General features: G+C 58.8%; 42 protein-coding genes, 1 tRNA gene and 2 pseudogenes (1 of these 45 running past the window's edge). 27 read left to right on the plus strand and 18 right to left on the minus strand.

The window, feature by feature from the left end; genetic code table 11:
* A protein-coding gene (locus E3W21_RS06815; RefSeq protein ID WP_134418871.1) for a sensor histidine kinase crosses the window boundary here: on the plus strand, nucleotides 1-1,286 show its 3' portion. The gene continues 100 nt to the left of window position 1, outside the view; the window shows 1,286 of its 1,386 coding nt (coding positions 101-1,386); the start codon falls outside the window, past its left edge; it ends in the stop codon at nucleotides 1,284-1,286.
* 126 nt (nucleotides 1,287-1,412) lie between these two features.
* Here E3W21_RS06815 and E3W21_RS06820 read toward each other — a convergent pair whose 3' ends face one another.
* Entirely contained in the window at nucleotides 1,413-2,234 is an 822-nt protein-coding gene (locus tag E3W21_RS06820) for an HDOD domain-containing protein (RefSeq protein WP_129441932.1), read from the minus strand.
* 34 nt (nucleotides 2,235-2,268) lie between these two features.
* Nucleotides 2,269-3,210, minus strand: a complete 942-nt coding sequence (locus tag E3W21_RS06825) for a folate-binding protein YgfZ (RefSeq protein ID WP_134418872.1) — start codon at nucleotides 3,208-3,210, stop codon at nucleotides 2,269-2,271.
* A gap of 149 nt (nucleotides 3,211-3,359) precedes the next feature.
* On the opposite strand from E3W21_RS06825, the gene E3W21_RS06830 reads away from it, so the two are divergent.
* On the plus strand, nucleotides 3,360-3,614 hold the full coding sequence (locus tag E3W21_RS06830; RefSeq protein WP_033054070.1) for a succinate dehydrogenase assembly factor 2: 255 nt from the start codon (nucleotides 3,360-3,362) through the stop codon (nucleotides 3,612-3,614).
* Entirely contained in the window at nucleotides 3,598-4,050 is a 453-nt protein-coding gene (locus E3W21_RS06835) for a protein YgfX (protein WP_129441936.1), read from the plus strand. The genes E3W21_RS06830 and E3W21_RS06835 overlap by 17 nt, the downstream gene beginning before the upstream one ends.
* Here E3W21_RS06835 and nadB read toward each other — a convergent pair.
* Complete coding sequence (nadB, locus tag E3W21_RS06840; RefSeq protein ID WP_033054068.1) at nucleotides 4,019-5,635, minus strand: L-aspartate oxidase; 1,617 nt, start codon at nucleotides 5,633-5,635, stop codon at nucleotides 4,019-4,021. The two genes, E3W21_RS06835 and nadB, sit on opposite strands and share 32 nt — an antisense overlap.
* Before the next feature lie 558 nt (nucleotides 5,636-6,193).
* Between nadB and rpoE the strand changes: the two genes are divergently transcribed.
* From rpoE to E3W21_RS06865, 4 genes are all read left to right on the plus strand, one after another.
* On the plus strand, nucleotides 6,194-6,775 hold the full coding sequence (gene rpoE, locus E3W21_RS06845) for an RNA polymerase sigma factor RpoE (RefSeq protein ID WP_007944079.1): 582 nt from the start codon (nucleotides 6,194-6,196) through the stop codon (nucleotides 6,773-6,775).
* A gap of 30 nt (nucleotides 6,776-6,805) precedes the next feature.
* Nucleotides 6,806-7,393, plus strand: coding sequence for a sigma-E factor negative regulatory protein (locus E3W21_RS06850; RefSeq protein ID WP_033054066.1), 588 nt, complete (start codon nucleotides 6,806-6,808; stop codon nucleotides 7,391-7,393).
* 8 nt (nucleotides 7,394-7,401) lie between these two features.
* Complete coding sequence (locus E3W21_RS06855; RefSeq protein WP_134418873.1) at nucleotides 7,402-8,358, plus strand: MucB/RseB C-terminal domain-containing protein; 957 nt, start codon at nucleotides 7,402-7,404, stop codon at nucleotides 8,356-8,358.
* 181 nt (nucleotides 8,359-8,539) lie between these two features.
* Nucleotides 8,540-9,967, plus strand: coding sequence for a DegQ family serine endoprotease (locus E3W21_RS06865; RefSeq protein WP_134418874.1), 1,428 nt, complete (start codon nucleotides 8,540-8,542; stop codon nucleotides 9,965-9,967).
* A gap of 77 nt (nucleotides 9,968-10,044) precedes the next feature.
* Here E3W21_RS06865 and E3W21_RS06870 read toward each other — a convergent pair whose 3' ends face one another.
* Nucleotides 10,045-11,478 (minus strand): M48 family metalloprotease, encoded by a 1,434-nt coding sequence (locus tag E3W21_RS06870; RefSeq protein WP_046055716.1) that lies wholly within the window; start codon nucleotides 11,476-11,478, stop codon nucleotides 10,045-10,047.
* A 97-nt stretch (nucleotides 11,479-11,575) separates the two neighbouring features.
* Between E3W21_RS06870 and E3W21_RS06875 the strand changes: the two genes are divergently transcribed.
* Together E3W21_RS06875 and E3W21_RS06880 are read left to right on the plus strand one after the other, a co-directional pair.
* A complete protein-coding gene (locus E3W21_RS06875; RefSeq protein ID WP_020300476.1) occupies nucleotides 11,576-11,815 on the plus strand; it encodes a sulfurtransferase TusA family protein in 240 nt (79 codons plus the stop codon).
* A gap of 31 nt (nucleotides 11,816-11,846) precedes the next feature.
* The gene (locus E3W21_RS06880; protein WP_134418875.1) at nucleotides 11,847-12,917 is read left to right on the plus strand and encodes an AI-2E family transporter; all 1,071 of its coding nucleotides are present in this window, start codon (nucleotides 11,847-11,849) and stop codon (nucleotides 12,915-12,917) included.
* A 79-nt stretch (nucleotides 12,918-12,996) separates the two neighbouring features.
* Here E3W21_RS06880 and E3W21_RS06885 read toward each other — a convergent pair whose 3' ends face one another.
* Nucleotides 12,997-13,470, minus strand: a complete 474-nt coding sequence (locus E3W21_RS06885; protein ID WP_008153083.1) for a peroxiredoxin — start codon at nucleotides 13,468-13,470, stop codon at nucleotides 12,997-12,999.
* 10 nt (nucleotides 13,471-13,480) lie between these two features.
* Nucleotides 13,481-14,041 (minus strand): glycine cleavage system protein R, encoded by a 561-nt coding sequence (locus tag E3W21_RS06890; RefSeq protein ID WP_008034925.1) that lies wholly within the window; start codon nucleotides 14,039-14,041, stop codon nucleotides 13,481-13,483.
* A gap of 329 nt (nucleotides 14,042-14,370) precedes the next feature.
* Between E3W21_RS06890 and dapA the strand changes: the two genes are divergently transcribed.
* From dapA to E3W21_RS06920, 5 genes are all read left to right on the plus strand, one after another.
* On the plus strand, nucleotides 14,371-15,249 hold the full coding sequence (gene dapA, locus E3W21_RS06900) for a 4-hydroxy-tetrahydrodipicolinate synthase (RefSeq protein ID WP_129441946.1): 879 nt from the start codon (nucleotides 14,371-14,373) through the stop codon (nucleotides 15,247-15,249).
* Nucleotides 15,250-15,266: 17 nt separating this feature from the next.
* On the plus strand, nucleotides 15,267-16,382 hold the full coding sequence (gene bamC, locus E3W21_RS06905; RefSeq protein WP_134418876.1) for an outer membrane protein assembly factor BamC: 1,116 nt from the start codon (nucleotides 15,267-15,269) through the stop codon (nucleotides 16,380-16,382).
* Nucleotides 16,383-16,386: 4 nt separating this feature from the next.
* Nucleotides 16,387-17,145: an MBL fold metallo-hydrolase gene (locus E3W21_RS06910; RefSeq protein WP_008153089.1), complete on the plus strand. Its 759-nt coding sequence runs from the start codon at nucleotides 16,387-16,389 to the stop codon at nucleotides 17,143-17,145.
* Nucleotides 17,146-17,173: 28 nt separating this feature from the next.
* A complete protein-coding gene (gene purC / locus E3W21_RS06915; protein ID WP_008034929.1) occupies nucleotides 17,174-17,887 on the plus strand; it encodes a phosphoribosylaminoimidazolesuccinocarboxamide synthase in 714 nt (237 codons plus the stop codon).
* 83 nt (nucleotides 17,888-17,970) lie between these two features.
* Nucleotides 17,971-18,060: transfer RNA gene (locus tag E3W21_RS06920), tRNA-Ser, on the plus strand.
* A 146-nt stretch (nucleotides 18,061-18,206) separates the two neighbouring features.
* On the opposite strand, the gene E3W21_RS06925 is transcribed toward E3W21_RS06920, so the two are convergent.
* On the minus strand, nucleotides 18,207-19,373 hold the full coding sequence (locus E3W21_RS06925; RefSeq protein WP_218570153.1) for an MFS transporter: 1,167 nt from the start codon (nucleotides 19,371-19,373) through the stop codon (nucleotides 18,207-18,209).
* A 330-nt stretch (nucleotides 19,374-19,703) separates the two neighbouring features.
* Here E3W21_RS06925 and E3W21_RS06935 point away from each other — a divergent pair, with 330 nt between their 5' ends.
* Together E3W21_RS06935 and E3W21_RS06940 are read left to right on the plus strand one after the other, a co-directional pair.
* Nucleotides 19,704-20,048 carry a hypothetical protein gene (locus tag E3W21_RS06935; RefSeq protein ID WP_166793812.1) on the plus strand — a complete coding sequence of 115 codons (345 nt, stop codon included), beginning with the start codon at nucleotides 19,704-19,706 and terminating at the stop codon, nucleotides 20,046-20,048.
* Between the two features lie 288 nt (nucleotides 20,049-20,336).
* Nucleotides 20,337-20,528: a DUF1508 domain-containing protein gene (locus E3W21_RS06940; RefSeq protein ID WP_129441952.1), complete on the plus strand. Its 192-nt coding sequence runs from the start codon at nucleotides 20,337-20,339 to the stop codon at nucleotides 20,526-20,528.
* Between the two features lie 53 nt (nucleotides 20,529-20,581).
* Here the strand turns inward: E3W21_RS06940 and E3W21_RS06945 are convergent, their stop codons facing one another.
* Complete coding sequence (locus tag E3W21_RS06945; protein WP_129441954.1) at nucleotides 20,582-20,788, minus strand: hypothetical protein; 207 nt, start codon at nucleotides 20,786-20,788, stop codon at nucleotides 20,582-20,584.
* Between the two features lie 231 nt (nucleotides 20,789-21,019).
* Here E3W21_RS06945 and E3W21_RS06950 point away from each other — a divergent pair.
* Both E3W21_RS06950 and E3W21_RS06955 read left to right on the plus strand, forming a co-directional pair.
* Nucleotides 21,020-21,942 (plus strand): annotated as a pseudogene (locus E3W21_RS06950) (LysR substrate-binding domain-containing protein).
* A 57-nt stretch (nucleotides 21,943-21,999) separates the two neighbouring features.
* The gene (locus tag E3W21_RS06955) at nucleotides 22,000-22,365 is read left to right on the plus strand and encodes a 5-carboxymethyl-2-hydroxymuconate Delta-isomerase (RefSeq protein WP_129441958.1); all 366 of its coding nucleotides are present in this window, start codon (nucleotides 22,000-22,002) and stop codon (nucleotides 22,363-22,365) included.
* A 3-nt stretch (nucleotides 22,366-22,368) separates the two neighbouring features.
* On the opposite strand, the gene E3W21_RS06960 is transcribed toward E3W21_RS06955, so the two are convergent.
* The 3 genes and pseudogenes from E3W21_RS06960 to E3W21_RS06970 form a co-directional block, all read right to left on the minus strand.
* Nucleotides 22,369-23,304, minus strand: coding sequence for a LysR family transcriptional regulator (locus E3W21_RS06960; RefSeq protein ID WP_134418878.1), 936 nt, complete (start codon nucleotides 23,302-23,304; stop codon nucleotides 22,369-22,371).
* 132 nt (nucleotides 23,305-23,436) lie between these two features.
* Entirely contained in the window at nucleotides 23,437-24,354 is a 918-nt protein-coding gene (locus tag E3W21_RS06965; RefSeq protein WP_134418879.1) for a DMT family transporter, read from the minus strand.
* 16 nt (nucleotides 24,355-24,370) lie between these two features.
* A pseudogene (locus tag E3W21_RS06970) lies at nucleotides 24,371-25,554 on the minus strand (cyanate transporter).
* Between the two features lie 543 nt (nucleotides 25,555-26,097).
* Between E3W21_RS06970 and E3W21_RS06975 the strand changes: the two are divergent.
* From E3W21_RS06975 to E3W21_RS07000, 6 genes are all read left to right on the plus strand, one after another.
* Nucleotides 26,098-27,480, plus strand: a complete 1,383-nt coding sequence (locus tag E3W21_RS06975; RefSeq protein ID WP_134418880.1) for a glutamine synthetase family protein — start codon at nucleotides 26,098-26,100, stop codon at nucleotides 27,478-27,480.
* 179 nt (nucleotides 27,481-27,659) lie between these two features.
* Nucleotides 27,660-29,309, plus strand: a complete 1,650-nt coding sequence (locus E3W21_RS06980) for a phosphoethanolamine transferase (protein ID WP_134418881.1) — start codon at nucleotides 27,660-27,662, stop codon at nucleotides 29,307-29,309.
* 73 nt (nucleotides 29,310-29,382) lie between these two features.
* The gene (locus tag E3W21_RS06985) at nucleotides 29,383-30,045 is read left to right on the plus strand and encodes a class I SAM-dependent methyltransferase (RefSeq protein ID WP_134418882.1); all 663 of its coding nucleotides are present in this window, start codon (nucleotides 29,383-29,385) and stop codon (nucleotides 30,043-30,045) included.
* Nucleotides 30,046-30,168: 123 nt separating this feature from the next.
* The gene (gene rnd, locus E3W21_RS06990; protein ID WP_129441972.1) at nucleotides 30,169-31,302 is read left to right on the plus strand and encodes a ribonuclease D; all 1,134 of its coding nucleotides are present in this window, start codon (nucleotides 30,169-30,171) and stop codon (nucleotides 31,300-31,302) included.
* Nucleotides 31,299-31,592: a YcgL domain-containing protein gene (locus E3W21_RS06995; RefSeq protein ID WP_007898694.1), complete on the plus strand. Its 294-nt coding sequence runs from the start codon at nucleotides 31,299-31,301 to the stop codon at nucleotides 31,590-31,592. The genes rnd and E3W21_RS06995 overlap by 4 nt, the downstream gene beginning before the upstream one ends.
* A gap of 120 nt (nucleotides 31,593-31,712) precedes the next feature.
* The gene (locus E3W21_RS07000; RefSeq protein ID WP_123366771.1) at nucleotides 31,713-32,645 is read left to right on the plus strand and encodes a D-2-hydroxyacid dehydrogenase; all 933 of its coding nucleotides are present in this window, start codon (nucleotides 31,713-31,715) and stop codon (nucleotides 32,643-32,645) included.
* A gap of 125 nt (nucleotides 32,646-32,770) precedes the next feature.
* Here the strand turns inward: E3W21_RS07000 and E3W21_RS07005 are convergent, their stop codons facing one another.
* The gene (locus E3W21_RS07005) at nucleotides 32,771-33,364 is read right to left on the minus strand and encodes a nitroreductase family protein (RefSeq protein WP_033054040.1); all 594 of its coding nucleotides are present in this window, start codon (nucleotides 33,362-33,364) and stop codon (nucleotides 32,771-32,773) included.
* A 166-nt stretch (nucleotides 33,365-33,530) separates the two neighbouring features.
* Here E3W21_RS07005 and E3W21_RS07010 point away from each other — a divergent pair, with 166 nt between their 5' ends.
* Together E3W21_RS07010 and E3W21_RS07015 are read left to right on the plus strand one after the other, a co-directional pair.
* Complete coding sequence (locus tag E3W21_RS07010) at nucleotides 33,531-33,980, plus strand: YcgN family cysteine cluster protein (RefSeq protein WP_129441978.1); 450 nt, start codon at nucleotides 33,531-33,533, stop codon at nucleotides 33,978-33,980.
* Between the two features lie 36 nt (nucleotides 33,981-34,016).
* On the plus strand, nucleotides 34,017-35,246 hold the full coding sequence (locus tag E3W21_RS07015) for a hypothetical protein (protein WP_134418883.1): 1,230 nt from the start codon (nucleotides 34,017-34,019) through the stop codon (nucleotides 35,244-35,246).
* A gap of 101 nt (nucleotides 35,247-35,347) precedes the next feature.
* Here the strand turns inward: E3W21_RS07015 and E3W21_RS07020 are convergent, their stop codons facing one another.
* The 4 genes from E3W21_RS07020 to E3W21_RS07035 form a co-directional block, all read right to left on the minus strand.
* Entirely contained in the window at nucleotides 35,348-35,725 is a 378-nt protein-coding gene (locus tag E3W21_RS07020; protein WP_134418884.1) for a DUF2892 domain-containing protein, read from the minus strand.
* 90 nt (nucleotides 35,726-35,815) lie between these two features.
* Nucleotides 35,816-36,286 (minus strand): RNA methyltransferase, encoded by a 471-nt coding sequence (locus E3W21_RS07025; protein WP_129441984.1) that lies wholly within the window; start codon nucleotides 36,284-36,286, stop codon nucleotides 35,816-35,818.
* Nucleotides 36,287-36,494: 208 nt separating this feature from the next.
* A complete protein-coding gene (locus E3W21_RS07030; protein WP_056742523.1) occupies nucleotides 36,495-36,869 on the minus strand; it encodes a YajD family HNH nuclease in 375 nt (124 codons plus the stop codon).
* 49 nt (nucleotides 36,870-36,918) lie between these two features.
* Nucleotides 36,919-37,605, minus strand: a complete 687-nt coding sequence (locus tag E3W21_RS07035) for a spermidine synthase (RefSeq protein WP_134418885.1) — start codon at nucleotides 37,603-37,605, stop codon at nucleotides 36,919-36,921.
* 98 nt (nucleotides 37,606-37,703) lie between these two features.
* Here E3W21_RS07035 and E3W21_RS07040 point away from each other — a divergent pair, with 98 nt between their 5' ends.
* Entirely contained in the window at nucleotides 37,704-37,994 is a 291-nt protein-coding gene (locus E3W21_RS07040) for a hypothetical protein (RefSeq protein WP_134418886.1), read from the plus strand.
* Here the strand turns inward: E3W21_RS07040 and E3W21_RS07045 are convergent.
* A complete protein-coding gene (locus tag E3W21_RS07045) occupies nucleotides 37,991-38,464 on the minus strand; it encodes a cyclic nucleotide-binding domain-containing protein (RefSeq protein WP_134418887.1) in 474 nt (157 codons plus the stop codon). The genes E3W21_RS07040 and E3W21_RS07045 overlap by 4 nt on opposite strands.
* 233 nt (nucleotides 38,465-38,697) lie before the next feature.
* Nucleotides 38,698-40,752 (minus strand): S9 family peptidase, encoded by a 2,055-nt coding sequence (locus E3W21_RS07055; protein ID WP_134418889.1) that lies wholly within the window; start codon nucleotides 40,750-40,752, stop codon nucleotides 38,698-38,700.
* Nucleotides 40,753-40,890: the final 138 nt, after the last annotated feature.

Genomic DNA, 40,890 nt, shown 5'->3' on the forward strand with positions numbered 1-40,890 from the left:
GTCGCGAAGCGGCCGACACCGCCTATGACCGGACCTTGCTGGCCTCGGCGCGGACCATCGCTGCCGGTGTCTCCCAGCGCGACGGCTCGCTGAGCGCTGACGTACCGTACGTGGCCCTCGACACCTTCGCCTACGACAGCGCAGGACGGATTTTTTACCTGGTCAACGACATCAATCAGAAACTGATCTCGGGCTACGAAAACCTGCCACCGCCGCCGCCGGGAACGCCGCGCACCGATGACTATCCGGCACTGGCGCGTTTCTATAACGCCAAGTACCAAGGGCAGAACGTGCGCGTGGTGAGCCTGCTCAAACCCGTGAGCGACCCGAACATGAACGGCATGGCGGAAATCCGCGTGGCGGAAACCGATGAAGCGCGGGTCAGCATGGCCCGCAGCCTGGCAGCGGACACGTTACTGCGTCTGGGCATGCTGGCGGTGGGTGCGTTGTTGCTGGTGTGGTTTGCGGTCAGCGCCGCGTTGCGTCCGCTGGAACGCTTGCGCACTGCGGTGGAAGAGCGTCAATCGGACGATCTGCGGCCATTGCCGTTGGTGGAAGTGCAGCACGAATTGTGGCCGCTGGTGCGCGCGCTCAATCACTTTACCGAGCGCCTACGCGGGCAGTTCGAGCGTCAGGCGCAGTTCATCGCCGATGCCGCCCATGAGCTGCGTACTCCCCTGGCGGCGCTCAAGGCACGACTGGAACTGGGTTTGCGCTCGACTGAACCCGAAACCTGGCGCAGTACGTTGGAAACCGTCGCCCAAGGCACGGATCGTTTGACCCACCTTGCCAATCAATTGCTCTCGCTGGCACGGGTCGAAAATGGTGCCCGGGCCATCGCCGAGGGCGGCGCGCAGTTGCTTGACCTCAGCCAGCTGGCTCGCGAACTCGGCATGGCCATGGCACCGCTCGCCCACGCACGCGGTGTGGCGCTGGCGCTGGAAGCGGACGAACCGGTGTGGTTGCGCGGCGAGCCAACGCTGTTGAACGAACTGTTGAGCAATCTGGTGGATAACGCGTTGGCCCATACACCGTCGGGTGGCAACGTGATTCTTCGGGTCACGGCACCGGCCGTGCTGGAGGTCGAGGATGACGGCCCGGGCATTCCTCTTGAAGAGCGTGATCGGGTGTTCGAGCGCTTTTACCGGCGTAACCAGCAGGTGGCCGGTTCGGGGTTGGGGCTGGCGATTGTCGGTGAGATCTGCCGCGCACACCTGGCTCAAATCAGCCTGCACGATGGCGAACAGGCCGGGTTGAAGGTGCGGGTGAGTTTTATCGCCGGGTAGTTTTTTGGTGTCTGGGCTGACCCCTTCGCGAGCAAGCCCGCTCCCACATTTGATCGCATTTTTCCATGAAGAACTCGGTCAAGTGTGGGAGCGGGCTTGCTCGCGAAGGGCGCGCTACGGTCTCGACTAATAAAACATCGACCGCGATTCTTCCAGATCCCGACACATCGCCTCGTTCTCCGGATCAATCCCCAGCTTTTTGAACGCCGGCACGCTGAATGCGTCGATGCGGGCGAGGGGATGGTCGGTGTCCTTGTGGCAATACAGGCTGGCCACTTGCACCAGATCGACATAGTCGACCCGCTCGGACTGTCGATTGAAGTCCAGATAAAGCCCCGGCACCTGTACCAGCATTTCCGGAAACTCCCAGACCCTAAGCAGTTTGTCGCCGAGCAGTGGATGAATGTGATCGATCACATGGTTGAGGCTGACCGGGTCAGACAGCAGTTCATAGTGATCTTCGGCGTAGGTCAGGATCGGCAACACACCGATCTGATGCACCAGTCCGCCAAGGGCTGCCTGATCGGGCTTGAGTTGCGTGTACCTGCGGCACAATGCATAGCTGATCCCGGCGATTTCCAGGCTTTTGCGCCAGACTTCGCGCATTTTCTGTTCCACCACCTCGGAGCGGGCATTAAAAATCTGCTCCATGACCAGACCGATGGCCAGGTTGCTGCTGTAATTGACGCCCAGTCGAGTGATTGCCGTGTGCAGGTCAGTGACTTCCTGGGTCGCACGCAACAGTGGACTATTGACCACTTTGATCAGACGCGCCGACAACGCGGTATCGCGGCCGATCACTTTGCTCAGGGTGCTGACGCTGATTTCCGGGTCTTCAGCGGCCTTGCGAATCTGCAGGGCCACTTCCGGTAACGTTGGCAGAACCAGGTCGTCGTTATCGATGGCCTCAACCAAATCCTGTTGGACCTTTTCCGCCAGCTCGCTCATTTCGTTTCTCTAGGTGTTGCGACAAGTGCTGCTGTTAGCGCTGGATTTCGCGATCGCGATCCAGTGGGTACGGCAGGTCGAGCAGGTGCAGGGCTGGCCCTTCGAGCGCGCCCAGATGGATATCACCCCCTTCTGCTGCTTCGGCTTGCAGCACGGCCAGGAGTTCAATGTTTTGCTCGGCGCGGGCGGCCAGCACCACTTCACCGATGGAACTGCCATGGGTCGGGGAGAACAGTGGCGTACCAGGTTCAGGCAGCTCGTTGGCATCCAGTTTCAGGCGATACAAGCGGCGCTTGAGTTTGCCCAGGTACTGCATGCGCGCGACGATTTCCTGGCCGGTGTAGCAACCTTTCTTGAAGCTCACGCCACCCACGGCTTGCAGATTGAGCATCTGCGGGATGAACAACTCGCGAGTGCTCGACATGACCTGACCGATCCCTGCGCGGATCTGGCCCAACAGCCATTGATTCAGATCGCCTTCGGCCAATACGGCGGACAGCTTGCCCTTGATAAGGTCGGCCTTGTCAGCGGCGACCCAGAGTTCGGCGCGGTCCGGCGAGACGCGAATGGCGATCAAGCCGTCATTGCGCGCGACGCTGTCGGTGTCGGTCGGAAGCTCAAGACCGAGGCTGATCATTGCCGCATCATCATGGTCGATACCGAAGCGGACCCAGGCAGCGCTTTCATCGGTCAGTTTTGACTTGGAAAACACTGCGTACTTTTTCAGGTCAGCCAGTTGCGGTTCCAGCAGTTCGGTGGCCATGGCCATCAGAACGCCGTCGCCTTCCAGCAGGATGCGGAAACTCGACTGCATCCGGCCCTTCTGCGTGCAGCGGGCGCCGAGGCTGGCCTGGGTGTCACTCAGGTAATTGAGGTTGCAGGTCAATTGGCCTTGCAGGAATTTACTGGCATCCGCGCCGCGTACTGCGAGAACGCCTTCGTGAGACAGGGTGCAGAAAAAAGCAGAATCGGCCATGGGTCATCGCAGGGTAAAGAGTCTGGGGGACATCATAAGGGGGCGCTCTTGAAATGGGTAGTTCACAAAGGATCGTTGGTGGCCGACCAAAGCCGAGTGTTCGACTGTGCCTGGGGCTGTATACTTGCCGCCTATTTGAGGAGCGCTCCATGGTCGAAGATGTTGAACTGAATCGCCTCTACTGGCACAGCCGCCGCGGCATGCTTGAGCTTGACGTGTTGCTGGTGCCGTTCGTGAAAGAGGTCTATCCGCACCTCAATGATGTCGACCGCGATTGCTACCGCAGGCTGCTCGAATGCGAAGATCAGGACATGTTCGGCTGGTTCATGGAACGCGCCGAATCGGAAGATCCGGAGCTTCAACGCATGGTTCGCATGATTCTGGATCGTGTCCAGCCCAAGTAATGCGTTCGAATGCCGCTGGCATGCCTCACGGCAATTGCTGGCGGCGTATCTCTTGGCCCAGCTGTTCGCGCTGGGTTCGCTGTTCCTTCTCTCAATACCGGTCTGGGCCAGTCTGCTCGGCGCTTTTTGCTGTCTGGCTCATGGCGTTTGGGCGTTGCCGCGTCAGATTCTGCTGACACACCCTCAGGCATTTCGCGGCTTGCGTCGCAATGCAGATGGCTGGCAGTTGTGGAATCAGGAGGAAGGTTGGCAATCGGTGCAGCTACGACCGGACAGTCTGGCGCTACCTTTGCTCGTTGTGCTGCGTTTTCGTCTGCGGGGTGAGCGGCGGGTCAGGGCGATTTGTGTGCCCCGTGACTCGCAGGCGGCGGATCTGCACCGGCGCCTGCGGGTTCGGCTCACGTTCAGTCGACGTAGGTGGGCGGCACCAGAATAGTGTCCAGGGCAACCGGCAGCATGTTTGGATAGTCGAGGGTGTAATGCAGGCCGCGACTTTCCTTGCGTTCCATGGCGGACTGGATCATCAGCTCGGCCACTTGGGCCAGGTTACGCAATTCGATCAAATCGCGACTGACCTTGTAGTTGCTGTAGAACTCGTCGATTTCGTCCAGCAACAACCGCACGCGGTGCTGTGCCCGTTGCAAGCGCTTATTGGTGCGCACGATGCCGACATAGTCCCACATGAATCGCCGCAGTTCGTCCCAGTTGTGCGCAATGATCACGTCCTCATCGGAGTCGGTGACCTGGCTCGCATCCCAGACGGGCAGGGCGATCGGAACCGAAACCTGCGGCAGCTGCTCAAGAATGTCCGCCGCCGCCGAACGCGCGTAAACGAAACACTCGAGTAACGAGTTGCTGGCCATGCGGTTGGCGCCGTGCAGGCCGGTGAAGCTGGTTTCGCCAATGGCATATAGCCCCGGCACGTCGGTGCGACCCTGCTGATCGACCATCACGCCGCCGCAGGTGTAGTGCGCCGCCGGAACCACCGGAATCGGTTGCTTGGTGATGTCGATGGAGAATTCGAGGCAGCGTTCGTACACCGTCGGGAAGTGAGTCTTGATGAACGCTTCCGGCTTGTGGCTGATGTCCAGATAGACACAATCGACGCCCAGGCGCTTCATTTCATGGTCGATGGCCCGGGCGACGATGTCGCGTGGGGCCAGCTCGGCGCGAGGGTCGAAGCGTTGCATGAAGCGTTCGCCGTTGGGCAGTTTCAGGTGTGCGCCTTCGCCGCGCAGGGCTTCGGTGATCAGGAAACTCTTGGCTTGCGGGTGATACAGGCAAGTGGGGTGGAACTGGTTGAATTCCAGGTTCGCCACCCGGCAGCCCGAACGCCAGGCCATGGCAATGCCATCACCGCAGGCGCCGTCGGGGTTGCTGGTATAGAGATAGACCTTTGCTGCGCCGCCCGATGCGAGGATCACAAAGCGTGCACCGTAGGTGTCGACTTCACCGGTCCCGCGATTGAGGACGTAGGCGCCGAGGCAGCGATCACCTTCAAGGCCCAGGCGCTTTTCGGTGATCAGGTCGACCGCGACCCGCTGCTCCAGCAGTTCGATGTTCGGTCGTTGCCTGGCCTTGTCGAGCAAGGTTCTGAAAATCGCTGCGCCCGTGGCATCGGCGGCATGGATGATGCGCCGATGGCTGTGACCGCCTTCGCGGGTCAGGTGGAACTCGAATCCGCCATCTTCGGTGCCGGACTGTTCATCGCGGGTGAAAGGCACACCTTGGTCGATCAGCCATTGAATCGCCTCTTTACTGTGCTCGACGGTAAAGCGCACGGCGTCTTCGTGGCACAGGCCGCCGCCAGCATTGAGGGTGTCATCGACATGTGATTCAACGGTGTCGGTGTCATCCAGGACGGCAGCGACGCCACCCTGGGCCCAGAAAGTCGAGCCATTGGCGAGGTCGCCTTTGCTCAGTACGGCGATGCGCAAATGACCGGGCAAGGTCAGCGCAAGGCTCAAGCCGGCAGCACCGCTGCCAATTACCAGAACATCGTGTTGAAACTGTTGGCTCATTTCAGGATTCCGCTCAAAGCGACCCGGGTCGGGGTTGGCGCAAGACACCTGGATCGGCGAGTCAAGACAGCCACACAGCCCACTAGTATATAGAGGGGGGGAGCGGCACAATAGCGAGCACACATGGCATTGTGAAACTACTGTGACGGAAAATACCTGACGCTTCGTCGGATGGTTTTTCGGTCGGTTTGGCGACAAGACGACTGTATCAGCGATTTAACAGTCTTTTTCTATTCACGGTTGCACAATGTCGGTTCTGCGCAGCTATAAATATTTGGAACTTTTGCCAAAGGCCCAAGATCAATAGACCGTTACCTGATTCAAGGGACAGTGTCGGCTTCAACGCGGGATCTGTGATTTGATCCTTGCCGGCGAATCCGATGACTAGATTATTCGCGCAGCCGGGTTGACCCGCGCTGCGCTTTTCGTGCGTGCCAAATCAGAGCCCGCAGGAAACTTGCTTGGAGGGGGAGAACTTTTGCGAAAAGCCCGAGTCTATGTTTGCAAGTCTGGTTGTTTAGTTATGCAAGCCTCCTCCGAGCTTATCGAGGAGTGTTCATGCTAACCCAGGAAGAGGATCAGCAGCTGGTCGAACGCGTTCAGCGCGGCGACAAGCGAGCTTTCGATCTGCTAGTGCTGAAATACCAGCACAAAATTCTCGGGTTGATCGTGCGTTTCGTGCACGACACCCATGAAGCCCAGGATGTGGCGCAGGAAGCCTTTATCAAGGCGTACCGTGCACTTGGAAATTTTCGCGGGGACAGCGCGTTTTATACGTGGCTTTACCGCATCGCCATCAACACGGCGAAAAACTATCTGGTTTCACGCGGCCGTCGGCCGCCGGATAGCGATGTCAGTTCCGAGGATGCAGAGTTCTACGATGGCGATCATGGCCTCAAGGATCTCGAGTCGCCAGAACGTGCATTGCTGCGGGATGAGATCGAAGGCACCGTCCATCGAACCATTCAGCAACTGCCAGAAGATTTGCGTACGGCTTTAACTTTACGTGAATTCGATGGTCTGAGTTACGAGGACATTGCGGCCGTCATGCAATGTCCGGTGGGTACCGTGCGCTCCCGGATTTTCCGCGCTCGGGAAGCCATCGATAAAGCCCTGCAGCCGTTGTTGCAGGAAAACTGAGACAGCGGCGACAGCCAAGAGAGGAACGCCATGAGTCGTGAAGCCCTGCAGGAATCGCTGTCCGCGGTGATGGATAACGAAGCGGACGAATTGGAATTGCGTCGGGTATTGAATGCCTTTGACGATGTTGAAACCCGTGATACCTGGGCTCGTTATCAAATCGCTCGGGCAGTTATGCACAAGGATTTGCTGCTTCCACGTCTGGATATCGCTGCGGCAGTCTCTGCTGCGCTGGCTGACGAAGCTGTACCTGCAAAAGCCTCCCGTGGTCCATGGCGCAGCCTGGGTCGTCTGGCGGTCGCTGCTTCGGTAACCCTCGCCGTACTGGCAGGTGTTCGTCTGTATAACCAGGACGAGATCGCCGGGGTCGAACTGGCTCAACAATCCAGTCAACCAGGTCTGGCCGTTCCTCAGGTCAAGGGTCCAGCTGTATTAGCAGGCTACAATGAGAGTTCGGAAGCCACTGGCCCTATGGCCAACGGCGTATTGCAAGGTCAGCCAGGCTGGCACGATCAGCGTCTGCCAGGCTACTTGCGCCAACATGCTCAACAGGCTGCACTGAAAGGTACTGAGAGCGCTCTGCCTTACGCTCGTGCAGCAAGTCTGGAAAACCGTTAAGGAGGATCATGCGCGCCATCCCTCTACTTACGCTTCTGCTCGGTGGCTGGTTTGTTGTTCCAGCCCATGCTGATGAAGCCCAGGACTGGTTGACCCGTCTGGGCCAAGCCGAGCAACAGCAAAGCTTTCACGGTACATTCGTCTACGAGCGTAACGGTAGTTTTTCTACCCATAACATCTGGCACCGCGTCCAGGATGGCAAGGTCCGCGAGCGGTTACTCCAGCTCGACGGCTCGGCACAGGAAGTCGTGCGCATTGATGGGCGTACTCAATGCGTCAGCGGCATTCTGATAGCAGGGCTTGGAGATTCCCCCAGCTCCGCTGCTCGTACACTCGATCCACAAAAACTAAAGAATTGGTATGACCTTGCCGTCATTGGCAAGTCGCGTGTGGCCGGGCGTGCGGCGGTGATCGTTTCACTGACGCCTCGCGATCAACACCGCTACGGTTTTGAATTGCATCTGGATAAAGAAACCGGCCTGCCTCTCAAATCATTGCTTCTGAATGAACGAGGGCAGTTGCTGGAGCGATTCCAGTTCACGCAACTGGATACCGCCGATGTTCCGTCCGACAGCGACTTGAAGCCTGGCGCCGATTGCAAAACTATTGCCCTCGACAGTGACAAGGCTTCTGCAATCAAGGCAGCGCAAGTCTGGCGTTCGGACTGGTTACCACCAGGTTTCGAGCTGACCAGCAGTACCTCCCGCAAGGATCCAGAGACCAAAACCCAAGTCAACAGCCTGATGTATGACGATGGTCTGGCCCGTTTCTCGGTTTTCCTTGAGCCGTTGAATGGCGCAACAATTACTGACACTCGCACCCAGTTGGGGCCGACCGTTGCAGTTTCCCGACGCTTGACTACCCCGCAAGGCGAGATGATGGTGACCGTGGTCGGTGAGATTCCGATTGGCACCGCCGAACGGATTGCGCTATCCATGCGCAGCGACGCCACTGCAACCAAGTAGTGAGCTGAAATCGAAATGTTTGGTGAGCATTTCAACTTGCAAATATCCCCGATTTTTTCTATAGGTCAGAGCCTCTCGGCTCTGGCCTTGTTTGTTGTTCCCGGAACAAAAATACCGGCGTATCGTTCCCGGTGTTCCTTGCTCCATATCGCTTAACCATGCTCGTCGTAACGGGAGCCGTATGTCGATACCACGCTTGAAACCTTATCTTTCTATTTTTGCCACCGTGCTGGTGCTTGGTCAGGCGGTCGCTGTTCAGGCGGCCGAGTTGCCTGACTTTACTCAGTTGGTCGAGCAGGCCTCGCCTGCGGTGGTAAACATCAGTACCACGCAGAAACTGCCGGACCGCAAAGTGTCGAGCGAGCAGATGCCTGACCTTGAAGGCTTGCCGCCAATGCTGCGCGAGTTCTTCGAACGCGGCATGCCACAGCCGCGTACGCCTCGCGGTGATCGTCAGCGTGAAGCCCAATCCTTGGGTTCGGGCTTCATCATTTCGCCTGATGGCTACATCCTGACCAATAACCATGTGATTGCCGATGCCGACGAAATTCTCGTTCGTCTCGCCGACCGCAGCGAATTGAAGGCCAAGCTGATCGGCACCGATCCACGTTCCGACGTGGCGCTGTTGAAAATCGAAGGCAAGGATCTGCCGGTCCTGAAACTCGGCAAATCCCAGGATCTGAAAGCCGGCCAGTGGGTCGTGGCGATTGGCTCGCCATTCGGTTTCGACCATACCGTGACCCAAGGTATCGTCAGCGCCATTGGTCGCAGCCTGCCGAACGAAAACTATGTGCCGTTCATCCAGACCGACGTGCCGATCAACCCGGGTAACTCGGGTGGTCCGCTGTTCAACCTGGCCGGTGAAGTGGTTGGCATCAACTCGCAGATCTACACCCGTTCCGGCGGCTTCATGGGCGTGTCGTTCGCGATCCCTATCGATGTCGCGATGGACGTTTCCAATCAGCTCAAAAGCGGCGGCAAAGTCAGCCGTGGCTGGTTGGGTGTGGTGATTCAGGAAGTGAACAAGGACCTGGCCGAGTCGTTCGGTCTGGAGAAGCCAGCCGGTGCGCTGGTGGCTCAGATCCAGGATGACGGCCCGGCTGCCAAGGGTGGTCTGCAAGTAGGGGACGTAATCCTGAGCATGAACGGCCAACCGATCGTCATGTCCGCCGATCTGCCACACCTGGTGGGCGCGCTGAAGGCCGGCTCGAAAGCTGATCTGGAAGTGATTCGTGAAGGTAAGCGCAAGAATGTCCAGTTGACTGTCGGCGCTATCCCGGAAGAAGGCAAAGAGCTGGATGCGCTGCCGAAATCCAGCACCGAGCGCAGCAGCAACCGGCTGGGTGTTTCCGTGGCCGAGCTGACTGATGAGCAGAAGAAAACCTATGACCTCAAAGGCGGCGTCGTGATCAAGGAAGTCCAGGACGGTCCTGCTTCTCTGATTGGCCTGCAGCCAGGCGATGTGATCACTCACCTGAATAATCAGGCAATCGGTTCCACCAAGGAGTTCACGGATATCGCCAAAGCGCTGCCGAAGAACCGCTCGGTGTCGATGCGGGTTCTGCGTCAAGGACGCGCCAGCTTCATCACCTTCAAACTGGCTGAATAATCCGGTTGTTGGCTGAATAAAAAACCGCCTCGAAAGAGGCGGTTTTTTTTATGTCTGAAATTTTTTTCTGACAAGCGTCAGCCCATCATGTCCTTGATCATGCGCTCTTCCTCCATCAGCTCACGTTGCCGTGCGTCGATCCGCGACGACAGCGGGAAATTGGTACCTGCCTTGCGCTTGGCGAAGTCCAGTTGCTGAATGGCCTGACGGTAATCGCCAACCAAGGCGAAATACTCGGCACGGGCCTGATGCAGGCCGATGATGTTGCCCGAGAGACCGCGAGTCTCGGCCACCATGTACCAGACGTCCGGATCGTCCGGACGGCTCTTGAGCAGATTCTCCAGCGCCTTTTCCGCGTCGGGCGCACGGTTCTGCTTGAGCAGCAGATCGACTCGCACCGAATTCAGCGGATAGTTACCGGGATACTGCGTCAACATTCGGTCAACCCGGGACTGGGCGTCCGGCAGACGATTGTTGGTGATGTCCAGATCGACCTGCGCCAGGTTGTAGATGATCTCGTTCGGCGACTTGGCCAGCAGCAACTTGAGGTTTTCCCGTGCTTCATTCAGCTGGCCGCCCTTGATCTGGGCAATGGCCAGGCCATAGCGAGCGACATCATTTTTCGGGTTTTCATCAAGCTGGGCGCGAAAGCGTTTGGCGCCCAGGCCTGGGGTTTCTTCATAGATCAACTGGACCCGTGCACGAATCAGCTGATAACGCATCGTGTCTTCGATGCCGCCGGGTTTTGCCTGTTCGGCGCGGTTGCGCGTGTCAGCGATCCGCGACTCGGTCACCGGGTGAGTCAGCAGAAATTCCGGAGGCTTGGCGTCAAAGCGGTATTGGCGCGCCAATCGCTCGAACATGGTCGGCATCGAGCGCGGGTCGTAACCGGCCTTTTCCAAGTTGAGGATGCCGATGCGGTCGGCTTCCTGTTCGTTCTGGCGAGAGAAACGCCGTTGTTCCTGAACGGCCGCCGCCTGCGTACCCGCAATGGCCGCGATCCCGGCATCGCCGGCGCCGGCTGCGGCAATCACGATCCCGGCCAGCAGCGCGGCCATCATCGGCACTTGCATGCGCTGTTGGGCTTCGACGCCACGGGCGAAGTGGCGCTGCGACAAGTGAGCCAATTCGTGAGCGAGTACCGAGGCGTATTCGCCTTCGGTCTGGGCATTGAGGAACAAGCCACCGTTAACCCCGACAATGCCGCCCGGTGCGGCGAAGGCGTTGAGTTGCGGGCTGTTGATCAGGATGAACTCCAGGCGCCGGTCATTGACCTGGCTGGTCTCTACCAGCCTATAGACGCTGGATTCGACGTAGTCCTTGAGCTGTGGATCGTTGAGCTGCGAAACCTGGCTGCGCAACAGCGCCAGCCAGGCACGGCCCAACTGATGTTCCTGTTGCGGCGAGACGATGGCAGAACTGGCGTCGCCGAGTGACGGCAGGTCGTCGGCGAAGCCCGGTGAGGCGAGCAGGCAAGCGAGCGTCAGCAGGGTAGGGCGCAAAAAAGTCATGCACAAAGCCTTAGTCGACAAAGACCTTACTGTAGCCGGACACTACGCTTGGGACCAGATATTCTAGCCGCTCAACCACCTGAACCGGAGTGATGTAATGACCGACGCTGTAGCCCATGACGCCGAACTCGACGCCAGTGGCCTGAATTGCCCCTTGCCGTTGCTGAAGGCCAAGCTGGAACTCAATCGACTGGCCAGCGGCGCGGTGCTCAAGGTGATCGCCACCGATGCGGGCTCGCAGCGCGACTTCCGCACCTTTGCCCGATTGGCTGGTCATACGCTGCTTCGTGAAGAAGATGAAGCGGGTGTTTACCGCTACTGGTTGAAAAAAGCCTGAATTCTGCTGCGTTCGTTTCTAAGGATTATTGATGTTCAAAGTGTTACGCGACTGGATTCAGCGCTACTTCTCCGATGAAGAGGCCGTTGTGCTGGCGGTCCTGCTGTTTCTGGCGTTTACCGCCGTGCTAACGCTGGGCGGCATGCTTGCGCCAGTGCTGGCCGGGATGGTGCTGGCGTATCTGATGCAAGGGTTGGTCGTCACTCTCGAACGCCTGCGCATGCCGGGCGGGTTGGCGGTGGGGTTGGTCTTTGCGTTGTTCATGGGGCTATTGCTGGTGTTCATCGTGGTTGTGGTGCCGTTGCTCTGGCATCAGTTGATTACGCTGTTCAACGAGTTGCCCGGCATGCTGGCCAAATGGCAGTCGCTGTTATTGCTGCTGCCCGAGCGCTATCCGCATCTGGTATCCGACGAGCAGGTGCTGCAGGCCATCGAAGTGGCGCGGGGCGAGATTAGCAAGTTCGGTCAGTGGGCGCTGACGTTCTCGCTGTCGAGTCTGCCGCTGCTGGTGAACATCATGATCTACCTGGTGCTGGTGCCAATCCTGGTGTTTTTCTTTCTCAAGGACCGGGAGATGATCGGTCAGTGGGTGCGTGGTTACCTGCCCCGTGAGCGGGCGCTGATCACCCGCGTCGCTCATGAGATGAACCGGCAGATCGCCAATTACATTCGCGGCAAGGTCATCGAGATTTTCATTTGCGGTGGCGTGACCTACATCGGTTTCGTTGTTCTGGGGCTGAACTACGCGGCGCTGCTGGCATTGCTGGTGGGTGTGTCGGTGGTGGTGCCTTACGTCGGCGCTGTGGTGGTAACCGTGCCGGTCATGCTGATTGCACTGTTCCAGTGGGGCTGGAGCGATCAGTTCATTTATTTGATGGCGGTTTACGGGATCATCCAGACGCTGGACGGCAACGTGCTGGTGCCGCTGCTGTTCTCAGAAGCGGTCAATCTGCATCCGGTGGCGATCATCTGCGCGGTGTTGTTGTTTGGCGGGCTGTGGGGGTTTTGGGGCGTGTTCTTTGCGATTCCGCTAGCAACCCTGTTCAAGGCTGTACTGGACGCTTGGCCGCGCAAAGAGCCGGTGGTGGCGCCGCTGCTTTAACTATCTGGCCTGATTATTCAGTGAGATTAAGGGCCTCTTCGACTTGCTCGCGAAGGCGTCCGAACAGGCGCCGAAATAATCAGGCCTTGTTCAAAGCCTGCGCCGCAGCCAGAACAGCATCCACATGACCCGGCACCTTCACACCACGCCATTCCTGACGCAGCACACCGTCCTTGTCGATCAGGAACGTGCTGCGATCAACGCCCATATATTCTTTGCCATAGAGTTTTTTCAGCTTGATCACGTCGAACTGCTGGCAGAGCGCTTCTTCCTTGTCGCTGATCAGCTCGAAGGTGAACGCCTGCTTGGCCTTGAAGTTTTCGTGTGATTTGAGGCTGTCGCGGGACACGCCAAAGACTTCGGTATTGGCGGCTTTAAAGGCGTCGAGCTGGTCACGAAAGCCCTGACCCTGAGTGGTGCAGCCTGGAGTGCTGTCCTTCGGGTAGAAGTAAATCACCACCTGCTTGCCTTTGAGGCTCGCGAGGTTGACGGTCTGCCCGCTGGTGGCGGGTGCTTCGAAGTCGGCAACCGGTTGGTCGATGGCAACGGCCATGAAAGCTTCCTTACATTGGGTTTTGTGGGCGCCACGGTTCGATCAGGGCATCCAGGTTCAGCGCGTCAGCGAAATCCAGGAACTGATCGCGCAGCCAGCTGATTTGCACACCGGCCGGCAAGGTCACGGTAAACGTGGCATTGAGCATGGTGCCGCCGGTTTGCGGAGCCTGATAGGTGTCACAGGTCAGGTTTTCCAGCTCGACGTTGTGGTCCATGAAGAACTGGCACAGCTCGTTGATGATGTCCGAGCGGTAAGCCGAGCTGACATAGGCGACGTATGGCAGGGCCTGAGGACGATTCTCCAGCGCTGCGCTACGCACCACATTAACCGTAAAGGCGTGCTTCTTGGCGAGGCTCGGCAGGCTGCCTTCGAGGCGCGCCAGGGCGTCCCAGCTGCCGGAGATCTCGAGGATCAACGCGCTGCACTCGCCATGACGCGTCAGGCGAGAGGTGACCACGGCGCAGCGGTTTTCATGGCTGGCGCGGCACAGGACGTTAGTCAGCTCCATGGGGTTGGCGCCGAGGGCACTGATGACAAGGAATTGTTCGCGAACTGTGGGGGTGGACATGCAGCATTCCTAAAACGATGAGCGGTCGATACTTCTACGGGCTTTTTTTGCCGGGAGCGAGCCTGCGGATGCGAATTCAAAAAACCCGAGCCGCAAGGTTGCAACGTGCTCCAGAGTGGCAAGAGCGAGGGGTAGCAACGCTGGATCGGGGCTTGTGATGCCGAAAATGGAGGCTGGAACCCGGCGTACGAGCTTATCAGTACCGATCAAAGTCTGAAGGGTAGCGAAAAGCAGCGCCAAGGGGAATGGCAGCAGCGCAGTACTTCGCTTGTACAAGCATCTTGGCGCCAGTACCATTACCGCTCTCTTTTTCCGGCAGGAGCGGTTGCATGATTGCGGGCAGTATGGTGGCACTGGTCACACCCATGGATGCACAAGGTCGTCTCGACTGGGACAGCCTGAGCAAACTGGTGGACTTTCACCTGCAAAACGGCACCCACGCCATCGTGGCGGTCGGCACCACAGGTGAATCGGCCACCCTTGACGTGAACGAGCACATCGAAGTGATTCGTTACGTGGTGAAGCAGGTTGCAGGGCGCATTCCGGTGATCGCCGGTACCGGCGCGAATTCGACTCGCGAAGCCATCGAGCTGACCACCAATGCGAAGACCGCCGGCGCCGATGCTTGCCTGCTGGTGACCCCGTATTACAACAAGCCGACCCAGGAAGGCTTGTACCAGCACTTCAAGGCCATCGCCGAAGCCGTCGACATCCCGCAGATCCTTTATAACGTGCCCGGCCGTACGGCGTGCGACATGCTGGCCGAAACCGTGATCCGCCTGTCGACCGTGAAAAACATCATCGGTATCAAGGAAGCCACCGGCGACCTGTCCCGCGCCAAGGCCATCATCGACGGCGTGAGCAAAGACTTCCTGGTGATCTCCGGTGACGATGCCACCGCAGTCGAGCTGATTCTGCTTGGCGGCAAGGGCAACATCTCGGTGACCGCCAACGTTGCGCCGCGTGACATGGCCGACCTGTGCAACGCTGCTCTGAAAGGCGACGCCGTGACGGCCCGCGCGATTCACGAAAAGCTGATGCCGCTCAATAAAACCCTGTTTATCGAATCCAACCCTATCCCCGTGAAATGGGCACTGCATGAAATGGGCTTGATGCCGGACGGTATCCGTCTGCCGCTCACCTGGCTCAGTGCTGCCTGTCACGAACCGCTGCGGCAGGCCATGCGCCAGTCCGGCGTCCTGGTTTAATTGAGGAAGTACTACGCATGAAGCGATTGGCCGGACTTTCCGCACTTGCCTTGATCATCTCCAGCACCAGTGGCTGCGGATGGGTCTGGGGCCCGGAAGGTTATTTCCGTGACCGCGGTAGCGATTACCTGGAAGCGCAACAGACTGCACCCATGCAATTGCCGTCGGATGTCAGCACCGCCAAACGTCTGGATCCGCTGTTGCCGATCCCGCGCAACGTGGCCGATGACACCGTCAAGGGCGAGTACATCGTGCCTCGTCCGCAGCCGTTGTCGGCAGGGGCCGACGCCAGCGCCTACTCCCTGCAAAAGACCGGTGATTCGCGTTGGATCGTCGCACAGAACCCGCCGGCCGAAGCCTGGCCAGTGGCCGTGCAGTTCTTCCAGGACAACGGTTTCCGTCTGGACGAACAGCGTCCGCAAACCGGCGAATTCACCACCTCCTGGCAGCATTCCGACGAACTGTCCGCCGCAATGGCCAAGCGCCTGAGCGCAGCTGGTGTCGGCGCTGACAGCGAAACCCGCGTGCGGGTCCGCATCGAGCCAGGCGTGCAGCGCAACACCAGTGAAATCTACGTGGTCAGCGCCGAGCGTCCTGCCGGTAGCACCTCCGACGTGGCCTTCACCAACCGTTCGGTCAACACTGGCCTGGACGCGGCACTGGTCGACGACATGCTCGCGAGCATGAGCCGCACTTCGGAGAAGGGCGGTTCGGTCTCCATGCTGGCGTCGCGTGATTCCGATACGCCAAGTCGTGTCAGCCTGAGCGAAGACGGCAGCGGTAACCCTGTCCTGAACGTCGGCACCGATCTGGATCGTGCTTGGTCGAGCGTCGGTCGTGCGCTGGAACAGGGCGAATGGCGCGTAGAAGACATCAACCGCAGCCTGGGTCTGTATTACATCAACCTGTCTGAAAAAGCCGAGAAGAAAGACGAGAAACCTGGTTTCTTCAGCGGCCTGTTCGGCAGCGCGCCGAGCAAGGAAGAAGTTGAAGCCCGTGCCGAGCGTTATCAGGTTCGCCTGAGCAAGGTTGGCGACAACGTCCAGGTCACCGTCGAGAAAAACATCAACACCGTGGCGCCGGCAGATGTGGCGCGCAAGGTATTGAGCGTGATTCAGGACAATCTGGGCTGATCACATGCGTTTTGCCGTTCTCGGCAGCGGTAGCCAAGGGAACGGCACGCTGATAGCCAGCGCTGACACGTATGTGCTGGTGGATTGTGGTTTCTCCCTGCGGGAAACCGAAAAGCGCCTGCTGCGCCTGGGTGTGAACCCTGCGCAGTTGAGCGCGATACTCGTGACCCACGAACATGCCGACCACGTGCATGGCGTGGGTTTGCTGTCTCGGCGCTACAATCTGCCTGTCTACCTCAGTCGCGGTACCCTGCGCGGGATGCGCAAACCAATTGAACCGGCTGGCCTTCTGGCCGGCGGCGAGCAACTGCAGATCGGCGCACTGAGCATCGGCGTCATTGCCGTGGCCCATGATGCACAGGAGCCGACGCAATACGTCTTCAGTGACGGTGAACGGCGCTTTGGCCTGTTGACCGACCTGGGCTCGTATTGCAACAAGGTGCTGGACGGCTATCGGGACCTCGATGCGTTGATGATCGAGTCCAACCATTGCCGTGACATGCTGGCTCGCGGTCACTATCCGTACTTTCTCAAGCAACGGGTAGGCGGTGAACTGGGGCATTTGAACAACCATCAGGCGGCATTCCTGGTGTCCGAGTTGGGCTGGCAAGGCCTGCAACACCTGGTCCTGGCCCATCTGAGCAGCAAGAACAACCTGCCGCAGCTGGCCCGGCAATGTTTTGTCGACACCCTCGGGTGCGACCCGGACTGGCTGCAACTGGCCGATCAAGATTCAGGGCTCGACTGGCGACACATCGCCTAGCCCACCTACTTAGCAAGCGGAGCCCATCATGGAAAAACGTGAAGAACTCTACCGCGGCAAAGCCAAATCGGTTTTCAAGACCGACGACGCTGACCGCTTGATCCTGCTGTTTCGCAACGACACTTCGGCGTTCGACGGCAAGCGCATCGAGCAACTCGACCGCAAAGGCATGGTGAACAACAAGTTCAACGCCTTCATCATGCAGAAACTCGAAGCAGCCGGCGTGCCGACTCAATTCGACAAACTGTTGGGCGACAACGAATGCCTGGTGAAGAAGCTCGACATGATCCCGGTCGAGTGCGTCGTGCGTAACTACGCCGCCGGCAGCCTGGTCAAGCGCCTGGGCGTCGAAGAGGGCATGAAGCTCAACCCTTACACCTTCGAACTGTTCCTGAAGGACGACGCCAAGGGCGACCCGTTCATCAACGAATCCCACGTCGTGGCATTCGGTTGGGGCACTGCCGAGCAACTGGTTCGCATGAAAGAACTGTCGCTCAAGGTCAACGAAGTCCTGAGCAAACTGTTCGACGACGCCGGCCTGCTGCTGGTCGACTTCAAACTGGAATTCGGCGTGTTCTCCGACGGCTCCATCGTCCTGGGCGACGAATTCAGCCCGGACGGCTGCCGTCTGTGGGACAAGGCCACCGGCAAGAAAATGGACAAGGACCGCTTCCGTCAGGGCCTCGGTGACGTCATCGAAGCCTACGAAGAAGTCGCCAATCGTCTGGGCGTACCGCTTTAATCGACGCAAGCATCTGATAGCACGGAAAAATTTCGCTTAGGGGGTTCGCTTCCGGCAAAAGTGTTGTTATGATGCGCGCCGTTGGAGAGATGCCAGAGTGGCCGAATGGGACGGATTCGAAATCCGTTGTACCTTCACCGGTACCTAGGGTTCGAATCCCTATCTCTCCGCCATTATTGAATAAGACTAAGCCCCTGAAATTGCTAAAGATTTCAGGGGCTTTTTCGTTTCTGGCGTTTCGTTTCAGGGCAAATTGGCCGCCTGTTTTCCCGGCGAGCGGTACGACTTTCTCGCGAAACATCAGCGGTATCGCTCTTTGCTATCGAACCTGAGCTCTCGCCCGGATCACCCACAATCCCAGCAAAGTCAGAACGGCAAAGCCCCCACCCATCAAGAAAGTGCCTTGGAAGCCTACCGTGTCCCACAACGCCCCAGCGATGACGCTGGCCAGCAGCAAGGTCAACCCGGTCAACAGATTGAACATGCCAAATGCCGTCCCGCGAAGTTCAGCCGGCGCGCAATCGGCGATCAGGGCGGCGAATATCCCTTGGGTAAACCCCATGTGCAGCCCCCATAGAACGACGCCGACGACCAGGCCATCGATACCCGGCGCGAACGCCAGAGTCAGGTCGGCAGCAATCAGCAATATCAAACCTGCGCCGAGCACCGCCACGCGGCTGACACGATCAGACAAGGCCCCGGCGGGATAGGCTGACAGTGAGTACGCCACCCCCATCAGGACAAGCACCGCTGGCGCCCACATCGGCGCCAACCCGACAGCCTGACCGCGCAGAATCAGAAAGGCTTCGCTGAAACGCGCCAGGGAGAACACCGCAGCGACACCCACCACCCACCAGTAGCCAGCGCCCAGTCGGGCTAATTCCCGCCGGCTCAAAGGCGCACGCACCCGGTGCGTCCCTTCCACTTGTTTGGGCTCATGAACGAACACCAGCAGCACCGCGACGGCAAGGAAGGCCGGGATGACGGCCACCCAGAACACAGTCTGGAAGTGGTTCGCGGTTAGCCACATCAATCCGATCGCCAGCAACGGTCCCAGGAATGCACCAACGGTATCCAGAGTTTGCCGCAGGCCGAAAGCGGCCCCCCGTATCGCGGGCGGCGTGATGTCGGCCACCAACGCATCGCGCGGGGCGCCGCGAATACCTTTGCCAATGCGGTCGATAAAGCGAGCCCCGATCAGCCAGTCCAGCGAGCCCGCCAAAGGAAAGATCGGTTTGGACAGCGCCCCCAGCCCATAGCCCAGCGCCGCGAGCAGTTTGCGCTTGCCCAATCGATCACTGAGTGCCCCGGAGAATACCTTGGTGATAGAGGCCGTAGCCTCGGCTATGCCTTCGATGAGACCCACGGCCAAAACGGAGGTACCCAGTACTGTGACCATATAGAGCGGCAACAACGCATGGATCATTTCTGAGGAGATGTCCATCAGCATCGAGACGAAGCCCAGCGCCCAGATACCCCCAGGCATGGTGCGCCAGACGTTGCCGGTTGACGCCTTCTCGATTGGCGCAGTAACCGAAGTGTCACCCGACTTGTCAGTGGTTTTCATCATGAGCCTCGAAAGCCTGTTTTGGCGTAGGCATCTAATAGCGCCTCGCACCCCAGCAGCCGCGTTGCCGCTACCTTCGCCAAGATACGCTGTATCGATGAGTGATTTCGATCAAACAGTTGCGCAATCTGCTGAAGAAAGTCGCCTTTCTGCCAGCGATCCCACATCAGCTTTTTCTGGCTTTCGGTGTAACCCTGGTCATTAGCTATCATGCAATACAGAGCAAATCACCGGATGACGGGGGAATGCATGAAGAGATGGCGACGGTTTTGGGTGTTTGTGAAGCTGCTGGCAGCATTTACAGCCTGCCTGGCCGCTGCTGTTCAGGCTTTTAGCTACATGTTGGAAAGTCCCGACGCAGCGCAAATGCACCCGTTGAGCATTGTGGTGGTTGGACTGATCTTTGGCTTCATCACCTATGGAATCCTTTCACTGATTGAAAGGGCTATACGGGGTTTCCTGCCCCATCCTGACCCAGTCACCACCACGGTAGCGGCTCAACCCCAGACAGAACTTGAGGAAGATGCCGTGCTGGCGGAAGAACAGCCTTTGGCCCTGTCAACTGACGATTCAACTCAGCAGAAAAATCAGTGAACTGTCTGTGAGACATGTATCTGGGCGATCATCAAAGGCTCGAATCAGAGTTTTTGCGTCGGACCAGACAGCATCGCAGCGTAAGAAAAATATGCCTCTTCAAGGGAAAAGTTACTTAGCGCAGTCACCCAATTTACCGCCCCCCGAATCTGTTGGTCGTTCCGCCAATCAAGGCTGAATCTGCGAAACATCCCCTGACATTGAAAGACCCTGCCTCAAAACGACCTCATCTACTCTGGTTTCGCAGGTCACTGATCTGCCGTCATCAGCAATCGCAAGGAGCGAGCAATGTATTTTGAGATTTACAGGCAAACCCGTGGCATCGTACAGACCGGCAAAGGTCAATGGCGGTGGCGTTTGAGGGCGGGAAACCATGAAACGATTGCCAGCGGGGAGGCTTACGTCAACAAGTCTGATTGTGTGCATGCCATCAGTTTGATCAAAGGGACCCACGATCAGACCCCGGTCAAGGAAATCTAGGCTTCAGGTGGTGAAGCTGCTCCGTAAGAGCAGCTTCGTTTCAACGGGCGGTCTTACGGTTGTGAGTGGCCCAGTTTTCGTTTGATCAGGTCGTAGACTTCCTTGTGGGTGGAGTTGTGCAGGGTATTACTCTTGCAGGCCAATTTGAGAAACGTTTTAACCTCTTCTTTGGCGTGAGGGTAAAGGCCGGCGACGTAGTCGGCTTCATGGTCCTGAGTGCAGTTGAAGTGTTTGTCGTCTTTCGCTTTATCTCTAGCCATTGATGGGCTCCTTTGAGTTCAAATGGTTGGGTGGTCAGGGCTGTTTTGCCCTAAACGTTGCTGAGCTTAGAGACGCAATCGCTTCCCGCCAGATGAACAAAGAAATCAGGAAGAGGATGTAAGACCAAGCCGTTGCCTTAATCCGGATTAAACGCAAACTGCTTGAGTCGCATAGACGCCGATTGCGACACCTACCTAAACTGTCATCAGATTTGGGAGCGGGGTCAGTGGATGAATCGTAACGAACTACGCAAGGCCGACATCAACCTGATGGTGGTGTTTGAAACGCTGATGCTCGAACGCAACGTCACCCGGGTGGCGGAGAAATTGTTTCTCGGCCAGCCGACCATCAGTTCGGCGCTCAATCGCTTGCGCACGATGTTCAACGATCCGCTGTTCATACGTGTCGGGCATCGTATGGAGCCGACGGCGCGGGCCGAGGAAATTATTCTGCACCTGTCTCCGGCGCTGGATTCGTTGTCGGTGGCGTTGAGCCTGACCCATGATTTCGACCCCGCCAGCAGCACCATGACCTTTCGTATCGGGCTGTCGGACGATGTCGAGTTTGGCCTGCTGCCGCCGTTGCTGCGTGCCTTGCGCCATGAAGCACCAAAGGTGGTGTTCGTGGTGCAGCATGTCGATTACTGGCGGATTCCGGATTTGCTGGCGTCCGGCGATATCACCGTTGGTATCAGCCAGACTCGTGGGCTGCCGGCCAACGCCAAGCGCAAGTTGTTGCGGCACATCCTGCCCTGCATTTTGCGCGCGGACGCATCGGACACACCGCTGACGCTCGATGAGTATTGCGCGCGACCGCACGTGCTGGTTTCCCACACTGCCAATGTCAGTGGTTACGCCGATGAGTGGCTGGCGGAGATTGGTCGCACGCGCCAAGTCGTCCTTTCCGTGCCGCAATACAGCTCGTTGCCGGCCTTGCTGCCGGGACCGATCTGATCGCCAGTCTGCCGGACTACGCCGCCGAAGCGATGGCCGCGTCCGGCCAGCTGTTCAAGGAACCGTTCCCGTTCAAGGCGCCGACCCTGGATCTGTCGATGGTCTGGCTCAGCCATGTCGATACCGACCCGGCCGAGCGCTGGTTGAGGTCGCGGCTGGAGGCGTTCATGAGTGAACGCGCGGTTTTACCGCCTGAGTGAGTAGGGCGATGCTGTGTAATATGTACGACCTTTCTGCCAACTTTCAGGAGCTCAGTCATGCCTCACCTGCACATGGAATACACCGCCAACCTGCCCGAGCTCAATGCCGACGTGGCGTTAATCCGGCTCAACAATGCGTTGGTGGCCTCCGGTCAGTTTGCTGCCGAATACGACATCAAGAGCCGAGCGGTGAAGGTTGATACGTTCAAGGTCGGCACGGCGTTAGGTGAACGGGCCTTCGTGCATGTGAAACTGTCACTATTGAGCGGTCGCTCACCTCAGATCAAGAAGCAGTTGTCCGAAAGCTTGCTGGCGGTGGTTCAGGATCTGTGTGAATGGCCAGCGGATGTTGAAGTCCAGCTGGCCGTGGAAATCCTCGACATTGATCGAGAGTCCTACACCAAGGTCGCCATCAGCCACTGAGTTTCAGGCCATTTCCTGCTCGGCGCAGGCCTTGACCACTTGCTCGCGCAGCCAGGTGTTGGCGCTGTCCTGATCGACATTCTGGCTCCATTGCATGTCGAGGCTGAAACCCGGCAAGCCATTGGGCGCTTCGCAATGATTGAAGATCGCGTCGTTGGCCAGCAATTGTTGGATACGTCGAGGCAGAGTCAGGATGAAGTCGGTGCCGGTGATCATCTTCAGTGCCGCGCTGTAGCTGTTGGAACGCGCGACGATCTGCCGTTTTTGCGCCTGCTGCGCCAGCCAGCCGTCGACCATGTTGGTGGTGGAGGTCCAGGGTGTCGGGAACACATGCCTGCGTTCGACGAAGGCTTGCAGGCTTAAACGCGGCTCCGGCGGTGTGGCACGTTTATCGAAGACACAGACCAGGTCGTCCTCCAGCAGCATCCGGGATTTGAAATCGCCATGACTGCGATGAAAGTTCGGGCCGAAGCAAATCACCAGGTCGAGGCTGCCGTCGCGCAGCTCTTCGGCCGGGATGTCGGTTTCGAACTTGTGCATGTTGACCATCACGGGAAGGTCGGCGAAATCGAAGCTTTTCAACAGGCGCGGCAGGATCAACTGCTCGAAGTATTCCGGTGCGCAGATATTGAAGGTGACTGATTGCAGGGTGGGGTCGAATGCTGGCGCACCGGCGTGACACAGATTGATGCTTTCCAGGATCTTCAGCACGTGGGCGTACATGGTGCTGGCTTTGTAGGTGGGGCGCATACCCGCGCGGGTATTGATGAACAGCTCGTCTTCGAAACTGGTGCGCAGCTTTTTCAGGCAGTAACTCACGGTGGACTGGCTGACGCAGAGCGCCTCGGATACACCGCTGACGCTGCTTTGCTCATACACGGCGATAAACACCATGAGGTCCTGCATATCGAGCTTTCTAAGCAAGTTACTGTTCAGCATCCGTTGGGTCTCGCTGTGCTCCTTGCGCTGACTGTGCGCAAACTTGTGCGAGTGATCCTAACGGAACGATGGTGCCAGGAGAATGCCCCGTAGGAACTTTCATGGAAAGTTGTGGGGCAATTCCAGAGGCCTTCAGCCCTGAACGGCTGCAGGCACCGCGCGGCGGCTGGACATCAGCAGTGCCAACATACCGATGCCCACCAACAGCGCGCCGATGATTTCCAGCGGCAATGGCGACTGACGTAACCAGAACCAGTGAAACAATGTGAGGAACAGCGTGCTCAGGTAAATGTAGGAAATGACCGAGGAAGGGGCGATAACGCCGATGGCCCGATGCAGCAGCCAGAAGGTCGCCAGCGTGGCGAACACCGCTAGGTAAATCAGCCACCAGAAATCGCTCACGGTCAGCAATGACGCGGATCGCCAGCCGCCGCTTAATCCACAGAATGCCAGCAGAAACAGCGCGCCGAACAGCATGTTCCAGAAAGTCATGCCCACTGGGCCGCGACCCTTTAGGCTGCTGACCTTGAGCCGTTGACTCAGGGGCGAGTAGAGCGCCATCGCCAGGCAACCGACGCCATACACCGACACTGCATACAGCGAAGGCAGCTCACCAGGGCCTGCGCCTTTCAAAACCAGCAACACGGCCCCGGCAGCGGCAATCAGCATCGGCAGCACCCGCTGTTTCAGGTTGCTGTCGGGCATCAATATGGCTTCGAACAACAATGTCAGCAGTGGTACCAAGGTGAACATCGTTCCGGTATTGACGGCCGAGGTGTAGCGCAATGCCTCGAACAGCGAGCCGAAATACACCGCCAGCAGCAAGCCGAGCGCGGCATGGCCGAACAGTCCACGGGCGGTCATGGCGGTATCGCCTTTGAACAGCAGCAGCGGCAAAAATACCAGGGCGCAGAATAACAGGCGCAAACCGGTCAGCAGGATCGGGTCGATGGCCTGGCTGACCTGTGCTGCCGCAGAAAACGATGCAGCGATCAACAGTGCCCAGAGCAGCATGCCGACGTGAGCGGCGGCGAAACCGGTGTGTTTCATGATGTGAGTTCCTGGGTCAGCGAATGTGTTGGGCGTAATGCCGCGGATCGAAGCGCAAGACCATCAGGATCATCAGTGCCATGACGCCGGTCAGTGACCACCAGGCCCATTCGAAGCTGCCGAGCTGATCGCGGATCAACCCGGCAATCAGCGGTGAGAGACCGGCGATCAGGTAGCCGATGCCTTGCACGAACGCGGTCAGGCCGCCGGCACGCTGGGGATTGTCCAGATGATCCAGGACACAATCAGGCTCATCGGGAACAGTCCGCCGATGCCGAGCCCCAATAGACATGGCCACAACAGACTCAGGTACTGCGGGCTGAGAATAAGCCCGCAAAAACCCGCCATGATCAGCGCCAGCAACACTACCAGCACCACGCGCCGGTCACGGCTGCGGTTGGCGATGGCCGGTGTCAGCAGGCCAGACAACACTTCCATGGCGGTCAAGAAACCCAGCAGCAACCCGGCGTTTTGTTCGCTCCAACCCTTTTCCACGTAGTACGGCGCCAGCCAGGCCAGCACACAGGTGTAGGACGCCGTGCCCAGGCCGAAGAAGATGGCGAGCAGCCAGGCGCGGGAATTGCCGAAGAAGGATTCATTGCGTCGCGTCTGAGCAGGCTGCGCCGGCAGCCTTTCACGTTGCACGCACCAAAACAGCAGCGCTACCAACGCCATCGCCGCCCAGATCGCCAGGCCTACGCGCCAGCTGCCGGTGCGGATCATCACCAGCGGCGCAAACGACGCCGCAATCGCTGCGCCGCCCATGATCGACGTGACGTAGAGCCCCATGCACACGGAAACGTTATCGCTGAAGCGGGATTTGATCAGCGCCGGCATCAATGCCTGGATCAGCGCGATACCGATACCCGCCAGTACGGCGCTGAGGATCAGTTCGGCCGCCGAATCGAGGAACAACCGCGACACCGTGGCCACGCCGATGATCAGCAGCGAGAGCACCACGGTGCGTTGTTCGCCGATTCGTTGGCTGACGCCCAGCCCAAAGAACATCGCCAGCCCCATCGCCATCACCGGCAGCATGGTCAGCAGCGAAGCCAGGCTGAAACTCAGTGCAATATCGCCGCGAATCGCCGACAGCAAAGGACCGACGGCGGCCATGGAAGGCCGCAGGTTCAGAGCGACAAGAATGATGCTGAACATCAGCCAGAGGGCGGGGCGGGAGATTGCGCGAACGTTTTCCATCTATCGGACCTTGAATGACCAGGAGCCGATTAGGCGCGCGAGGCCTGGAGGCCGCAAATCAGAAAGTCCGGAATAGTATTTAGAAAATAAATAGCACTCCGCTCGCCCTGTAGCAGCTGCCGAAGGCTGCGTCCGGCTGCGAAGCAGGCGCAAATTCTGCCACCGGATTAACCTGCCATACCGCATTGGCTGATTTAACGTCTGCTTCGCAGCCGGACGCAGCCTTCGGCAGCTGCTACAAGTACCGTGGTGCTGCTCAATTGTTTAGCCAGCCCACAACCAAAGTTCTTCAAATCCCGATTTAACGACTTAACCTCCCGTGTGACGCTGCTGCTCATCTGTTCTCTGCGGTTTTCTCTATGGACGATCGTCCAGTCGCACTTCCCTCCGAATTAGCCTTTTGGGCGCTGTGGCACTGCCGTCACGCGCGCCCACCGGATTCCTGCATTTCCCGTTGATTGTTCTTACAGGTCCCGCGCTATACGCCGGGATCAAAGCGGCGACGCCTGTGCGTTTGCCTGACGCGGAAATAAGAGAATTCCCATGAGTGTTGCCACGACATCTTTCGCCTCCAAGCAAGAAGCCCTGACCTTTCTGGAACAGAACCCGGATATCGAGATGTTCGAGTTGTTCATCCTCGACAACAACGGTGTACCTCGGGGCAAGTTGCTGCACCGCGATGAATTGCTGGCGGTGTACGAAAGCGGGCGGCCATTGCCGAGCACCATTCTTGGCCTGACCATCAACGGCGATGACGTGGAAAACTCCGGCCTGGTCTGGGACGTTGGCGATATCGACTGCCGGGCGTACCCGATCAGCGGCAGTTTGACGCGCATGCCATGGCGGCTGATGCCTACGGCGGCGGTGCAGGTCAGCATGCACCCGAAGGAGGGCATGCCCGCGACGATTGCCGATCCACGGCATCTGCTGGCGAAAGTCATCGAAGGCTTGCAGGCCGACGGTTATTACCCGGTGATGGCGGCGGAGCTGGAGTTCTATCTGTTGGATCAGCAGCGCGACAGCAATGGTCGGCCGCAACCGGCGCGGGATGTCGATGGTGGACGACCGCGAGGCACTCAGGTTTATGGCTTGCGTGAGCTGGAGCAAATCGAACCATTTCTGGCCGATCTCTACAGCGCCTGCAAACTCCAGGGCATTCCGGCGCGCACGGCGATTTCCGAATACGCGCCGGGGCAAGTGGAAATCACCCTCGAACACCGCACAGATGCCTTGCAGGCGATGGACGAGGCGGTGCGCTACAAACGGCTGGTCAAAGGTGTGGCCCACAAGCATGGGATGACGGCGTGCTTCATGGCCAAACCGTTCGATGACCTGGCGGGCACTGGCATGCACATGCACGTCAGCCTGGCCGACAAGGAAGGCAACAACCTGTTCGCCAGCGAAGCCCCGGACGGCACGCCACTGCTCAAACAGGCGGTCGGCGGGATGCTCAGTACGTTGCTCGATTCATTGCTGCTGTTCTGTCCGAACGCCAACTCTTACCGTCGCTTCCAGACCAACAGCTATGCGCCGCTGGCGGCCACCTGGGGCGTGGACAATCGCACCGTGAGTTTGCGCGTGCCCGGCGGGCCGGCGTTCTCACGGCATATTGAGCACCGAATCTGTGGCGCCGACGCCAATCCATATCTGGCGGCTGCGGCGATTCTGGCCGGGATCCATCGCGGTATACGCGAACAACTCGATCCTGGTGTGCCGGTGGAGGGCAATGGCTACGCGCAGGCCACGGAACTGTTGCCGACTGACTGGTTGACTACGTTACGAGCGCTGGAAGGTTCGATCTGGGCTCGGGAAGCGTTCGGCGGTGAGTTCCTCGGCGTGTACCTGGCAGTAAAACGTGCCGAGTATCGACAGTTCATGGGGGAAGTCGGCGAGCAGGACTGGCGTTGGTATTTGAATCAAGCCTGAACAGAACCTGAAGCATTCTCAAATAAGTTGACCGTTTTTGCCTCGTGCCATGAGCCAACTAATCGTTGGCTTCTTTTTCACAAAAAATTGATGGTTGGCAGCCTACACTTAGTGATGTTACGGCCAATGAAATTTTCACATTTGGCGAAGGCACTTTTATTCAGGAACAGCCGATCATCATGTTGAAGATTAAAGCCGTGCGCCCCGAGTGGGTGACACTGATTTCCAGCGCCTTTCTATTGGCAGGATTCAATTTCGTTCTCTGGCAACACCTGTTTGAAATCACGGCCTCTGACGGTCAAGGCATCGTCATGCGTGTGGCATTCGGGGCGATGATCCTTGCTGCTTTCAATATTGTGCTGACCCTGCTGGCGTTCCGGCCGGTAATGAAGCCCGTTTTGACGCTGATCTTTATGGTCAGTGCCAGCGTCGCGTACTTCATGGGTCAATATGGCGTGCTGATTGACACCGGCATGTTGCGTAACTTTGCGCAAACTAATGCGACGGAAGTGCGTGACTTGCTGTCGTTGAAGTTGCTTGTTTATATCCTTGTGCTGGGTGTTTTGCCGTCGTTGTTGTTGTGGCAGATCCCGGTTAATTACCGCCGCTGGCACCGTGAGCTATTAAGTAAAGCACTGGTAACTGTCGCGTCGGTTGCCGTGATTGGTGGCGTTGCACTGGTTAACTATCAGGGCCTGTCTTCGTTGTTTCGCAATCATCATGAATTGCGCCTGATGGTCGTGCCAAGCAACTACATCGGTGCCTCTTTCGGCTTTCTGCGTGAGCAGGTCGCGTCTGCGCAGCAGCCCTTTGTCAAACTGGGTGAAGATGCCCAGAGAAATCCCGCCTGGCAAACCCATGAGCGCAAATCCCTGACCGTGCTGGTGGTGGGCGAAAGTGCCCGGGCCGAGAACTTCGGCATCCTGGGGTATAACCGTGACACCACCCCCAAACTGAGTAAAGAGGCCGGCCTGATCGCGTTCACCGACGTGCATTCCTGCGGGACGGAAACAGCCGTGTCGGTGCCGTGCATGTTCTCCGACATGGGCCGCAAGGATTACAACGCCAGCAAGGCAAAGAACCAGGAAGGCCTGCTGGACGTACTTAAACGCGCGGGTCTCGACGTGATCTGGCGCGATAACCAATCGGGCTGCAAAGGCACTTGCGATAGGGTGACCGTCGACGACGTCAGTAACCTGAAAGACCCGGTGCTGTGTGCCAATAGCGAATGCCGCGATGAAATCCTGCTGCAGGGTTTGCAGCACTTCATCGATACCCTGGATAAAGACACGGTACTGGTATTGCACCAGATGGGCAGTCACGGTCCGGAATACTTCAAGCGCTACCCGAAAGAGTACGAGCGCTTCACCCCGGTTTGTGAAAGTAACGCCCTGAATAATTGCAGTCGCGAAAGTATCGTCAATGGCTACGACAACACCCTGGTGTATACCGACCACGTGCTGTCGACCCTGATCGATTTGTTGCGCAACAATCAGGACAAAGTCGATACCGCGATGCTCTATTTGTCGGACCACGGCGAATCCCTGGGCGAGTACAATTTGTTCCTGCACGGGACGCCTTACATGCTCGCGCCGGAACAACAAAAGCATGTCGCGATGTTGGCCTGGTTTTCCGACAGCTATCAAAAGTCGTTCTCGGTGGACGCTAATTGCCTGCAACAGAGTCGTGAAAAGCCCTTGAGCCAGGACAACCTGTTCCATTCGATGCTCGGTTTGCTGGAAGTCCAGAGCAAGGTGTACAAGCAGAATCTGGATATGTTTGCCGGATGTCGTGGTGCGGTGACCGACGGCGTGTTGGCCAAAAAGTGAGTACCTCAACCTTTTTTTCATGCCCCTGTCGCTAACTTGCGGCCGGTAGAGTTTCCCCTGAGAGCCATTGCACATGTCCGCTCAACCCCCATCTGCCATCGAGCTTGAGATCGCCCGGCGCTACGATCAGGAGCACGCCCGCGTCTGTCTTCAGCCGCGACCGCGTGGCCTGGCCGGGCGGTTGACGTTCTGGCGTGACGAGCAATTGGTGCGCAACGCGCTCAAGGCTGCCGGCGAACCGGGTCTGGTTCTTGATTTGGCTTGCGGTGTCGGGCGCTTCTGGCCAGTACTGGCCGAGCATGCAAACCGGGTGATCCTCGCGGCCGACCCGTCGCAGGACATACTCGATCATGCCCGCACTCACCATCCGCAGAGCCTGCTGAAACGGGTCAAGACCTTTCAGAGTTCAGCGTTCACCATCGGCTTGTCGGCGAATGCGGTTGACTGCATTTTTTGCATGCAGCTGTTTCAACACATCGCCTGCCCCGAGCATCGTTTGGCCATGCTTAAGGAGTTCCATCGGGTCAGTCGCGATACGGTGATTGTGGGGGTTCGGGTCGATGCTCATTTCAAAGGCCGGCGCACGGATGCACAGGGCGTTCCGGCCCGACCGTTGGCCAGCAAGGCCGACGTGGAAGCCGAGTTCAAGCTCGCAGGTTTGCGCGTGCTCAGTCATCAGGACTTCCTGCCCGGCTGTGCGCGGATGCGCGTCTACGTACTGCGTAAGGCCGGCTAGTCTCCGCTTGTCAGACATTTCTTGCCGTCTGGCAGGCATTTTCGCTAAAGCTCTTGTTCAGTGGAGGCGCGGAAATCGCCGGGGGCGATATATACTGCGCGCCATTCTTCAAGGGAGAGCCGTGTGGCCATCGATATTCACTGGATTCGCGACAACGATAGCCTCGGTCAGTTTTGCGCCGAGTGGCAGCAGCTGCCATTCGTTGCCCTCGACACCGAATTCATGCGGGTCGACACCTTTTATCCGATTGCAGGCCTGCTGCAGATCGGCGATGGCGTACGCGCTTACCTGATTGACCCGCTGAGCATCGACAACTGGCAGCCTCTGGCCGCGTTGCTGGAAAACCCGGCCGTGGTCAAAGTCGTCCATGCGTGCAGCGAAGACCTCGAAGTCCTGCTGCGCCTGACCGGCAGCCTGCCGGCGCCGTTGTTCGACACTCAGTTGGCCGCCGCTTACCTGAACCTCGGTTTTTCCATGGGGTATTCGCGGTTGGTGCAGGAAGTGCTCGGCATCGACCTGCCCAAGGGCGAGACCCGTTCCGACTGGCTGCAACGTCCACTTTCCGACACCCAAATCAGCTACGCCGCCGAAGATGCTTTGCACTTGGCGGAAGTTTTCGTACAGCTTCGTCCGAAGCTTTCTGACGACAAGTACGCCTGGGTCCTGGAAGACGGCGCCGAGCTGGTGGCCAACCTGCGCCGCGAAGTTGATCCGTATGAGGTCTATCGCGAAGCCAAGCTGGCCTGGAAGCTCTCCCGTGCCCAACTCGTCGTATTACGTGAACTGTGCGCCTGGCGCGAGCGCGAAGCCCGCGCCCGTGATCTGCCGCGCAACCGCATCGTGCGTGAGCATTCCCTGTGGCCGCTGGCGCGGACTCAGCCGGACAACCTCGGCGCGTTGGCGAAAATCGAAGACATGCACCCGCGTACCGTGCGTCAGGACGGCGAATTTCTGCTTGATCTGATCAAACGCTCTGGCAGTGTGTCGCCTGATCAATGGCCGCCTGCGGTGCCGGAGCCTTTGCCGGTGGACGCCGCCACGCTGGTCAAACAGCTGCGTGCGATCGGCCAGGCCGAAGCCGAGCGCCTGAACATTGCGCCGGAGCTGATGCTGCGCAAGAAAACCCTGGAAGCGCTGCTCAAGAGCGGCTATCCCAATGGTCCTTACCAATTGCCTGATTCGCTGCGTGGCTGGCGCCGCGAATTGATGGGCCAGGCGCTGCTCGACAGCCTGGCCACCGCCGGAGAACAGCCTTGAAACGTATTTGCTCCATTTATCGAAGCTTGAAGAAAAACGAGATGTACCTCTATGTGCTCAAAAGCGATGCACTGGAGCGCGTCCCGGAAAGTCTGATGGCCGCCTTCGGCAAACCGCATCACGCCTTCGACCTGGTGCTGACCCCCGAGCGTAAACTGTCGCGCGAGGACATCACCGTGGTGCTGGAAAACCTTGAGAAGCAGGGTTACCACTTGCAAATGCCGCCGGCCGAAGACGAATACATCGAACACTTGCCGGAAGAATTGCTGCGCCGCAACGACCCGATGTGACTGGCAGACAGGCTCTGTTCAGAGCCTTTATGAAACACTGGAATGATTTTGGCGAGGGCCAGGGCGATGGAGCGTTACTCCATCGGCGGCCGTCTGCACTGTTTTTGAAAGGTTTGAACCATGCGCGTTCTGATTGCTGAACACGACCACCCGGTGTACGCCCAGCTGTTGCGTCAAGCAGCGCCCGACCTGGAAGTGCTGACCAGCGGCGACTCCGCCGAACTGGCCAGCCAGGCCGCTGATTGTCCGATCTGGCTCGGTCAGCCGGACCTGCTGGCGACCTTGCTGCGTCAGGGCCACGAGCCACAATGGCTGCAATCGACCTGGGCGGGCATTACGCCGCTGCTGGCCGACGGCTTGCCTCGCCACTATCGCCTGACCCGGGCAGTGGGGATTTTCGGTCAAGTCATGGCCGAATACGTGCTGACCTACATGCTCGGCCACGAGCGCGAAGTGCTGCCGCGGCTGGTCAGCCAGGTCGAGCGCAAGTGGGACAGTCGCCAGGGCCAAAGCCTGGCCGGGCGTAAAGTGTTGATCGTCGGCACCGGTGACATCGGCCAGACCGTGGCGCAGTTCCTGGTGCCGTTTGGCGTCGAGTTGTACGGCATCGCCAGCGAAGCCCGTGAGCAGGCGCCGTTTGTCGAAGTCGGGGCGCTGGCTGATCTGCCGCGTCTGGTCGGTGAGGTGGATTACGTGATCAATCTGCTGCCGAATACGCCGAACACCCACGACCTGTACGACGCGGCGCTGTTCAAGCAATTCAAGCCGACCGGGTTGTTCATCAACGTCGGACGCGGCGTGGCAGTGGTCGATGCGGACCTGGTGGAAGCTTTGAAAGAAGGGCATCTGGCCGGTGCTGTGATCGACGTCTGTCGTCAGGAGCCGCTGCCGCAACGTCATCCGTTCTGGACCGCTTGGGGCCTGCTGCTCACTGGCCACAGCTCGGCACCGACCTCGCCATCGATGATGGTGAATCTATTTGTCGAGAACCTTCGGGCGTATCAGGCGGGTGAGGCATTGCGCGGGGAAGTGGATTTCAATCGCGGGTATTGACTTCACCGCAATCAAAATGTGGGAGCGGGCTTGCTCGCGAAGAGGCCGGCACATCCAACATCAATGTTGACTGACAGACCGCTTTCGCGAGCAAGCCCGCTCCCACATTGGATCTTCATTGTTGGTTAGAGGGTGAAATCACCCTCGGCGGCCAACTCGCTCAGCGGACGACGCGGGCTCGGTTCTTCACGTGCTTGCAGGTAATCCGCCAGCGTCGCCTTGTCGCCCAGTTTGCCCACCGCTACCGCAGCGTGCAGCGCATAACCTTCTGGAATGTTCAGCTCCTTGCGGGTCAGGTCCTGGTCGAAACCGGCCATGCCGTGGGTGTGCCAGCCGCTGATGCTCGCTTGCAGCGCCAGATGGCCCCAAGCGGAACCCGTGTCGAAGGTGTGCCACAAGGCCGGGGTCTCTTCGGTGGCGCCAGGCACCGCGAAGGTGGTTTTCGAGATAACGATTACCAGTGCCGAGGCGTGTTGCGCCCAGCTGCGGTTGAATTCGTTCAGCAGCCCCAGATAGCGCTCCCAGTTTGGCGTGTCGCGACGCGCATACAGAAACCGCCAAGGCTGCGAGTTGTAGGCCGATGGCGCCCAACGTGCAGCTTCGAAGAAGCTCAGCAGAGTTTCTTCGGAGATCGCTTCGCCGGTGAAGGCGCGGGGCGACCAGCGGTCGGTGAACTGAGGGTGGATGGCATAGTCGGCAACGCGTGGATTAGCACTCATCAGGAGATTCCTTGCTACGTTTGAAGGTGAGGGGCGACGCAAAACCCTACTGGGCGGCACAATAACTGACAAGCTCGTTTTTACCGGCAGTCGCCAACGCTTGGCCCACAAGGGCCTTGGCACTAGACTGGCGGCCTTTTCACCACCTGATGTTGATGCTTGAACCATGGCCGCCAAAGTCGAACAGTTCTGGATACGCAAAACCCTCGATCAACTCGATCAAGAGGAATGGGAATCGCTGTGTGACGGCTGCGGTTTGTGCTGCCTGCAAAAGCTCGAAGATGAAGACGACAACAGCGTCTATTACACGCGTATCGCCTGCAAACTGCTGGACCTAAAAACCTGTCAGTGCACCGATTACCCGAACCGCCGCGATTTCGTCCCCGACTGCATCCAGCTCACACCGGGCAAGGCTGACGAATTCAAATGGTTGCCGCCGACCTGCGGCTATCGACTGGTCAGCGAAGGCAAGGACCTGCCGCTTTGGCACCATCTGGTGTGCGGTGATCGCGATGCGGTGCACCACGAACGTATTTCCCAGTCCGGGCGCATGCTGGCCGAAGGCAGCGTGGCTGAAGACGATTGGGAAGATCATCTGATTTTTCGGGCGGGTTAAACGCCAAGCGATTTAACGTTTCACGAAGGAGTGTGTATGGCTGTGGGATTGCGGCTGGCGTTGACCTTTGGGCTTTTGGCTCTGAGTTCGCCCGTGTGGGCGGCGAAGAAGGTCGATCTGGATTATCACGTGCGCCTGTTGCCGCAAAGCGATCAGGCTGAAGTGCAGTTGACGCTCGCTCAGGGTTCGGCGGTACGCAGTCTGGATTTCGACCTGGGCGATGGTAGTCACTACAGCGATTTCAAGGCCGATGGCCAATGGCAGCTCACGCCGGGCAAGCAGGCCCGTGGTGTCTGGCGTCCGGCCGCCGACAAGGCCAGCCTGACCTACCGCGTACGCATCAGCCACGGACGCAAGAGCGGCAGCTTCGATACGCGCATGACGCCAACTTGGGCGTTGATGCGCGGCGATGATCTGGTGCCGGCAGCCAAACTCGATCAGCAGGACGGCATTGAGCTGGTTTCACGCCTTGAATTCGAATTGCCCACCGGCTGGAAAAGCGTCGAAACCGCCTGGCCGCGAATCGGCAAGAACAAGTTCCGGATTGATAACGTCTCTCGATTGTTCGACCGGCCCACGGGCTGGATGCTAGCCGGCCACCTCGGCAGCCGTCGCACGCGGCTTGGGGAAACCGAGGTCACCGTCGCCTCACCTCTGGGCCAGGGCATGCGCCGCATGGATGTGCTGACGCTGCTGACCTTTGTCTGGCCGCAAGTGCAGGCGGTGTATCCCCGTCATCCCGTCAAACTGTTAATCGTCGGTGCCAACGACCCGATGTGGCGTGGCAGTCTGGGCGCGCGCGAATCGATCTATCTGAACACGCGTCTGCCGATGGTCAGCGAAAGCGGTACCAGTGCGCTGGTGCGGGAATTGGCGCAGGTGTTCGGACGGATCAACGATCAACAGCGCAGTGACTGGATCAGCGAAGGATTTGCCGAGTATTACGCCATCGAACTGGTGCGCCGCGCTGGCGGCATGAGTGATGAGCGGTATGAGAGTTTGCAGAAGAAGTTGGCCAAGGACAGCCAGAACGTCACGACCTTGCGCGCTGAGCAGGTCAGCCCGGCGCAGGTGTCCAAAGCGGTCGTGTTATTGCAGGAACTGGATCGCGAGATTCGCCTGAAGACCCGCAACAAGCGTTCGCTGGATGATGTGTTGCAGGGGGCGATGCATTTGGAGAGCGTGGATACCAAGGAATTTGTTCAGCTTGCCGAAAGCATCATTGGTGAATCGTCCAAGGTCCTCGATACCGAGTTACTTCAGTAATACCGCTATCGCGAGCAAGCTCGCTCCCACATTGAAATGCGGTCACCTGTGGGAGCGAGCTTGCTCGCGATGAGGCCCTTCGACTCACCACAATGTCTGGATCAAACCCCGGTTTTAGGCGACTTCAACGAATCATTACCGGTCACGGTAGCGGTATTGGTCGCCGCTTCAGCATTCGCCTTCAACCGGTTCAACTCTTCACCCGCCCGCTGAATCTTCGCCCGCACGTTGTTCATGTCCTGACGGCTTTTCTCCAGCAGGCTTTTCGCCGAACTGTGCCCGGTAATACCACGGGCCAGGGCTACACCGCCGATCGCCACTTGAATCAACCCGAACACGCCACCGCGACGCAGGCCCTTGCCGACCATCACCACACCGCCGGCCAGGGAAGCAATGCGTTCCCAACCCTCAACGTTTTGCTCAGTGTGAGTCTGGAACGGGGTGGATTCGATGCGTTCTACGCGATTGAGTTCGCTCATGATCTGTCTCCTGGCTGGAATGGCTTTCAAGAATAGATAATTAAGCTGACTGCCGAGGCGGGCGGCTTGTTCCATCGGATGTGCGGTGAATCAGCGAAACTTCGCCCCGGAGCGGGTGTTGAGTCCCTTGGACAGGCGGTCATAGAGCACGACGTTGACGGTGGCCGCCAGGTTCATGCAACCGGTGGTCGGGATGTAGACCACGTCTTCGCACCAGTCGCGAATCTCTTTATCCAGCGAGCCGTCTTCCGGGCCGAAGATGTACAGCGCGCGGTCCGGATGGGTGTATTCCGGCAGCGAACGGGCGCCGTCCACCAGTTCCACAGCGACCGGAACGCAGCCCAGCGGCAGGATTTTTTTCAGGTCGTCGATGCCGATCAGCGGAATGTCGTAGTGGACGCGCTTGGTGTCGGTGACGAAGTCGGCGGCGCGCTCATAACGTTTGCCGGTGTAGAACACGGACGCCACGCCATAACAGCCAGCGGCGCGCATCACCGAACCGACGTTCTCCGGTGATTTGGGGTTATACAAACCAATGCAGCTGTACCGTTTGTCTGCCACGAGCGGGTGCCTTCGGGGAAAAAACGGCGATTATACGGGGATTGGGGGAGGGGTGTTCGGTTTGGAGATTGGTGGTGTCTGGTCGGCCGTCTTCGCGAGCAAGCCCGCTCCCACATGGATCCTGAGTGTTCACAAATGTTGTGTTCACAGAAGATCCCCTGTGGGAGCGAGCTTGCTCGCGATGAGGCCAGGTCAGGCGCTGAAAATATTACTCGTCTTTCTTCATCAGGCCGGCCAACGCCGCAAACGGGTTATGCGTCGCCTTGGCGATTTTCGGCGAGCTCAGCGAGCCTTCACCAAAATACTGCTGGTCGGTGTACCGAGAGTGTTCATTGTCGTGGCAATACAGGCACAACAATTCCCAGTTCGAGCCGTCCTGCGGGTTGTTGTCGTGGTTGTGGTCGCGGTGGTGCACGGTCAATTCGCTCAGGCGCTTGCCGGAAAACTCACGAGCACAGCGGCCGCACACGTGCGGGTACATTTTCAGGGCTTTGTCGCGGTAACCCATTTCCTTGTCGCGCTGGTTGTCGGCAAGGATGCGGTCCAGTTTCGACGTGTTGGTCGGAGGCGTTGACGAACTCATGGGTTCACCTTTGTAAAAAGACTAATGACGGTATTAATCGCAGTTTAGCTCAGCCCTTGAGCTTCTCGGCAATCCAGATGGTGTGGCGGGTGCCTTTGTTGCCGTGGGCGAAGACCTGGACTTCCTCGGCCTTGAAGTCGGCCTTCTTCAGTTTGTCGGAAAACTGTCGGTCAGCGCTCGCGGACCAGACGGCCAGCACGCCTTTGGGCCGCAGGGCCTTGGCGCAGGCGCTCAGGCCGCCAGCGGAGTAGAGCCAGCTGTTGGCCTTCTGGGTCAGGCCTTCGGGGCCGTTGTCGACGTCGAGCATGATCGCGTCGAAACCTTGCGGCTCTGCCTGCAGGACTTTGGCCACGTCTTCCATGCGAATGACCGTGCGCGGGTCAAGCAACGGGTTCCCGGCTTTCTCGCCCAACGGCCCACGGTTCCACTCCACCACCCCCGGCACCAGTTCGGCGACCACCACTTCAGCGGTCTTGCCCAGGTGCTTGAGGGCCGAGGCGAGGGTGAAGCCCATGCCCAGGCCGCCGATCAGCACGCGCGAATTCGGCCGGCCGGCCACTTTACGGCACGGGATCTCCGCAAGAGCGTCTTCGGAGCCGTGCATGCGGGTGTTCATCAGTTGCCCGCCGTCGCCGCCCTGGATCTTGATGACGAAATCCTCACCGTATTCGAACAGGCACAAGGCACCGCCATTTTCAGGAATTGGAGTGGTGTCGAGCAGAACGAAACGTTTCATGGGACTCACTTGAGGAGAAATTGGCATAAGAGGGGGAAGGCAAACACGCGCAGTTGGGAGTAGCCTGCAAAAAGACAACAAGGCCAACGGAGCCATTGATGAAGCGCACCATTCTAACGGTCATTGCCTTGGCCGCGCTCTCGATAACTGCAGTGCAGGCCCAGCAGTTGCAAACCATTCCGACCAACCCGACGCCGATGCCTGGTTCACCCGGCACCGCGACCCCGACACCGTACCCGCAAATCACCCCGACCGCTGCGCCCAGAACCGGGCCCGGCAGTGGTGGCCCGCCGTTGGTGCCCATTGAAATGCCTAGCCCGCCCAGCAAGGACCAGCCACTGCCGGGGCTGGAGCAAAACCCGTCGAAAACCAAATCACCCGGCGGTTAAACCTGCTGCGAGAGCAGTTGTCCATCGGCCATGCGCAAGCGTTTGGAGAGGGAGACGGCGAGGGCACGGATGATTTTGGCGGCGATTTTCGGCGCATCGTTGAGCATCTTTTCCAATGAATCCTTGCCCAGATTGAGCAACTGACAATTGCTCGCGGCCACGCAACTGGCCGAGCGCCGTTCGCCGTCGAGTACGGCCATTTCGCCGAACGCCCGACCGCTGCGCAACGTTGCCATAGTCACCAGGTGCCCGTCGCTGTTGGTTTTCTGCACTGCCACCTGGCCGGTGTGGATGATGCACATGAAGCTGCCGGCATCACCCTCATGGAAAATATCTTCGCCCTGAGCAATGGTGCTGATGCTGAAGTAGCCCGAGGCCGTGGCGAAGTCCGCCGGCAGCAGTTGATCGAACAGGCCACAGTCCATCAGCCAGTCGCGAATTTCGTTGTTCAGTAAGGTCGGTTCTGACATGTCGTCACGGTCTTTTTCTTGTGTCTGTTGCTGTTCCGGCTTTTTGGGTCAATCACAGATCCCTTGTGGGAGCGGGCTTGCTCGCGAAGGCGGTGTGTCAGACAACATTGATGTTGAATGTGATGGCCTCTTCGCGAGCAAGTCGGATCGCCGCACCGCCGCTCCCACAGGGGATGTGTGGTGTATCGGCGTCCGGCGTCAGGTGTTAAGACCAACACACCGGGCCAAGTTCCTCAGGCGATGCCCAAAACCTTGAAAACAAATGCGTATTCGAGTGCTACGTCACGCAATCCCTGATAACGACCGCTCATCCCGCCGTGCCCGGCACCCAATTCGGTCTTGAGCAGCAGGGGATTGGTGTCGGTTTTGGTTGCGCGTAATTTCGCCACCCACTTGGCTGCTTCCCAGTACTGCACGCGACTGTCGTTGTAGCCGGCGATCACCAGGGTCGCCGGATAAGCTTGTGCGGTGACGTTTTCGTACGGGGCGTAGGCCTTGATCCGCTCATAGACGTCCGGTTCTTCAGGATTGCCCCACTCGTCGTACTCGGTGACGGTCAACGGCAGATCCGGGTCGAGCATGGTGTTCAGCACGTCGACGAACGGCACTTCGGCAATCGCAGCAGCAAACAACTCCGGGCGCTGATTGAGCACCGCGCCGATCAGCAGACCACCGGCGCTGCCGCCGCTGATCGCCAATTGCGATGGCGTGGTGAAGCCATCGGCGATCAGGTGTTCGGCGCAGGCGATGAAGTCGCTGAAGGTGTTGTGTTTGTGTTCCTGCTTGCCAGCGCGATACCAGGCTTCACCCAGTTCACCGCCGCCACGCACGTGAGCGATGGCGAACGCCACGCCACGGTCGAGCAGACTCAAACGGGCGTGGGAGAACCACGGGTCGAGGCTTTCACCGTAGGCGCCATATCCGTACAGATAAAGCGGCGTCGGCTTGCCGAGTGCTTCGCGTTTGACGACGAGGCTGATCGGCACTTTCGTACCGTCAGGTGCCGTCGCCCACAAACGCTGACTGACGTAGGCATCGGCGTCGAACGGGCCGAGCACCGGGGTTTCCTTGAGGACTTTCTGCTCGCCGTTGCCCAATACAAGTTGTCGGATTTGCGCCGGACGGTTCAGCGCTTCGTAGCGCAGGCGGATCCTGTCGCTGACGAATTCCAGGCTGTTCTGCACGTGCAGGCTGTAGGCCGCATCCGGTAATTGCACACGGTAGCTCGGCAGGTCTTGCGGATGAACTTCGATGATCGGCAAGCCACCCTCACGCAAGCTCAGGGTCACGGCCCCGGCGTTCAGGCTCATGCCTTCGATCATCACCGTGTCGCTGTGGGGGATCAGGTTCTGCCAGTCGGCCTCGGTCGGCGCCACGCCGGTGTCTACGGCGTGGTACAGGGCAAAGTTGATGCCGTCGCGATTGGTGCGAATGAACCAGGTCCATTGACCGTCGAGCGCGCCGTGGTCGACGTCGTACTCATGGTCTTCAACCCTCGGTGCGATGCAGGTAAAAGCCTGCTGCGGCTGGAACGCGTCAAGCACCCAGACTTCGCTGGTGGTCTTGCTGCCGAGGGACAGCAGCAATTGCTGCTCGGAACTGGAGCGGTAGCAATGCATGAAGAATCGACCGTCCGGCTCATGGAACACTTCTTCAGCCGCCGTACCGTCCAGCCGATAGCGGAACAGTTTGTGCGGGCGATGGGTGTCGTCCAGCTCGCCGAAGAACAGCGTCAGGCTGTCATTGGCCCAGGTCATGCTGCCGTCGCAATCCTGGAATTCCAGTTCGCTGACACGGCCGTTGGACAATTCCTTCACGAACAGCGTGTAAATCTCATCGCCCGTGGCGTCGATGCTGTAGGCCAGACGCTGGTGATCCGGGCTGATACTGAACGCGCCCAAGGAAAAGAAACCGCCTTTGGCCAGTTCGTTCGGGTCCAGCAGCAGCTGTTCCTGGCTTTCGTCGAGCTGCAGGCTGTCATCGGCAGGGCGCGGGCAGCGGTAGTGACGGGCATATTCATCACCGGCCGTGGTGCGCGTGTAATACAGGTACGGACCCCAAGGGGAGGGCAAGGACAGGTCGGTTTCGAGAATCCGGGCCTTGATCTCTTCGAACAGGGTTTCACGCAACCCGGCCTGATCGGCGGTTTGCGCCGCTTGGTAGCGGTTTTCCGCTTTCAGGTAGTCGAGCACCGCGTCGGTGTCGCGCTCCTGCAACCAGGCATACGGGTCGTCGCCTTCGGCCTTGTGGGCAATCGGGGCGCTGGTGACGTTGGCGGTTAAGGGCATGAAGGGCTCTCGGACGATGTACGGAATAAGGGTTTTTCAGGTCTTGATGCCGCTGCAGACCCCTGTGGGAGCGGGCTTGCTCGCGAAAGCGGTGTATCAGACAACAATGATGTCGACTGACACTCCCTCTTCGCGAGC

It is taken from the genome of Pseudomonas sp. F01002, from assembly GCF_004402115.1.
Classification (GTDB): domain Bacteria; phylum Pseudomonadota; class Gammaproteobacteria; order Pseudomonadales; family Pseudomonadaceae; genus Aquipseudomonas; species Aquipseudomonas frigoris.

Bases quoted from the DNA above. Each gene is read 5' to 3' on its own strand.
- E3W21_RS06850 (WP_033054066.1), top strand. From the start codon at position 6,806: ATGAGTCGTGAAGCCCTGCAGGAATCGCTGTCCGCGGTGATGGATAAC.
- E3W21_RS07040 (WP_134418886.1), top strand. From the start codon at position 37,704: ATGAAGCGCACCATTCTAACGGTCATTGCCTTGGCCGCGCTCTCGATA.
- E3W21_RS06825 (WP_134418872.1), bottom strand. From the start codon at position 3,210: ATGGCCGATTCTGCTTTTTTCTGCACCCTGTCTCACGAAGGCGTTCTC.
- E3W21_RS07030 (WP_056742523.1), bottom strand. From the start codon at position 36,869: ATGAGTTCGTCAACGCCTCCGACCAACACGTCGAAACTGGACCGCATC.
- dapA (WP_129441946.1), top strand. From the start codon at position 14,371: ATGATTGCGGGCAGTATGGTGGCACTGGTCACACCCATGGATGCACAA.
- E3W21_RS06980 (WP_134418881.1), top strand. From the start codon at position 27,660: ATGTTGAAGATTAAAGCCGTGCGCCCCGAGTGGGTGACACTGATTTCC.
- E3W21_RS07045 (WP_134418887.1), bottom strand. From the start codon at position 38,464: ATGTCAGAACCGACCTTACTGAACAACGAAATTCGCGACTGGCTGATG.
- E3W21_RS06865 (WP_134418874.1), top strand. From the start codon at position 8,540: ATGTCGATACCACGCTTGAAACCTTATCTTTCTATTTTTGCCACCGTG.
- rpoE (WP_007944079.1), top strand. From the start codon at position 6,194: ATGCTAACCCAGGAAGAGGATCAGCAGCTGGTCGAACGCGTTCAGCGC.
- E3W21_RS07015 (WP_134418883.1), top strand. From the start codon at position 34,017: ATGGCTGTGGGATTGCGGCTGGCGTTGACCTTTGGGCTTTTGGCTCTG.
- E3W21_RS06820 (WP_129441932.1), bottom strand. From the start codon at position 2,234: ATGAGCGAGCTGGCGGAAAAGGTCCAACAGGATTTGGTTGAGGCCATC.
- E3W21_RS06940 (WP_129441952.1), top strand. From the start codon at position 20,337: ATGTATTTTGAGATTTACAGGCAAACCCGTGGCATCGTACAGACCGGC.
- E3W21_RS06890 (WP_008034925.1), bottom strand. From the start codon at position 14,041: ATGTCCACCCCCACAGTTCGCGAACAATTCCTTGTCATCAGTGCCCTC.
- E3W21_RS07055 (WP_134418889.1), bottom strand. From the start codon at position 40,752: ATGCCCTTAACCGCCAACGTCACCAGCGCCCCGATTGCCCACAAGGCC.
- E3W21_RS06885 (WP_008153083.1), bottom strand. From the start codon at position 13,470: ATGGCCGTTGCCATCGACCAACCGGTTGCCGACTTCGAAGCACCCGCC.
- E3W21_RS07020 (WP_134418884.1), bottom strand. From the start codon at position 35,725: ATGAGCGAACTCAATCGCGTAGAACGCATCGAATCCACCCCGTTCCAG.
- E3W21_RS06910 (WP_008153089.1), top strand. From the start codon at position 16,387: ATGCGTTTTGCCGTTCTCGGCAGCGGTAGCCAAGGGAACGGCACGCTG.
- purC (WP_008034929.1), top strand. From the start codon at position 17,174: ATGGAAAAACGTGAAGAACTCTACCGCGGCAAAGCCAAATCGGTTTTC.
- E3W21_RS06925 (WP_218570153.1), bottom strand. From the start codon at position 19,373: ATGCCTGGGGGTATCTGGGCGCTGGGCTTCGTCTCGATGCTGATGGAC.
- E3W21_RS06985 (WP_134418882.1), top strand. From the start codon at position 29,383: ATGTCCGCTCAACCCCCATCTGCCATCGAGCTTGAGATCGCCCGGCGC.
- E3W21_RS06945 (WP_129441954.1), bottom strand. From the start codon at position 20,788: ATGGCTAGAGATAAAGCGAAAGACGACAAACACTTCAACTGCACTCAG.
- E3W21_RS06975 (WP_134418880.1), top strand. From the start codon at position 26,098: ATGAGTGTTGCCACGACATCTTTCGCCTCCAAGCAAGAAGCCCTGACC.
- nadB (WP_033054068.1), bottom strand. From the start codon at position 5,635: ATGAGCCAACAGTTTCAACACGATGTTCTGGTAATTGGCAGCGGTGCT.
- E3W21_RS07010 (WP_129441978.1), top strand. From the start codon at position 33,531: ATGGCCGCCAAAGTCGAACAGTTCTGGATACGCAAAACCCTCGATCAA.
- bamC (WP_134418876.1), top strand. From the start codon at position 15,267: ATGAAGCGATTGGCCGGACTTTCCGCACTTGCCTTGATCATCTCCAGC.
- E3W21_RS07005 (WP_033054040.1), bottom strand. From the start codon at position 33,364: ATGAGTGCTAATCCACGCGTTGCCGACTATGCCATCCACCCTCAGTTC.
- E3W21_RS06965 (WP_134418879.1), bottom strand. From the start codon at position 24,354: ATGAAACACACCGGTTTCGCCGCCGCTCACGTCGGCATGCTGCTCTGG.
- E3W21_RS06960 (WP_134418878.1), bottom strand. From the start codon at position 23,304: ATGCTGAACAGTAACTTGCTTAGAAAGCTCGATATGCAGGACCTCATG.
- E3W21_RS06870 (WP_046055716.1), bottom strand. From the start codon at position 11,478: ATGACTTTTTTGCGCCCTACCCTGCTGACGCTCGCTTGCCTGCTCGCC.
- E3W21_RS06880 (WP_134418875.1), top strand. From the start codon at position 11,847: ATGTTCAAAGTGTTACGCGACTGGATTCAGCGCTACTTCTCCGATGAA.
- E3W21_RS06855 (WP_134418873.1), top strand. From the start codon at position 7,402: ATGCGCGCCATCCCTCTACTTACGCTTCTGCTCGGTGGCTGGTTTGTT.
- E3W21_RS06935 (WP_166793812.1), top strand. From the start codon at position 19,704: ATGAAGAGATGGCGACGGTTTTGGGTGTTTGTGAAGCTGCTGGCAGCA.
- E3W21_RS07000 (WP_123366771.1), top strand. From the start codon at position 31,713: ATGCGCGTTCTGATTGCTGAACACGACCACCCGGTGTACGCCCAGCTG.
- E3W21_RS07035 (WP_134418885.1), bottom strand. From the start codon at position 37,605: ATGAAACGTTTCGTTCTGCTCGACACCACTCCAATTCCTGAAAATGGC.
- E3W21_RS06955 (WP_129441958.1), top strand. From the start codon at position 22,000: ATGCCTCACCTGCACATGGAATACACCGCCAACCTGCCCGAGCTCAAT.
- E3W21_RS06830 (WP_033054070.1), top strand. From the start codon at position 3,360: ATGGTCGAAGATGTTGAACTGAATCGCCTCTACTGGCACAGCCGCCGC.
- E3W21_RS06875 (WP_020300476.1), top strand. From the start codon at position 11,576: ATGACCGACGCTGTAGCCCATGACGCCGAACTCGACGCCAGTGGCCTG.